The following is a 57671-nucleotide window of genomic DNA, read 5'->3' as shown; positions in this document are numbered from 1 at the left end:
CTATCGTCTTCGCTTCCCGCGAACAGCGCATCTAATACTTCTGCTGGCTGCACTTGCAGGAGCACAGTAAGGAGATCAGTGTTATTGAAGGAGTAGGTCTTGTAATTTGCTACAGCTTCTCGGAGTTGTCTCGCCACATCGTACGCGTTCAAGCCGGCGTTGACTGCGACCAGGCACGCTCTTATTACCTCTGTAAGGTGGTATGTTTTGCTCGAATTATCGTTGCAAAATTTTATGTCCCGTAGCAGTAAGGAGCCGGCCAGTAGTAGCTCTGGCTCGTGGTCACGCTGTTCGGAGCGGTCCGAATGGAAGCGCATGTGTAGAATTTCCAACGCAATGTCAAAGCCGTCGGGCTGATCGGCAATGAGCAAGAGCAGATCCTTGAATGGTCCAGCCGGTGCGCTGTCGGTGACTTGGCCATATGCTAGATATCGGTACTTCTTTACTGGGACGCCGTTCTGTAATGCCTGCTGGAGCCTAGCCATCCCGCGTTCTTCCAGGTCTACAGCTGTTTGTAATACAGGAAGGAATGCTGCCAGGTCCGGTGTCGCCAGCGCCGCATCGAGAATACTGTGTACAAGGTCCTTATCCCGCTTCCACAGTTCGGCCAGAAAACCTCTGAGCACTTGAACGTCCTGCTGCTCGGACGGCACTAGAGCGAGCCCCTCCACGAGCTTGCTCCATGTGATTTGAATTTGCGGCGATGTCTCGGCGAGTCCGTGGCCAAACGTCCACGCCCTCACTCCGCCACGCAGCATTACGGGTAAGAGTTTCTCGAACAATGTATCGTCCGCACCCACTATCTCGCCCAGCTCGCGTGCTCTTGTGGCAAGATGCCCGGAGGCGCCCGTAAAGCCATTATCAAACGCGTTCAGTTCGTCCAAATCGAAGCTAATCGACTGATCACTTAACGCAATTGCAATAACCTGCTCGGCGACGTTGGACGGCCTTAACTCGGCCTCTAGCTTTCTGAGACGTGCTGTCCCCTCGGTATCCAAATGATTGCTGCCGAACCGCAAAGTCTGTTTGCAGGCAAGCCACCCTTTCTGCCAGAACCCATCGTTGGCAAACGCCCGGGAGAGAGTTTCGATCTGGCCATGCAATCCCGAGATCGCCCAAAGACCGGTGAAGTTCCGTGCCAGGGCGCCACGCATTTCAGTTCTTAACCACTCCGCCACCCGCGCCGTACGCTCTATTAGCTCGAATGCAGCGGAATACCAGCCGGTAAGCTTCTCATCACTATCTGGGACGAAACCGTAATCCCTTGACCTTGCTCCGAAATCGAACTGATAGCCACAGCTGAAACGATTAGTCTTCAACACCGCATCCAGGGCACGCAAACCAAGTGACTTTGCCGTGGCTTGTCCTGAAAGAAGAAGTCGCTCGATCACTGTCAACCGCTGTCCGATTGTCGCATGGGTGCCCGAGAGGTAAATCGGGAACAGAGAGACAAACGCATCCGAGATGTCTTTTACCGCTCGTTGATCGCCTATTTCCAGAGCAGCGCGCGACAACATCTGGACGCTTCGTTCGAATAGTGGAGCGTCATAGGCGAGAGACCGTAGCAGGGACACGTACTGCTGCCATACCGTCACTGCGAGATCCGGGCTTTTGAGCGCGACTTGTTCAAGGGCTGAGAGCGCCGCTTCTGGCAGAACTGGCGCTACGTTATGAAACATTGTTCGCCCGAGTTCATTGAGTGCCGACACATTGTGCAGGAGCCCCTCGGGCGCGAGCCATCGCTCAACAATCGCAATCGCGCTAGGTTGGTCATGGAGAAACGAAAGCCGCCGCGAGAAAGATTTAGCAAGCCTGTCGGTGCCGCCTGAGATGAGGTGCTGGTCGATGAAATCGTAAGGCATATCTTCCAATGCACGCGCTGCAAGCCGGTTCGCAATTGCGTGTGGAAGAACAGCTCGCCAAGGCCCACGCTGCTGAACCAGATCGCGACGCAGCAATTCCCGCACATGCCGAAATGTCTCAGCGGGTGTTTGCCCTGCGAGGGTAGCCAGACGCGGAATCTCTGCCTCATCGCCAGCTAGTATCGTTCCCTGAAATGAATACACAAGCGAGCATATTTGGGCCGCCAGGAGAAGAGCGTTATCTGGGTCCTCTCGTTGCCGGAAGAGCCGCTGAAATAACTCTTCGTTCGACAGGCCCGAGATGCTGTCCGACTGCTCGACCGTTTCGGCAAGCGCGATCGCAATGCGTGCGTTACCTCCCGATGCGTCGGCGATCGTGTGTGCATCGACCTTCGATAGGTGGGTGTAACGTCGCCGAAGCAAGCCTTCGATTAACGCAAGAGAGGATGTGTCGAGGCGCACCACTTGAGTCCTCTCGGCCTGGTCGTCACGAACGTCATATTCGATCGTCAGCACGCTGATAGTGCTGTTTTTCCCTCCGCATAACTCGGCCAGTCTGCGGTGCAGGTCCGGCGGGCAGTTATCGACAATGAGGATTGCACGTGTCCGATTCGCGATGAGATCAGACGCCAATCCGGTCGGCTGTGGATCTGGGTCATCGGATAAATTTGTGTAGATTGCGAGTGACTGTGGCAACGGACGTGATCCTATCCGTGCGTCGAACAACACTTGGGCCAAACAGGTTTTGCCGACCCCAGACAGCCCAACTAAGCGGACAACTTTGCCGGATATGGCCAGTTCGTCCCGAAGCCCGTCAATGGCCTGCACGACCGATTGTGCTGGAGCGTCCCGGTGCTTGCCGAGATGCAGACGCAGTTTGTCGTCGAGCAAATACTCGGCGTCGAGGCCTTCCGTGGCTCCATCCCATGGACCGTAAGGGCGCCAACCAACCGACGCTCGGCCAATTTTCTCCTTCACCCAGCTGATCAGGCCAGGGTGGCACCTTACCCAACTCGCCAAGCGTGTCCGATCGTAGAAGTCCGTGCTCAGCTGCTCGGCATTGCCAACATTATTCAGCCCCTCGCGCAAGGCATTCTGCCGATTTTGAAGAGCACTATCTGCGGTCGAGCCGGTCGCGCTCACGATGATGTAGGCGCCCGACTCGTCCCCCAGCCGTTGAATAACAGGGCGGATTACGCCATCTGGTCGCATCTCGGCGATGATGTCCGCCCGTGGCATGTCAGGTTTCTTTACTTGGAACCCGGTAGACGGACGTGGAATGTACCCATCAATTTTGGTGTCGGGAGGGAGCGCGACGCGCACGTCTAGTCCTCCATCCGCGGCCGTTTGGCTTCCTCCCCATGTGACCGCCGCCGGGGATAACCCCCGAGATGTCAATTCGGCTTCGCATAGACGTGCAACGAGAGTACGCAGATCGGTATCGTTTAGTAGAAGAATCTCATCTGGTGTTATGTCGAACAAAGCGGTTCTCCTCAGCTCGGAATAGCAATTTACGCACCCATCCTTACAAGCGCCAGCTTGCCCAATGCGCGCGCACGCGATGCTGGCGGCACATGCATCCACACGGCCGGCAGCAGGATAAAGTCGAAGGCCAAGCCAAGACGGCGGACCTGGGCCAGCTCCGGCAGGCTGTCGGACAGCCAGTGGATGCGTGGTGACGGGTGCAGGGTGCGCGCGTGATTGCGCATGGCGCCGGATGGTTCGACAGCCACGACATCATCGCCACGGGCTGCTAACCAGGCGGCGTCGCGTCCGGAGCCGGCACCGATGTCGAGGATCGTGGCGCCAGGCACTGGGAGAAACTCGAGAAGCGACGCGTGGACTTCTTCAAATGCGAGCGACTCGTATTGGTGGACCAACTGGCCTGCGTTTTGCTCGTAGTGGAGAATGGTAGTCATCAGGCTCGGCGATAGCGCATCGCTGTTGACCTATTGTAGATGCATTCAAGTATTCATAACTTTACAATATCTCGGCATTTATTGAAAAGTGCCTAGAATTTGTATAAAGTGATCGCATGAACGTAGATCATTCCGAATTTATCCTGTCACTTGCGCGTACCAACGGACTCCTTCGAACCCGTGACGTCGATCATGCCGGTGTACCACGCGCTGTCCTCGCTGGACTGGCACGGGATGGTCGACTGGTAAAAATCAGCCGCGGACTGTATTCACTGCCGGAGCGTCCCGGTTCTGAGCACGATAGTGTGGTGGAGGTGGCTGCCAGAAGCAAGATTGGCGTGCTGTGCCTGATTTCGGCGCTGCGATTTCACGAACTGACGACGCAACAGTCCTCCGAAATATGGCTCGCCATCCCACACAAGGCACATGCGCCGCGCATCGATTATCCGCCGCTGCGTATTGTGCGAATGTCGGGAGAAGCGATGACGCAGGGAATCGACGAGGTCGATGTGGCGGGAACAACAATCCGCGTATTTTGTATCGCCAAAACTGTGGCCGACTGCTTCAAGTTTCGTAACAAGATCGGAATCGATGTCGCACTGGAAGCGCTACGGGAAGCATGGCAGGAACGACGCGTCAACATGGATGACCTGTGGCGGTATGCCGAGGTCTGCCGGGTGGCGAACGTGATGCGTCCGTACATCGAGTCTCTGACATCAGCATGAAGACGACCAAGAATATCGCAGCCTCGGTGCGCGCACGCTTGCTGGATCGCGCGCGGCAGGACCGCGTGGATTTCAATTTGATGCTGACGCGATACGCTCTCGAGCGGATGCTATATCGGTTGAGCACGTCGGAATGGTCGAACGCATTTCTTCTCAAGGGAGCGTTGCTGTTCGATCTCTGGTTCGACGAGCCGCATCGGCCAACGCGTGACATTGACCTGCTCGGTTTTGGGTCCGCAGGAATGGATGATCTGACCACGGTCTTTCAGGGCGTCTGCACGCAACCATGCGATGACGGGCTGGTGTTCGATCCGGAAAGTGTGCGGGCAGTGGAGATTCGCAAAGACGCCAACTACGAAGGCGTGCGTGTAACTTTGCGGGGGACGCTGGACGGTGCACGTTGTGCCATCCAGGTCGATATCGGCTATGGTGATGCAGTAACGCCTGCCGCCGAAAACGTTCGCTTTCCGGTTGTGCTGGACGACATGCCACAGCCAGTGCTGCGCGCTTATCCGGTGTACACCGTAGTGGCCGAAAAATATCATGCCATCGTCAAGCTTGGTGCGGCGAACACGCGCATGAAAGATTACTTTGATCTTTGGGTCTTGGCGCGCCACGCAGCGATCGATCACGCGATCCTTCAGGATGCGATCGACGCCACGTTCAAACGGCGCGACACGCCGGTTCCACAGGACGAACCGTTCGGACTTTCCATAGATTTTGCGGCCGAAAAAATGAAACAGCAGCAGTGGAACGCGTTTCTGTCGAAAAGTAAGTTGTCGGCGCCATCGCTTGTGGAGGTGGTTGAGTTACTGAATCAATTTTTAATCGTCGCGGGTCAAGATCAGGCAACCTGATTGCCAGCCGCGACCAGTAGATCCCGATCTCTCCGCCAAAAATTCACATTGGGACGTTCGCAGAAGTCCAGCAACGTCCAGAAAAAGCCGCTCTAGCCTTCGCTACAGCGGCTTTTTTGTGCGCTGACCTCCCGGGACGTCCAGCAGCGTCCCGCTCTTTTGGGGGCTTCAGGTCAAGATACGCTCACGCGGGTCACTGCGTCTCACAATTTTCGGCTGTGAACCATCCATCCTGCAGCCACTGCAGCTTGGCGGCAAATTGTTGCATTTGATTCCCTGCATTCTTCCATTCATCGCAACATGGGCAAAATTGCAATCGCGCCGGCTACACTTTGGCCACACAAGTCAAAAAAGGACACAGTATGCTGAGACGATTTCTCTTCGGCGTCGCCGCCGTTACCCTGGCGGCAGCTGCTACCGCAACCCCATCGGACGAGCTGTCGGCCGCCATCGCAGCGGCGAAGTCCGAGTCGAACGTGCCTGCCGTCGGCGCCGTCATCCTGCGCGACGGCGCCGTCTCGGCGCAGGCCGTGCTGGGCGTGCGCGAGGCAGGAAGCAAGGCTGCGGTGGCAGTCGACGATGTCTGGCTGATCGGTTCGACCGGCAAGGTCATGACGGTGGCCATGATCGCGCGCCTGGTCGAACGCGGCCTGCTGGCATGGGACACGCCGCTCGATGCCATGCTGCCCGACATGGCGCGAAGCATGCGACCTGAATACCGCAAAGTGACCCTGGTCGAGCTGCTCTCGCACCGCGCCGGCTTTGCGCGCGACCTGCGCAACGAAAAGACGATGGTGAAGTTTTTCCGCGACGACCGCCCCAGCGCGGATCAGCGCCTGAGCTATGTGGCCGCCGCCCTCAAGGACAAGCCGGAAGCGAAAGCGGGCACCTTCAGCTACAGCAATGCCGGCTTCATTGTCGCCACCGTCGTCGCCGAGCGCGCCGCGCATGCAAGCTACGAGGAACTGATGGGCGCAGAGGTATTCAAGCCGCTGGACATGACACGTACCGGCTTCGGCAACACAGGCGATGGACAGAATCGCGGCCACCAGCACGGCAAGCCGATGCTGAAAATGGCGCGGCTCGACGACGGCGCCCCCCGAATGTACGCGCCGGCCGGCTTCCTGCACATGAGCCTGGAGGACTGGGCGAGGTTCAATCTGGACCAGCTGGCCGGGGCGGCCGGCAAGGGCAAGCTGCTTTCGCCTGCTTCCTACCTGCTGATGCAGACGGCGCAGCCGGACAGTCCGGCCGGCCTCGACTGGGGTGTTCAGCAATCAATCGCCGGCCGTCAGGGTCCCGCGCTGGTGCATCAAGGCTCGGACGGCAACTGGCTTGCCATTGCAGTGCTGTTTCCCGAGCAAGGGACCGGCGCGCTGATGGTGGCCAATGCGGGTCCGGACATGGGCGCCGACCAGGTGCTGATGGGCTTGGCGGGGAAGTTGTTTATGCAGTTGAGTCCGGCCAAGTCGAAATAACTTGTTTGGCCGGTGCCGCACCGCGCTGAAAAAACGCAGCGAGGACGTTCCCGGCTGCGTCAGTCAGCGCAACAGCCAGTCCATCACGGATGACGTCTGAAGCGACTTGAAAACGGCTATTCCATCCGTTTCCTTTCTCGCGCAATGTCCGTATAAAGACGCCTCCTCGTTTGCAAACATGCCGTCTTTGGCTGTTGGGTACGACTGCTCACGTATATGCGGTCTCTGCGTGCCGAGATAGTCCCCTGATTCACCAGACACAGCCAATCTACTGCATCCGCGTCGTTTTCCTGCGCCTGGCGCGCCAGGTCGGGACGGCGCGTAACGCGTACTTACAACTGATACACCATCCATGTTGAACGCATTCTTTGCGCCCCTTAGGATGGGATCAGTTCAACAGGAGTTCACCATGCAAACTTTATCGACACCACTTCCCGCCCGCAAACATCCTCTGGCCATCGCAGCGGCTGCATCTGTCATCGTTGTGAGCCTGGTAGGCACCGCCGCGATCCTGGGCTGGCTGCCATCGTCGAACAGCACGGCCCTGCAGTCCGCCGCCGTGACGGTGCCGGTGCCAGTTCAGCAGCCGATGGCGCCGACCGCAGTACCCGTCGACGGTGCGATGCAAGCGCCTGTTGCTGCGCCACTGCAGGTGAATGCCACCCGTTTTCAGACCGCCGATGGCAGGACGTTTGAGGAAGTCAATCCTGCCGAACCGCGCGCGGTACCGCAGGCGATCAACAAGCCGGCGCCTGTTGCGCATCGCAAGGAGGTCCAGCATGCCGCACAGCCTGCGCAATCTCAGCCGCAGTCCGCGCAGCAAGCCCCGGCTTCGTCGCAGCATCCGGTCGCCAATTATGTCAGCGATATGAGCCCTGTCGGCACCGGGATTGGCGCCGTAGCAGGCGGCGTGTTGGGCAACCAGATAGGCGGCGGCAACGGCAAGAAGCTGGCCACGGTAGCGGGCGTATTGTTGGGCGGTTACGTCGGCAATGAGGTCGCACATGATCGCAACCCAGTGCCAGGTACTCAGAAGTAATTCGGCGCCTGAAGTCATTGCGAAACCGGCTTGAAGACCCCGTCATGTCATTCGAAAACACTGTCATGACGGTGTCCAACGCCTCTTGAAGCCACGCAGATGCGGCGCCATTCCCGCGTCCGGCGACATTGTCAGATCTGTCGAACGGCAGCCAGCACGACATCAATTGCACCCTTCTTTCCCGGTGGTTCCCAAGCCCGCAATCCCTGATCCTTGGCGAGCCGGATGCGATGCACTTTCATCGCGTCCAGAATATCGGCCGTCCCCGGCTCCTCGATCAACAGCGGCAAGGTCTGCGCAGCCTCCATGAAGAAGCGCTGGCTGGCAGCGTCGCCGTTCGACAGAAACGCGCCATCCCACCAGTCAATGATGATGCCCCCCGCACGGACCAAGGCGCCCTGCGTGACGAGGCGATTCGACTTCTGATTGTTGATTGGTTTTGATGCCGGCATCAGGTTCCAGGCATCGCCACAGGGCCAGGCGGCGAAGGGGAAGCAATGGTCGATGTCGTAGTCGCCCTTCAGCCGCTGGCCAGACCAAACGCAGTACACTGGCTTGCCGGCGGCGCGCATGCGCGCAACGGCCTCGCGCGCGATGCGCGTGTCGCGCTCCGGATCGGCCCAGACCAGAAGCGATTGCCCAAGCTGCCGCACATGCGGCGCGCTGGCGCCGGCATAACTCTCCATCAAGCGCAGCCACTCTGCGATCAGTACCGGCTCGATCCAGACGTTGTAGCGGCCCAGCGCCTGCCAGATCTGCAGCGGTACCCGCAGTTCGCCGAAACTCCAGAGAAAAGGCGCATCGATTGTCAAAGGCAACGGCGTGGCAATGCGGCGCTGCGGGACAATCTCGAAAATTGGCTGATCGCTGGCTGGCCAGCGCAGATACTTCGCAGGCATCAGGCGAATGATTTGCGCGATCTCTCCCAGACAGCGATGCAGCCGCGTGGCCGTGTCGCCATCGAAGACAGCGCCAACGCGCAGCTCGAACGGATTGATCGCACGCAGCGACGTGAAATTGTCGGTGACGAAGCCGGGACGCGATCCAGTACGCGTGACCGGCATTTGCGGCAGCGCGTTTTCAATCAGCGGCTTGTACATGCGCAGCCAGAACAAGGCCACCATCCCCAGCGGGATCGCCACGTAATCGGCTTCATGGCGCGCGGCGCCGTTGGCGGTATCGGCGATGCGCGCCAGGATGCGCAGCAGCGCGATTTTGTAGGTGGACGATTTTTCATCCACCAGCACCAGGTGACGCAGTAAGGGCAAGGCGCCGAGGCCATCGTCCGGCAAGCCAAGGACGGCGGTGGACCACGAGACACCAGCGCGCCCCAGCCTGTCCGGGCTGTCGTTAGAATGCAGCAGCCGCAGGCCAAATTGCTGCGACAGCGCCGTCAATTCGGACAGGGAGACGACGTGCATCGAGCGCGCCGCATCGGGCTCGCCCAGACGCAGGCTGATGGCGATGCGGCCGTTCGGTGCGAGCAGCGTCGCCAGCTTGCGCAAGGCGCGCGCACGCGATGCCGGCGGCACGTGCATCCACACGGCCGAGAGCAGGATGAAGTCGAAGCTCAAGCCAAGGCGGCGCACCTGCGTCAACTCCGGCAGGCTGTCGCAGAGCCAGTGGATGCGCGGGGAAGGATGGAGCGCGCGAGCGCGGGTGCGCATGGCATCGGAGGGTTCGACGGCGACGACGTCGTCGCCTCGGGCTGCAAACCACGCGGCATCGCGCCCGGACCCTGCACCAATGTCGAGGATCGTGGAGCCTGGCGCGGGGAGCAGATCGAGAAGCGACGGGTGAACTTCTTCAAATGCGAGCGACTCGTACTGGTCGATCAGCGGGCCGGCGTTTTGCTCATAGTGGAGAATGGTCGTCATCAGGCCCGGTGGTAGTGCGTCGGTGTTGACCTATTGTAATTGCATTACGACTCGCATCGCACTTACAGGCATCCATCGTGTCGCCTCGTCGCCGGCAGCGCCGTGTCGAGCCGATCGGTGCCCTCATTCTTGACCTTCGCGCGATGCTCGCGGCCATTTGCGCCTTGTACAGAAAACAAAATTGTTGGTTTTGCGATAAAGTTTTGACGTGCGATGCGGTGCCGAAGCGCCTAAATTAAGGTAGCACGCATGTTAAATCCTTGCTTTGTGGAACGACTTCAGCGATAGTTCTGTTGACCGGGCTCGGTCGCCAAGTCCTTTCCCGACGACGCCCATTGCCTTGCGCAGGCGCGATGTCATTGAACACGATTCGTCTCGTCGCGACGCCATCTGGCAGCGGCGGGCCGGGTGCACCACCGGCAGCACGACCGTCCTGTTATGAAAATTCGTTCTTACCTTCTGCTCATGGCAGTGGCGATCATTGTGCCGATCGCCGTCTTCGCCGCCTTCGCCCTGCAGATTCTGCTGCGGTCCGAACGCGAGACCGCCTTGCGCAGCCTCGACGAGACCGTGGTGGCGTCGGCCCTGCTGGTAGACCGCGAACTCAGTAGCGCGGAAGCGGCATTGCGCGTGCTGGCCCGTTCGCCCAATCTGTCGAGCGGCGACATGGCCGATTTTTATGAGCACGCGCGCACTGCCGACCGGGGCGTCGGCGGGCGCACGGTGCTGTACGACGCAGAAGGCCAACAGATACTCAGCACGCGGATACCGGCCGGCGCCAAGCCCGATCCGCAGCCCGATTCCGTGCGCCAGCGCATCGGTCTTGTCATTGACATGCAAAGCACGGTGGTATCGGACGTGATCAGGGGCGGTGCCAATGACGCGCCCGTAACGACGATCAATGTGCCGGTACCGCTCGACGGGGGGCGGCGCTTCGTGCTGGCATCCGCGTTTGCCCCCGATTATTTCCTCAAACTGATCGCGCGGCGCCCCTTGCCCGCACCGCTGACGCTGGTCATTCTCGACCGCTCCGGCCACTTCATTGCCAATTTGCGCCACCCGGGCAAGCTCGGGCAGAGCGCCAGCGCCGAACTGGTGAGCGCGACGCAGAAATTCGAGCAAGGCCACGTGCGCATGCGCAACGGCGATGGTGTCGACTCGTATTTTGCTTTTACGCGCTCAAGCATGTCGGGATGGCCGGTGGTGGTCAGCTCGCCCGCCAGCGTCGTCGAAGGCGCGGCACGGCGCGCCGTGGCAATGGTCGCCACGGGCTTTCTGGTTGCGCTGTGCATTGCCGGCGCAGCGGCCTTTCTGTTCGGGCGTCGCCTGATTCGCTCGCTCTCTGGTGCGGCGCGTGCCGCCACGGCGCTCGGCGCCGGCGTGCCCGAGCGCACGTATCAAGGGGGCATCGTCGAGGTTGACCAACTGTACGAGGCCATCAGCGAGAGCGGCAAGCAACTGGCGCAGTCCGAAGCGGCGCGGCGGGCCTTGCTGGGGCGCGAGCAGACTGCGCGACGCATCGCCGAGCAGGAAAATCGCACCAAGGACGAGTTTTTGGCCATGCTGAGCCACGAACTGCGCAATCCGCTGTCGGGCATCGTTGGTGCGGCCCAGCTTTTACGCCTGAAGAACGCGACGGCGGCGATGACCGAACGCGCCACCCAGATCCTGATCAGCCAGAGCAAGCATCTGACCCATATCGTCGACGATTTGCTTGACCTCGCGCGCCTGTCGCGCGGCAAGGTGACCCTGCACTTGCAGCGGATCGAGCTGAGCGCGCTGGTGCAAAGCGTGCTCGACGCGCGTGGCCTGGCCGGCGTGGTCTCGCACAGCCTCACGTTTCAAGGCGAGGAAGCTTGGGTGCAGGGCGACCGCACCCGGATCGAACAGGTGGTCACCAACCTGGTCGGCAATGCGCTGAAATACACGCCGGAGGGCGGCAACATCGACATCGCCGTAACCGCCACTGCCACCCACGCCTGCCTGGAGGTACGCGACACGGGTGTCGGCATTGCGCCGGAGTTGATGCCGCGCCTGTTCGACATTTTCGTCCAGGGCAATGTGACGATCGACCGGCCGCAAGGCGGCCTGGGCATCGGCCTGTCGCTGGTGCACCAGCTCGTCGAGCTGCACGACGGCACGATCGAAGCGGCCAGCGAGGGCGTGGGCAAAGGCAGCACCTTCACGCTGTGCCTGCCGCGAACGTTGGCGCGCACCGACCTTGCCGCCCGCGAAGCGTTCGTCACCGACGTCTCGCATCACACGGGCACCGTGCTCATCATCGATGACAACGAAGAAGTGCGCACCATGACGGTTGCCAACCTGGCGGCGGCCGGCTACACCACGCTTGAAGCGGCCAACGGCGTTGACGGCATCGCACTGGCGGGCCAGCAGCCGCTCTGCGCCGTGATCGTCGACATCGGCTTGCCGGGCATGGATGGCTACCAGGTCGCCGGTGCGCTGCGCGCCAACCCGCTGACCGCGAACCTTCGCCTGGTGGCGCTCACCGGTTACGGACTGGAAGTGGATCGGCAGCGCGCCTTCGCAGCCGGCTTCGATGCGCATTTCGTCAAGCCGGCAAATTTCCCGCAGCTCATCGCCAGCCTCGCGGGCTGATCTTCAGCTTGCGCCCTTTTTCAGCCATAGCGTTCAGGCGTTTTGGGTCAGTGCACACAATCCAACACAAGCTCAGCGCTAGCGACCGTCGTAGCCATTGCCCTAACGACGAGACCGTGTTGGATTGTGGGCACTGACCACGTGGCCCGCCTACGAGTTGGGGCGCTGCTGCCTCTCGCACGCGCCAGCGTGCCGGGTGACCATCAAGCCGAGTAATAAACGATCCGGTGGATTTTGTGTGCCCGAGCGTGATGTGTCAACGCGCTTATCTATTTGTGTAAAACCCTCAGCTGTGGGTCTGACAACGTGGCCTGGGTTTTGAGGTAGGCCGAGCCCACTGCGTGTTTATTTGCAGGTGATGCAAGCCGATTTTCCGGTCAATAGGGTGGCCAGCGAGAGCAATACGACGATCCCGACGACAATTAGCACGTCACCGCCTTGCATGCGCGTCCTGATTGGAGAAGGATCCAGGCTTCCGCGGGCGGAGTCATTCATCGCCCGAACCGTGACCTGGTAGGGCCGGTTGGTGGCTTCGCTCCCACCGATGCTCGGCGCACTATTCTTCTTGAAACGCGTGCCGTCGATCGCGCCCTTGAGGACATGGAAGCCGCGCTCGCGCTCGACAAAACCGAGTGCGAGCGCCTGTGCCTTGCCGGCGCCACCATCGTCGCTTTCCCGGTAATTCAGCTCCCATCGGCCGGTGATATGCGACGGCGTGTCAAGTTCGAAGGTGCGGAACTGGGCACTCAGCTGATTGCGCAAGGGAGAGTGCAAGGCCGCTACCAACGTTTGGGGCGGCTTGAACACATAGTCGTATTTCCTGCCGACCACGGCCATGACGTCGCCGCTCGGTGTGATGGCGAGGTGGGAGAAAATCTCGACATAACTTGGGGGCGAGACCCCCTTTGACGCGCAGCCGGCCGCGCTGCCGGCGGTCGCCAGGATGAAATGTCGTCGTGTGATCATGAAATTGTCCTTGGCGGATAGGGGTCAACACCACACTACTGACGGTTACATATTTGCGCAAGAGAAATATTTTAGCCCGGAAAACTTCCTGTTGCGTCTAATGAGGATGGGCGGAGAATCACGCTGATGGAGCGGGAACCATTGGGGCGTTACCGTCTTGAACGGCAAGCCTTCTTGCTAACAAATTTGCGTCGAACGGCGACTCGTTTGGCGATGAGAGGCACCGACGGTGCTGACGAACTTATTCCAGTGAGCGGACGCGAACCGCTATTCCGAAAAAAGTGCAGGACTCGACAAAGCCGCCGCTTCAGCGACCGCAGTGTCGATGAACGCGCGCAGTTTCGGCTGCTGTTGCGTTCGCACTGGAAAATACAAGAACAGGCCGCTCGTTGACGGCACGAACGCCTGCACCACGCGTTCGAGGTGGCCCGCTGCGATGTCGGCGCCGACCTCCATGTCGGGCAGGTAGGCCAAGCCCAGGCCGGCAAGCGCGAAACTCCGGATCAGGCCCGTGTCATTGGCCACCAGCTTGCCGGCCGTCTCGACCTGGAACGTGTGCCCGTCACGCTGGAATGCCCAGCGGTGTAAGGCACCGGAGGCGAGGAAACGATAGCCAATGGTGTCGTGCCTGGTCAGATCCTCCGGCGTGCCGGGGCGCCCGGCATGCGCAAAATAGGCAGGCGCGCCCACCACCGACCAGCGCAACTCGGGCGTCAGGCGCACCGCCACCATGTCCTGGGCGACGGCCTGGCCCAACCGGATGCCGGCGTCGAAGCCGGCCGCCACCAGGTCGACTGCGCTGTCGTCGAGCGATATGTCGAGTGCGACGTCCGGACAGGCGAGCCGGTAGCGCACGCTCAGTGGCAAGATCAGCAAGGCTCCCAGGGCACGCGGCATGGTCAGGCGCAAGGTCCCCGTCGGGCGCCCGCGCGTGGCGTGCAAGGCCTCGAACGAGGCCTCGACCTGCTCGACTGCGCCGCGCAGGCTGGCCGCCAGGCTGGCGCCGGCCTCGGTCAAGGCGACGTGGCGCGTGGTGCGCTGGAATAACACCACGTCGTGGCGCAACTCGAGCAATTTGACCGCCTTGCTGACGGCCGTGGTCGTCACGCCCAGGCGCGCGGCGGCGGCCGTGAAACTGTGCAGTTCAGCGACGGCCAGAAAGGATTTGAGGCCATCGAACGAGGTATCTATCATGGCGCGTGAGAGGTTTATTGTGAACTTTAGGGACAAAGCGAATGTACCATCATCACCTTAATTTCTATAGTCTCGGGGCATATGATGGTTTTCATCGCCAATACGACACGCCGTCTTCGCTTACCCTCGAAGGAGACACCACCATGACCCTGCATTTACCCCAGCCAATCGCCGCGTTTTTCCTTGCGCACAGCCGTGACGGCGAGGACGTCAGCGACTGCTTCAGCGGCAGCGCCGTCGTTACGGACGAAGGCAAGGCCCATCACGGCACTGCCGCCATCAAGCAATGGCATGAGGCCGCGTCGAAGAAATTCACTTACACCTGCCAGCCGTTTGCGGCCGAGCAGCGCGATGGAAAGACGGTCGTCACCAGTCAACTGGTCGGCAACTTTCCCGGTAGTCCGGTCGACCTGCGCTACGCCTTCGTCGTCAACGGCGACAAGATTGCCAGCCTGGAGATTGCGCCATGAGTACCCGTCCCCCACTGCACGGCTGCCGCGCCGTGGTGACCGGCGGCACCAAGGGCATCGGCGCGGCGGTGGTGGCGAAGCTGCGGGAGGCCGGCGCCACGGTCATCACGGGCGCCCGTTCGGTGCCGACGTCCTTGCCCGACGGCGTGCATTTCACGATCGCCGACCTGTCGACTGCGGCCGGTTGCAGCGCGTTTGCCCAGGTGGCCTTCGCCACCCTGGGCGGCATCGATATCGTGGTCCACGTCGTCGGCGGATCGAGCGCCCCGGGTGGCGGGTTTGCGGCGCTCGATGACGGCGAATGGACGCGCGCGCTCGATCAGAATCTGATGGCCGCGGTGCGGCTCGACCGCGCCGTGCTGCCATCGATGGTCGCGCAAGGCGCCGGTGTCGTCATCCACGTCACCTCCATACAGCACCACATGCCGCTGCCCGAGTCGACCACCGCCTACGCGGCAGCCAAGGCGGCCCTGTCGACCTACAGCAAGAGCCTGTCGAAAGAAGTGGCGCCCCATGGCGTGCGCGTTATGCGGGTCGCGCCGGGCTGGGTGGAGACGGACGGCGCAGTCGAACTGGCCCAGCGTCTCGCACGGCAGGTCGGCACCGACTACGAGGGCGGCAAAAAAATCATCATGCAGTCGCTCGGCGGCATCCCGCTGGGCCGTCCCACCCGGCCGCAGGAGGTCGCTGACCTGATCGCCCTTCTGGTGTCGGACAAAGCCGCCGCCATCACCGGTGCCGAATATCTGATCGACGGCGGTACCGTGCCAGTCGCCTGACGCTAGCCGTTCCGCAGACCATTGGGCCGGCCGCGGGGCCGAGGGTCAGGTCTAGCAAACATAAGCTCGCCTGTTTCCCACTCCAGCGCTCCGATAGCGCAAACGAATCGATGTATGTTTGTTAGACCCCGTGCATCATTTACATCTGTTTGATCAACGCATCAAGGCGGATACGAGATAAATAATATTTATCTCCTTCCTTGCTTGAACCAAGCTCGATCAGGTAAAAATTACCTCCGCTCTGGCGCAAAAATAAATGGGGGTCACCTAAGATGAGTGATTTTCCAGTTGAAGGCCGCGCTGGATCAATTCGAAGGTCGACTTGCTTTGCAAACGGCATTACCGCGTTATTCGGATCGAACTCTCCCCGCAAGAGAGATTGAGCGGCCGACTCGATCATCGCGACCTGTCGACCATTCTGCGGCCAGATATAGGAATATCCAAAGCCGTTTTCGAAGTACAACTTCTTATGGAAATTACTGCTATAACGCTCGCCCAATACGACCAATACCTGGAAGGGTGAGCTGGTTTGAAAGGCTTCGCGGGGCTGACTCGATTTGTCCGAGATGACAGTTACCCCTATCCAGCGCCTGCGGCCGGCGACGGTACTTATTTTAAAGTTCTTTTGGTCAGGGCTGCCTGCGGCTGAAAACTGCGCAAGAATCTCGCACCCGAGAATGGCATTTGGCACCGCCGGGCGGCCACATTCTAGTTCACGCCCGATGATAGACAACGCCTCAGCGCTGATGTCAGGAATGTCAGTTACTTGCGAATTTGACAATCCCGCCATCCCAGCAAGTCCCAAGCCCACAAGAATACGCGTAGCCATTCGGATTCGTGTTTGCATAAGATAATTTTTAAAAATGCATGCTCGAACAGGGAAAGATGTGAATGCACAGTGTACATACATTTCTAGTCACCAAAGTATGAATCAGATTTAAAAACTACACGGGCGCCGGGGTCAGTGCCCACAACCCAACACAAGCTCATCGCTAGCGACTGTCGCAGCTGCCCTAACGACGAGACCGTGTTTGATTGTGGGCACTGACCCCGTGGCTCCACTCCCCCGCAAACACGCTCAGGCTAATGGCGATGCGGCCGTTCGGCGCGAGCTGAGCAAGGCGCGACATTTAACAAAAAATTACCACTCTCTCGGTGCAATCACGTCTTCAATGTCGACATCGGCGAAACCGTAAGTCCGGACAATATATTCAAAATCAGCGCCCATGACTTCGCGCGCCTCAGTCTCCAGTTCGCTGTTGTTTTCATCAAACTCTCCTTCGAGCGCATTGATTTGTACCGTCGCTGCATGCGTGATTGTCAATAGCGCTGCCTCGCTTTGCGGATTCACCTGTCCGATCTCTTCGCACAGTGCAATCAGAATGGTTTTGATTTTGTCGACGAGGAAATCGGGGAAATACCCATCGTTGTACATGCCGCGTAGGAAATCATACTCTTTGAGGTTCGGGTTCTGAATGGACATGGCGACTCTTTTCCAATGGATGAACGTGGTGGGTATGACCCTCCGCGGATGATAGCACTCTGCCCTGAAAGCGCGACACGCGCCCCTGAAATTCATTCAACAATGGTGGAATGCCGCACCATGCCCTGAACCGCCATGCAACCCAGCAGCTGCAGGACTGACCGTGTGCTTTCTAACCTTCTGCTTTCGCCGTTATCTTCTGGGGCGTGAGGGTCAGTGCCAACAATCCGACACAAGCTCATCGCTAGCGACCGACGCAGCTGCACTAATGACGATACCGTGTTGGATTGTGGGTACATGATCCTACGAGTCGCTACAAGTAACGACTAACCGATTAGGATGGTGTAAATCACCATGAAGTTTTAAGAGGTGTAAACCTGCATTAGAATTCCCAACTGACAACTGTTCTTCTGAAATCTGCGGAGTACAATATTTGTTTATTCGCGAATACGCTTGCTCGAGCAAGAAGTCAAAATTAGTTGTAATAACTTTTTCAAACGGTAGACGGAAAAATGCCTCATGTGTCCGCGATGGTTGGATTGAGCTCACAAGCAGCGCTTCCGACATAAACTCTCCAAGTTTTACGCGCGAGTATTCGTGATTGTAAGCTGATAGCGCTTCAAGCGCGGTGGCGTATTGATATTCTGGCAACGAATCCGCTGCGCTAAGCCCTAGACCATCCCAATCTAGCATTTTCTTGCCTGCTGGAACTGCCGCATTTAAAGAAAAGTCGGCGCCGATAAACGGTAAGCACCGGCCCTGTACGAGATCATCTAAAAATGGTTTTGGAAAAAACGGGATAGTCATTCATGATAACTATCAACAATCCGAAAGAAATTTCTATGATGCCACCCTGCCACGGGAAAATTAATAAATCAACAAGCTTCAGTAATTCGTAGAATATTTGTATGTGGCATGAAAGATACGATGGGCATGGATGGGGACATACTCAATTTTTCTCCAATCTGATTTCAGCATTGATGCGACGCGTCGCCGCCAACATTGATGCCCCTCTCCCATTGCTTCCAAGCGCGACGAATTTTCACGGCCCCCTTCAGTACCGGCTATTGGCAAGAACCAAGCCACAGACACGGCACGGAACCGCTGAATTGGCGGGCGCCTGACTCACCCCCGCCAGGCAGCAAGCCCTGCCTGGCGCAGCGCTGCGTCAAACGCGGCCTGGGCTTGCGCCCCACCCCGCCAGTGGCAGCGCACCGGCGGGCGCGCGGCGCACGGCGGCGCGCGTCGGTGCGGCATTTGTCTCGAAGCCAGCGTCCAGCTTGAACAGGCTGACTGTCTCGGCCAGTGCGCCGGCCTGGGCCTGCAGCTTGTCGGCGACAGCGGCCGCGTCAACCACCAGCGCGGCGTTTTGCTGGGTGACATGGTCGATCTCGCTGATCGAACGGGTAACGCCGTCGATGCCCGCGCTTTGTTCACGGCTGGCGTTGAGAATGTCGGCCATGATGACCGTCACTTGCTGGATGCTGCCGACGACTTCTTCCATCGTCGTGCCGGCTTCCTTGACAAGCTTTCCGCCGGCATCGACGCGCGCGACGGAAGCGTCGATGAGCGACTTGATTTCGCGCGCCGCCGTGGCCGAGCGCTGGGCCAGGTTGCGCACCTCGGAGGCGACCACGGCAAAGCCGCGTCCCTGTTCGCCGGCACGCGCCGCTTCCACCGCCGCGTTCAGCGCCAGTATATTGGTCTGGAACGCGATACCGTCGATGACGCCGGTAATGTCGACGATCTTGCGCGACGCGGTGCTGATCTCGTCCATCGTGCTCATCACCTGGCCGACCACGCTGCCTCCCCTGACAGCGACCGACGACGCCAGGGTCGCCATCTGGCTGGCCTGCTGCGCATGGTCGGCGCTCTGGCGCACAGTGGCGGTCAGCTCTTCCATCGAGGCGGCGGTCTCCTCCAGGCTGGCCGCTTGCTGTTCGGTACGGTTAGACAGGTTCTGGTTGCCGCGGGCATTTTCCTGCGACGCGGCCGCGATGATGTCGGTGCCGCCGCGCACCTGTGCGACGATAGTCGAGAGGCTGTCGCGCATGCCTTTCATGGCGAACAGCAGGCTGCTGGTGTCGCCGTGCGCGACCCGGATGTCGCCGCACAGGTCGCCAGCGGCGATACGCTCGGCCACGCGCGTGGCGAACTCCGGCTCGCCGCCCAGCTGGCGCAGCAGATTGCGCGCCAGCAGCACGGCAGCAGCGACGCCGGCCGCCAGGGCGACGCCACTGAGCAGAAGAAGAAAGGTGCGGCTTGAGCGGTAGATGGCGTCGATGTCGTCAGCCGTACTGTTGATGTGCGCGCGCTGCAGGTCCAGCAGCTTCTGTACACGGCCCTGGTAACTCGCCGCGACCGGTAAAAACGTCTTCTCGAACATATTGCGTGCCTGGAACAACTTGCCCTCGGTGCGCAGCTGCACGATTGCCGCGCCAGCGGTATGGTAGGCATCGCGATCGGCGCCAATTTCTGTGAACAGGCGCTTTTCCTCGGCGCTTGCCACCAGCTTGCCGATCTCCTCCTGCAGGCGCGTCGTGCTCGTTGCCGATGCCAGCGCGGCAGGCTCGAAATACGCCTGCAGGCTCAGGTCGGAACTCTTTGCAATCGCTGTCGTGCGGGTGATGCCCGTGCTGATCGCCTGGTACCAGTCGCTGATCATGCGCTCCTTGGCCAGCGGAGTCTGCGTCATATTGCGTGTGGCTTGCGCCACCGTGGCCAGGCGCCAGATGCCGATCGTGGTGACCAATAGCATCAGCACCAGCACAACACCAAAGGCCAGCCCCAGGCGCGCGCGCGTCTTCAAGTTTTTCATGCATGTCTCATGTTTTAATTGATGCGAATAAATAGCAGCGCGGCTGGTCTATGCCAGCTCGCGCGGCCACGCAATCTCCGGGTTTTATATTTCTTCGGAAACTTTGGATACTCTACATCAGGTAGTCGGGAATGTTCAAATTCGCCCACCATTCATCCGGTCGACCGACGAAAATCAATGAAGGGCCAGGGGTCCGTGCCAGCGCTCCCCACTGCGACAGTGCGCAACAAAGGGCAGGGATTGCGTTCGCTTCTGCCACATTGTAGGACGCATGGGGACGACTGAACGCTGCAGACCACGAAACGGCACGTGCCAAAGGCAGGTCGACATGCTTGCTGTTGACTCAACGCACCCTGTATTTGACGGCCTCGCACGATTAGCAATTGGGCGCCGCGCATTGGCTCAGTGTCCGAGCATCAGGGGACAACCAGTCTGATAAAGAGGATTTACCGCGCGTGATATTGCGCCTTGTTCTTTCTGAACGCCTCGATCAAGGCCTCGCAAACGCCAACGAAATCGACCAACTCCTGCGGTGCCATACGATCGTGGATGAATTCGTACTGCACCCGCGCCACGGCCATACCTGGCGGGCCTGCCACCAGGTTGTAGCGCTCGACAAGATCGATACGCTTCGCCATGCAAGCGTATTCTTTGACAAGCTAGGCAGATGCCGTCCGGAAGGGTGGCGCCTCAGTGCTGAGATAGGAAATCATGGTCTCCCCCGCTGTAAATTTTCGCGTGTTTTTTTCTGGCACAACACGATGATTATTAACTGACTTCAGACAGGAACTCGTTCGCCGCGCAGAGATGACAGTGTCAATCTCGGGTCATGGCCAGCACCGCAGGCGTTCGGCCGATCGGCGTCGTCGTTCCTGAATCAGCTTGACAGGGAGCTAACGCAGCGCGACTATCTTTTCGGTTATCGTGATTTTTCGGCATGAAAAGGTAAGGTGGATCTGATGCAAAATCGTCTATCCGGTGCGCGTTGCGCGTGCTGTTACGCCGCCCTCACAGTGCTGGCCCTGTCGGCTTGCCCGCTCGCGGCAATAGCACAAGCCGTCCCTGCCCCATGGCCGGCATTGCAAGCGTCATACTTCCCCGGCAAACAGCTCGAACCCGCCCCATTCATCCACATCAGCGCCCCCACGCGCGCAGCCAGCGGCGACCAGGTGCCGTTTGCTTTCAGCATCGATCACCCGATGACGGCGACCAGTTACATCAAGGCGGTAACCGTGCTGGTCGACGCCAACCCGGTGCCGGTGACGGCGGTATTCCACTTCACGCCGGAAAGCGGCAAGGCGGAAATGTCCACCCGAATCCGCTTTGATACGGATTCGCCGGTACACGTCGTCGCCGAGTCGAACGACGGCAAACTGTATGTCAGCACGGTGACCGTCAAGGCCTCGGGCGGTTGCGGCGGCAGCATCGCGGGCGACGATCCGGCCGTCATGGCGGCGGCGGGCAAAATGAAGATGGCGCTGACCGGGCCGTCAAAGGTTGGCGCGATCAACAAGGCCAGGCTGCTGATCAGGCATCCGATGTACACCGGCTTGCAGCGCAACCTCACCACCAATGGTTTCCGGCCTGCGTATTTCATTCAACAGGTCAGCGTGTCGTACAACGGCAGGCAGGTCCTGGTGGCGGACACCTCGATCGGCCTCAGTGAAAATCCGACCCTCGAATTCGGCTTCGTCGCCGACCGGCCCGGCGCGCTGACCGTGGTCTTGCAGGACAATACCGGCGCCACCTTCCGCCAGGCGATCGATGTCGGTGGCTGACGGGGTATGCCCGCTGCGCCTGAGCGCGCTCTTGTTGCTGCTGGCCGCAAGCATCTGCGTGCCGCTGGTCGCAGCGCCCCTGCATGTCGACCAGGTGGCGCCGGGCGTGTATGTGCACATCGGCCAGCACAAGGATTTCGAGGATGGCTACGACGGCGACATCGCCAATCTCGGTTTTATCATTGGCACCGAGGCGGTCGCCGTCATCGACACGGGTGGCTCCTACGCGGTGGGCATGGCCCTCAACGATGCACTGCGCACCATCACGCAGCTTCCCGTGCGCTATGTCATCAACACACATGGACATCCTGATCATGTGTTCGGCAATGCCGCCTTTTCGCACGCCGATGGCGCCGGGGTTCAGCCGCAATTGATCGGACACGCGCGGCTGCCGGGCGCACTGGCCGCGCGCCGTGACGCCTATCTGCGCAACCTGACCATGCAACTGGGAAAAGGCGCCGCAAAAAGTGTGCTGCTTGCGCCAGGCCAGACCGTGCAAGACCACCTCACCCTCGATCTCGGCCAGCGCAAGCTGGAACTGACTGCCTGGCCAGGCGCGCATACGGACAACGATCTCACCGTGTTCGACAATGCAAGCGGCACGTTGTTTACCGGTGATTTGCTGTTCATCGAGCGCACCCCGTCCATCGACGGCGACGTCAAGGGATGGCTCACTGCCACCCAACAATTGAAACAGCTGCCTGCCGCCGTGGTCGTCCCCGGGCATGGACCCGTCACCCGGGATAAAAATCAGGCGCTGGAGCGGCAGGCGGACTATCTGTCTACCCTGCTGCGCGATGTGCGTGCCAGCATACGTCGCGGCGACACCATGACCGCGACCATGACCACGGCGGCCGCCAGCGAACGCACGCGCTGGCAGCTGTTCGATGTCGTCAACCGGCGCAATGTGAATCTGCTGTTTCCGCTTCTGGAATGGGAGTAAGGATGCGCAGGCGGACCTTCCTCGAACTGGCCTTGAGCGGCCCGGCCTGGCCCGCGCTGGCAGCGCCAGGCAGGGACATTGCACGCGCTGCCAGCCTGGGGCGCGTGGTCGTGGTCGGCGCGGGCTTCGGCGGGGCCACGGCAGCAAAGTATCTGCGGCTGCTCAGCGGTGGACGCATCAACGTCATCCTGGTCGATCAGCGTGCCGATTTTATTTCCTGCCCGGTCAGCAACCGCGTGCTGGGCGCGCAAAGGACGCTTGAACAAATCACGTTCGGCTACGATACGCTTGCGCGCCACCATGGCGTCAAGCGCATGACTGGCAGCGTGACGGCGATCGATGCCGACAAGTCGCGCATCGTGGTGGCCGGCAAACCATTGTTGTATGACCGCCTGATTGTCGCCCCAGGCATCGATTTTATGTACGACGCCTGGCCGGCGCTGGCCGGCGCGCAGGAACAGATTCCCCATGCCTGGAAAGCGGGCCCGCAAACGCGTCTGTTGCAACGTCAGTTATTGGATATGCCCGACGGCGGCGTGTTCACCATCGCGCTGCCATTGCTGCCCTACCGCTGTCCGCCGGCACCCTACGAGCGCGCCTGCCAGGTGGCGTTCTACCTGAAAACGCACAAGCCGCGTTCCAAGGTCATGGTGCTCGATGCCAATCCCGTCATCACCTCGAAACGCGCCCTGTTCGAGCGCGCCTTTCGCGAACTGTATCCGGGCATGATCGAGTATGTGCCGGGCAGCGAGGTGCAACATGTCGATGTTGCGACCAGGCTTGTCACGACCGCGTTCGAGCGCGTCGCATCCGATGTATTGAATATCATTCCACCGCAGCGGGCCGGCCAGCTGGCGCAAGCGGCCGGCCTGGCCAACGTCGACGGGCGCTGGTGCGAGGTCGACTTTCTCAGCTATGCATCGAAGGTGCTGCCACGTGTGCACGTGATTGGCGACGCCATCGATGCCGGCTTGCCCAAGTCGGCCCACATGGCCAATGCCCAGGCAAAGATATGCGCGCGTGCCATCGTCTCCCTGATGCAGGGGCAGGCGCCCGACCCGGCGCCGGCCTTTGCCAACACCTGCTACAGCTTTGTCGACGATCGGCAGGCGATGCATATATCGACCTTGTACCACTACGACGCGGCGAAAAAAAGCATGCAGGCGCAAGGTGAGAGCTTCCTGTCGGCGCAACGTTCGGCCGAAGAAGGCGCGGACGCGGATGCGTGGGCGCGCCAGATCTGGGCCGACGTGCTCACTTAAATGGCGGGAACAGGTCGGCGCCGACGCGACCTTCGCCAGAGGACAAAGCGACAATTACGTCGTTGCTGCAGCCGGCGTGGGCTCGCACACGCACGAACTGCTGTTCCTAATGAGAACTAACCGCACTGTATGGACCTGCCGCCCCAATTCTGCCGGCCGAACTAGCACTTGTAAGCCGCCCCGGCGCAACTACCTGGCAGTCCGCCCTTCCCCGGCTGGATGGCGTGCGCCAGCGACGACGCTGGCAGCCTCGATCAGCGCCGCGCGGCGCGGCAGGTCGGCACGGGGCGCGATGGCCAGCAGTTGCTCAAAATAGGTGCGTGCGGCCTCTGGATCCCCGGCCAGCCCGGCTGCTTTCGCGGCGCCGTACAGCGACCAGAACCGGTGAGGTTGGCGGGCCAGCGTCGACTTGAATTCTGCCAGCGCCAGTTGCGGCTGGGTGGCTTCCAGCAAGAGTTCACCCAGCATCTCGCGCGCCGGCACGAACGGCCCCGGCGTGATCGAGGCCAGTTCCGTGACATCTTCCATCGCCGCCGCCCGCAGCAGCAATGCGCGCCCGCGGGCAATGTCACCGCGCGCCACGGCCCATTGCGCCGCCACTTCCAGCCCTTGGATCTCGACCTGGTCGGCCCAGTAACTGTCGTTCGCCGCGCGCAGCCGGTCGCGCAAGTCGGCAAGCGCGGCAATCGATTGCTCGGCGATGGCGGCGTTTTTCAGATGCGCGGCGCCGAGTCCTTGCGTAAAAATCGTGATGGCATCGGCGTAGGGAAACGGGCTTGGGCGCGCTTTCAGTGCGATCGCCGCGGCCCAGTCGCGTCGCTCCAGGCAAAACCGCGCCGGAATGGCGGCATAGGCAAAAAATGCTGCCGAGGCAGGCGCCGCCCCGCTTGCATGGGCTGGATCGAAGCGCTGAAACGTCGCCTCCGCCGCGCTGACGAGTTTCCTGGCCGCCCCGTCCTGCGCGCTCTGCAGATAGGCATACACCATGTAGTCGCTGGCATGGAGTTCGTCGGCCGGTTGGCCCGCCCGGCGGGCCGATTCTGCCGATGCCAGATTGGTCGCGATCGAGGCCTGCCAGTCGCCGATGCGCGTAAAGGTGTGCGACGGCATGTGCAAAGCATGCGGCGTCGACGGGGCGATGTCGCCATAGCGGCGCGCTGCCGCCGCGGCGCGCGCGGCCAGTTCGGGTTCGTCGTAGGCGTGGATGATGTAATGCGCCAGCCCCGGATGGTGGGGAAAGCGGACGAACAGCGCCTCGAGCATGGCACCGGCCTTGCGCTGCTTCGCGTAGGTCTTGTCGGCCGGGTCGGCCGCCGCGGCCAGGGCCAGCGCGTAGAAAATACGCGCCTCGGTGTCGTCCGGAAAGTCGGTGCTCACCTTGGCCATCGCCGTTTCATAGGCGGCTACCCGGGCTGGCTGGCGGATGCGTGCACTGTCGACATACAGATGCGCCACGGCGTCGAGATAGGCGCGTTCGCGCGCAGTGCGCGCGGCAGCGGCCCGGCCGGCGTCGACTGCCGCAAGTCCCTGCGCCAGTTGGGCGGGTGATTTGTAGCCTGCGAACGGATTGCTCCAGCTCGACAGCGCGATGCCCCAATACGCCATCGCACAATCGGGGTCGCGCCGCAGCACGCTGCGAAAGCCGTCGCTGGCTGGCCCGAACTGGAACGAGTGCATCAGGGCCACGGCACGATTGAAGTCAGGCCGGATCGTGCTCTTGCATGAGGTGCGAAAGTCGACGGTGCCGAGCGTTTCAGGCGCAGCGTGATGATGGTCCGCCTGGTCCTGCACTGCGGCAGCAAGCGGCGCGGCCAGGATCAGAAGGGATGCCGCGATAACGCGGAATGTGCGCATGAAGGGGCTCCTTGACACGGCGGGATCGCGGCTTGTCCAGATCCTCGAATGGCGTCGATGCTATCACATGGCAACGTGTTGAAACAGCCGGCCTGATACTGCGCGCGCGTCGATCCATGGCTGCACCAAACGGATCATTCACCGCGCCCGCATGCATGGCGGCGTCCAGCCCGCTCCCCGTACCGGAAAACAGGCTTGTCCGTTTTATCAGGTCTACGGCGTGCCGATGAGATTCACGCTGAGTGTGCCGGCATCGTTGCCGGAAATCCAGCCGACACGTCCCGCATTCGGGCCGCCACCGAACCGGATCAAGGGCGCGTCGGCCGTGAATTCCACGCCGGTCGGCAAGTAACTGGCCAGCAGTTTCAGGTTGGCGTCGAGCAGGACGAGGTGCCACTCGATGACCTTGTTGGTGCGGTCGGCCGATTTCCACAGTCCATACGTCACCAGGATGTTGTCACCGACCGCTTCAAGTTTCGGCGTGATGGCCTGGACGCCAGCACCATTGGTGGTCAGCCAGGCACTCGTTTTGGTGGTGCCATCGGTGCCGCTCGCCAGCACGATGCGCACATCACGTGCCGCGCGCGCCTGGCTGGTGGTGTGCACCATGGCGAACGTGCCATTCGCCAGTTTGATGAATTGACCGGTCTGCGCATTGGTGGCGTTGTCACCCTGGGTACCGTCGATTGCCAGATAGGATTGGTCGAACAGCGTGCGATCGTTCTTTGCATAGCTGGCGTAGGAATAGGCCAGGAAGCCCAATTGGCGCGCGTAAGCGTCGCCGTGCGCCAGCAGGTAGGCAGTGCCGTTGTCGATCAGCAAGCGCTGGTTGAAATTGTGCGAATACAGCCAGCCTGAGCCCATGAAGTCGCTGGCGCCGCCGGGGGCAATCGGCTTGCCCGATACCGGGTCGACATAGCGCAGGTAGCCGGCCTGGTGGCGCGTGCCATTCAATCCCCATGCCATCTGGTGCGCCACATAGATCAGCAACTTCTGGCCAGCCGCATCGTAAGCGAGTACGCCACCACCGGCTGCGCCCGGATTACCCTTGCTGCCATCTGCGGTGTTGTCTTTGTCGCCGAACAGCAAGGTATCCCAGAGCGGCGTGGCAAAACTGGCGCTGGCCGACTTGGCCACCTTCAGCATATTGCCGTTGACGTTATTCACGTTGCCCGCGACGGCATTCTTGAAAGGGTGGTCGGCGTTATAGGCAATGTAATACGCGCCGGCGCTGTCCCGGGTAAATCCCAGCAGCTTGTAGGTGAGTATGCCGGTGCTGGTGGTGGTGCCGGTGCTCAGGTCGGGATTGACGTGGGTGATATTGATTGCGTGGGGCGTGCTCAAGCCGCCGGCGTTGCGGCCAGCGGTTCCCGCATAGTCAAGCCAGGCAACATCGACGCTGCCGTCGGTGTTCGCGTAGGTAATGATCGGATTCGGGAAACCGTAATTCGATACCGGATTGGCGGGAATAAAACCATCGTCGAAAAAGTTGGCTTTGACGCTGAACAGCTTGCCGCCGTTGCCGGGCGCAATGACAGTCGATGTCACGCCGAACACGCCGGGTGTGGTGGCGGGCGTGGTGGCCGGTGTCGTGGCCGGTGTGGTGGCAGGCGAGGTTGCAGGCGTGCCCGTGCCCGTGCCAGTGGAGGTCCCGGTTGGCGTCGTCGCCCCGGTGGTCGTGCCAGTCGCCGGCGTTGCGGCAGGGGTGGTGGCCACTGCACCTGGCGTCGTCGATCCCGAGCCGCCGCCGCAGGCAGCGAGCAACGCTGACGACAGCAGTAAGGCTGTCAAACCAGGCCGGTTAAACAGGACTGGTTGATATTTTTCGCTTGAATAAAAACGCTGCGCCATGATTTGATTTGATTGGTGTTGGAGATTTCGCCGACTCGGCGCTTTCGTCGCGGATCAGCGCTGGGAATACTGATGTAATAAATCAGATGGCGAAAATCTTATGTTCAGTGGATAGCGGTGTCAAATATATTTCTGGATGGTTTAATTTTCATGATTATAAAAATCATATAAAATGGTGGCAAACTGATAAAACGCCTGAATTGGGAAAGTGAAGATTTTTTTCCTCAGGAACGCGGCAACGGGCGATTCGTCGGGCACGTTCTTCACGAAGCAGGTATGAATAATATAGAACAAGGATTTTATTCAACCCAATCAAGGAATTGAATATTAAGAAAATTGCACATATTGGCGGCAATTCGAGATACAGCATTGCCAATGGCGTGTTGTATTTACCCGACTGTCACAACCATATTGTTCACCTCGACGGGAGTGGGCCCATCGAGTCAGTCGACCCTGATGTGTTTTTATGTCGCGCGCGACGTACCCGGCAGCAGCGAGTGGCGTGCATGGGATCGGCAGGCGAGCGCATCGCAAGCGTCCAGTCACAGCGCCTGCGCCTTGGCAAACGCCTGCCTTCCCACTTGGCGGCCAACGGCGCCGCCTTGGGCGCCTCGGCATCGCGCCCGACAGGCTAGCGCTGCAGCTGGTCCAGGACCCGGTCGAGCGCCACCATCAGGGTGGCGGCCTCGAAACCATCGGATTTATTTAGCAGCACCGCGTAGCTGGCGCCGGAGCGGCGCTGTCGCAGGATGGTCTGGCTGCCGCATAATTTACCGAAAGCGAACTGGTCGAGCGGCGCGCGCAAGAGTGTGCCGGTGCCGGCGGTGGGCAGTTCGGCGGCGTCGCCGCCCCAGATCTGGTAGCGTGCGCCAAACTGCGCCATGGCTTTGGCGGTCGTCAGCGCAAATCCCACCGAGACCCAGTTGGGTGCGTGGATGACGCCATCGTTGGCCTTGACAGTGGCGCCCGGCACGAAGGTACTGGCCCCGGTCTCGGAGCAAATATAGTTCGGTTCGCGCGGGTCATGGTCCTTGATCAGTGACGCGGCGCCCCGGAAATCGGCGCCGGCCACGCCCAGCGGCTGGAACACGGCCTCGTTCACGTAAGCGACGTACCCCATGCCGGACGCTTGCTCGATAATCTGTCCCAGCACCAGATAGCTGAAATTGGCATACGCATAGCGTGCGCCTGGTGCGAAGTCGAGCGCGCGCGCCATGCGGTAGCCGATGATATCGGTGCGCTGCGGTGGCGCCGACAGTCGCAGGCTTTGCCGGATGGCGGCCTCCTGGGTGATCGGATCGCCCGACACGGCGGGATCGAATCCGGCCGTCATCGACAGCAAGTGCAGGATGGTGATGTCGGCGGCGCGCGCATCGGCGCCGGCGCCGGTCAGGCCGGCTGCCAGCCAGCAGGGGGCGTTGCGGCCATTGCAAAACGCATGGTCGCTCAAGGCCAGCTTGCCGGCGCTGGCCAGGCGCTGAATGGCGGCGGCCGTGACCGGTTTGACGATACTGGCCGTGAGCATCAGGGCGTTGGCCGGCAGCGCGATGGTCGCAGCCGCATCCTGGTGGCCGTAGCCCTGCTCCAGCAGCAGCTGGTCATGGTGGACGATGGCGATGGTGGCGGCAGTCACGCCGCTGGACGCCATGAACTGGCGCATGACGCAATCGACGGCGCCGGCGGCCTGTTGCGCCACGGGGCAGTCGATCGCTGCAGCCTGGCCGCTGGCGCTGGCGCCGCCACAGGCATTGAGCAGCGCCGTCATGGACACGAAAAGCACCGCGAGGGCGCGGCGCGGACGCGCGCACCAGATCGGCCTGGATAGGGAATGCATGGGGTTTTTGCCTTTTTTACAAGGCGGCCAGGCATCGGCTTGCCCGGCGGGCTGCCTTGATGCGCCGCCGATGACGTGGAAATCGACACCGCAGCGGGACCGCATGCTGCCGAGTGTAAGGAGGCCAAGCTTCGGCTTGGCTAAAGGGCACCCCGGCAAGCGTCTGCCTAACTCGCGGCGCAGTGGGCAAAACTCTGACAGCAAACTGAACGACGAGTCAGAGCGATGGCAAGTTGACGGATTTGCTCCCTGTCCCAGATGCTGAAAACCTGCGGATCAACAGCTTCGATCGCCAGCGCAAACGCAGGTCCTCCCTGATTCGCTGTGCATGCTTGCATTGCCTCATACATTGCCCAGCCACAGCGCCTGCGCCCTGGCAAACGCCTGCCTTCCCACTTGCTGGCCGAGGGTCTGTCCAGCGGTGTTGCCGGAATCGAAGTGGATGCCGCCATAGATGCGCGACAAACCTGCCTGCGCGGCGGCCGCGCTGAAAGTTGGCCACTGCAACACGACCTCGGCTTGCGGCGCGCCGGTCTCGATGGCCATCGAGCGCGCGGCCTTGGTAAAGGAAGCGCCGAACAGGTCGCTGCCGGTAAAACTGCGCAAGACCTGCGCTGCGGCGGCGCTGAAGGCGCTGTGACCGGAAACGTGTTCGGGGAAAGCGGGCGTCGGAAACGTCATCGGCTGATAGGGGATCCAGGACTCGCCCTGGATCTGGCGCAAGCCCCCTGACGGACCCAGCGGTCCATAGCCGGGGATGGTCTGGCCGTGCAGCAGGTAGCGCACGGCGCTGATCGGGCGTACCGAATCGTAGGCGCGCTTGGCGTCCCAGGCGGCGACGGCAGCGTCGGACAAGGCGTTGGACAGGGCAAACAGCAGCTTGATTTCGTCGTCGTCGGTATGGCGGTCGCGTTCCGACACGTACAGGGCGAACAACAGCCAGTGTCCGGGCGGCAGTTCGGAATTGGGGCCGTCGGCCCAGTATTCAGCAATCACTTTCTGCTCGTCGGTGAGAGATGCCTGCAGTTCGACGATGTGGCGTACCTGGGCCTCGTACAAAGCGCTGCCAAACGCTGGCGGCGGCGCAGGCCGCAACTGGTCGCTGGACGCCAGCGCGAACGGCGTGACGTGGGACCAGGCGGCGCCCGTGAAGAGCGGCGTGCGCACCACGCCGGCGGCGTCGGTGTAGGTCAACGGTTGCCAGTGACCAGGTGCGGGGATCAGCTCGCGCGGCGTGGGGGCGCTGACGATCATGGCCGGGTTTTTCGGCACGTAGCCGGTGTAGTCTGCATATGGCACGGCGCCGGGCGTCAGGTTGCCCAGCTGGTTGGCGCCGTCGGCATGGCAAACATCGAGCTCGGCGCGGGCCGCGGCCAGCCCGAGCGCGGCAGGCGTCCCGCCATCGGTGCTGCCCTGGCTGACATTCAGGCTGGCAAGGTAGGCGTCGAACGCCGCCTGTTCGGTGGGGAACTGGTCGACCAGCGCGGCGTGGGCGGCGTAGCTGATGGCCATCGCCTTGTTGGCGTCACTGCGCTCGGCCACGGGGCGCCGTGGCTGGCCTGGCCTGGTGGGCCGCGCCAGCGCATCGTATTGGCACCAGGCGTTGTACATGCAGGTGGCCAGAATGGCGAGCGAACGCGCCGCCATCGGCGGACCTGGCTTGACGGTGCGTACAGCCTGCAAGGCGAGATTGGTCCAGCCGCTGACCACTTTCAGGCGGGTGGACTGCGCGCGAGGCTCACTGGTCGAAACGTCCCCGCCACCGCCGCATGCAGCCAATACGCTGCCAATTGCCGCGCCCGCGCCCAGCTTGAGAAAAATACGCCGTTCCATGGCTGCTCCCGTCTGATCAGAAGCATCATTATTTGACGGCTGCAGGGCTGCCGCGTTTGCGTCGTCGCAAGCAAACAGGCGTCGACAACAGGTCGCGCAATAAGCTCAGAAAGGCCGGATTGCCGAACCTGGCACCCTGCTCTGCCGGTGCCGACCGTTACCGCTTATAACGCAGCCACACGCCGCCGCCATCCTGGACCTCTGCAGAGGCGAGTGTCAGATAACTCGGCTGCGTCCAGCGCTCCCGGGCAATTTCAAACGACGCGGGATGGTCGCCACGCCCGTCGATCAGCGGCAAAATCAGGACGCTGATTTCATCGACCAGGCCGGCATTGACAAAGGAGCCGCTGACGTGAGGACCGCCTTCAACGATCAGTCGCCGCGTGCCCAGCTCATCGGCCAAGGTCTGCACCACCTGGGCCAGATCGATGTCCGTTTTGCCTCCAAAGAAATAGGAAACTTGAATCGACTGCAGATAGGCCAGATAGTCGTCCGACACCGCTTCCGTGACGACCGCGACCACGTGGGAGTCGAGCGCCTGGTTGCTCTTCCAGGCAACCTTGCCATGACCATCGATGGCGATCGCGTAGCGCGCTGCATCACGCTTGGCGAAATAGGGGGTGCGCGGGATGGGCGCCGTGGCCAGACCTTTTGGATAGTCGTCGCCATGGGCAATTTCTTCCATGGTGGTGCGGCCGCAAATCCAACCATCGAATGCGAAGGTTTCGGCCAGCTTTTCATACAGCTCTCCGGCAGTTTTCTTGAACGGCCGGTCCCAGCCATCGGTGAGCGCGTGCCCGTCGATGGACGACATCATGTGACAGATAACATAGGGTTTCATCAAATTCTCCAAAACGAGACATGCACAAATCGCTCGTCAATCAAAAGGGATATTTACTGCGGATTGCGCACGCCACGCGCGCAGTGTCTGGCTTTAAATCTCGTGAACATGAAAGGAAGTTGTGCGCAGGTGTGCGCAGGATCAGGCCAACATCTGCTCGACTGTTGGATCGAGCATATCACGATGACATCATTTTCTTTGGCGATGCGTCTGTATCTAACCGCGGGTTCTGCCCAGTCGACGTCACGGACGCTGATAAGTGGGTGCGGCAGATTTGGGACGAGGTGCTGAAGGGAATGGCGTGGCGCCAAAAACGAAGGGCCGACATGGGATCATGTCGGCCACCAGGAACGCGGGCAATTTTCTCGGACTAATTTTCTCCGGTTGCCCGGCCCTTCACAAGTTGAGCAATTTGGCAATTTCCGCCTTGAACCTGGCTTGATTCGCAGCACCCGGAATTTCCGTCGCCAGCGCCACGGTCAAGGCGCGTGCATCGGTGGCGGTGGCGAAATGGTCGCCGCAGACGATTTGCGCCATCGGTCCGATATACGTCAGCATGACTTTCTCGAACATCGCCTTGGTAGCCGGCGTCACGGCGACCGCCGTGACGGGCTGCGGCGGCGCCGCTGCAGCCACAGCCGCAACCGGCTTGGTGGCAACAGCCGCCGTACCCGCCACACCGGGCGGCGCGCCAGGGGCCGCATCGCCCTGCCCGGGCAAGTCGGGCAACAGGCCGTTCAGGTAGTCGAGCACGGTCTTGCTGGCCCATTCGATGGCTTCGGCCGCGTCGATCGCGCCCGCGACAAAACTCAGGCGCGCGGCATGCATGGTACGCATGATACCGAGGGCATCGCGTCCGCGCCGGCCGCGGCACATGACAAACACGATTTCGCCGGCGCGCAGATGAATCTGGCCCATGCGGTTGTCATCGCTGACCAGCATCACGGTACCGGTCTGGCGCTGACCGCACAGATTGGCGATCTGCGCAACCAGGGAAGGAAGAGGCGTGAATTCGGCTTGTGCCATATCGATAGCTCCTGGTTATTCTCAAGACTTGCTGCGCAGTCGGTCCATGGCCATCTTGATGCTGATGCCAAGCCGTTCGATCGCGCGCGCCAGTGAGCCGATCTCGTCGCCGCGCTCGACCTGGGTCAGGTTGACGTCGAAGTCGCCCTTGCTCAGCTTGTCGGCGATGATGGTCAATTCGTTGATCGGGCGGGTCAGCGCCTTGCCCAGCATGTACGCGATGGCAGCCACCAGGGCAATCGTGATGATGATCAGCAGGCGTCCTTCCTTTTTCATCTGGGCCAGCGGCGCGAAGGCTTCGTCGTAGTCCTGTTCCACCAGCAAGGTCCAGCCCTGGGGCAGCTTGCGCATGTAACCGATCATTTCCTTGCCATCATGTCTGTAGGCGGTCGGGCCATCGGTGATGCCAGCCGTTTTCAGCGCGCTGTGGGCACTGAAGTCTTGCAACGCGGTTTTTACCTTTTGTGCGTCGCCGTGGGCGATGACCTTGTTGGTGGCGTCAAGCAAGATCGCGTGGCCGGTTTCGCCCACGCGCACATCGGCCACCGCTTGCGAGATATCGCCCAGGTTCAAACCCATGGCAATCACACCGATTAACTTGTTTTCGTCACTGCGGATCGGACTGCCCAGCAGCAGTGAGGGCCTGCCGGTGGTTTTGCTGATCACGACCTGGCGCCCGACCGGCGCGCCCTTCATGACGTCCTTGAAATAGCTGCGGTCGGCATAACTGACCAGAGCGCCGCCATCATTGCGGGCAATGTTGCTACCATCAGGCGCAATCGTGAAGACCAGGTAAGAATCGTAGGCCTGGCCGATCGCGGTCAATACCGGCACCTGGCGATCGCTTTTCATGCCGTTGATGTCGTTCAGGCGGCCGGCCTGGCGTAATACGCGCAGATTACTGTCGTCCCAACCATTGATGCGCGCTGACGTGATATCCATGGTCGCGACCAGGTTCTGGAAGATATTCGTACTCAGTTCACGCTCTGCCGTATTGTTGCTGACATACCAAAGCGTACACAGCGGTATTAGCGTTACCGCCAACAGGGTTGCGACCACTTTGTGGAAGATATTCAGGGTAAATTTAGAAGTCATAATGCGTTTCGCGGTAAAGGACAGGAAGTCATTCTCGGAACGACGGCAGGTGGGCGACGAATACTCGCCCTGGCGCGCCAGCCACGCTGGGTTGAAACGCGCAACATACCTTACAAAATTGCAATTGAGCAATTAATTATACCGCGATTCTTGGTAGAAATAAGTAATACTACTTAGGTGTTGTAAGGCGTGTACGGTCGCGCCTGCCCAAAGGATCTGTTCTGAAAAAAACAGGCAAGTTCACGGCCATCGATCGATGGCTTCTCGTGCCATGTTAGTATTTTGAGCAGGCAATAAATTTCGCGTATTAAGACCCGCCACCATTCGACCAGGAGCTTTTTCGATGACGATTTCCGACAGCACCACGATCTTCCAGAATAAAAAAGTGCTGCAGTACGATCCTGATATCGCATTCGATCCATCGCCGGACGTGGTCTACCGTTTGTCCATCGGCTATGACGACAAGCGCCCGATGCCGGACCTGATCGCCAGCTTTCTCGACAAAGCGGACCAGTCGACGCTCGAAGCACTGATCATCGGCATGTGGGGCGACCCCTACGAAGCCGGCGCCGACGCAGTGATCGCCGCGCTGGCGCAGCATGCGCCACAGTTGCCAAAACTGCGTGCGCTGTTCATCGGCGACATGACGTATGAGGAATGTGAAATCTCCTGGATCGTGCAAGGCAGCTACAAGCCCTTGCTGGACGCCTTTCCGCAACTGGAAACCTTGCGCATCCGTGGCGGCAATGCGCTGACCATCGAACCGTTCACGCACCAGAACCTGCGCACCTTGATCATCGAATCCGGTGGCCTGGACCAGAAAATCGCACAGTCGCTGGCCAGCTCGCACATGCCAAAGCTGGAACACCTGGAACTGTGGCTGGGCACGGACGAGTATGGTTTTTCAGGCGACGTGGCGCTGTACCGGAAAGTGCTGGCGCAACTGGCCACGCCAGGCTTGCGTTACCTGGGCCTGCGCGACGCGCAGATCGCCGACGAACTGGCCGCCTGGCTGGCCAACGAGCCCCTGCTGGCCACCATCACGACGCTCGACCTGTCGCTCGGCACCATCGGCGACGTCGGCGCCGACGCCCTGCTGCGCGGCACCCAACTGGGCAACCTGACGCGCCTGGACCTGTCGCATCACTACATCTCGGCAGCGAACCAGGACAAGCTCAATGCCCTGCCCTTCAAGGTCGTGCTGGACGATCCGCAGGAAGACGACGAGGACGATGGCGAGGTGTATCGCTACGTGGCGGTTGGCGAGTAGCTCGTTGGACCCGGCCGCGTGCGCCATGGTCTTGCTGGCCACCCCAGGCAGCAAGCGCGTGCGCCAGTTGCAGGCGGCGCGCGCACAACTGGGCTTGCCGGTGGCGCAGGTGGTCGCCTGGCGCGACTGGCTGGAAGAGCCGGCGCGGATCGACGCTGCGCTCGACCGGCCGTGCCTGTTCAAAATCGAGCCGCCGGGTGACGACCCCCTCGCCCACCTGCACTTGTTGCACGCCGGTTGCCGGCTGCTGGGCCTGCCGCCCTTGCGCGCGCCCGAACACGGCGAATTGTTGGCAATGGATGTCTGGTTCGCCGGTTTTGCGGCGGCCATGCAAGGCCTCGCGCGCCGGCTGGCCAGCCTGCCCCGGGCGCAGGTGGTGAATGCGCCGGACGCGATCTGCCTGATGACCGACAAACTGGCCTGTCAGCGCCACCTGACCGCACATGGCGTACCCACGCCGGTGTTGCTGGGGCGCGTGGACGGCTACGACCATCTGCAGGCACTACTGCAAGAGCACGACCTCGACCGTCTTTACCTGAAGCCGCGCTATGGCTCGTCGGCCTCCGGCGTGGTGGCGTACCGACGCAACCGCAGCGGGCGCCAGCAGGCGACCACCTCGGCCAAGATCGTGCATGGCGGTGGCGGCATGCGCCTGTTCAACGTCAAGCGGATCACGCGCTATGAGCCAGCGACCGACATCGCCGCGCTGGTGGACGCCCTGGCCGCGCAGGCCTTGTATGCGGAAGCCTGGCTGGACAAGCCGCGCTGCGGCGATCGCCATTACGACCTGCGCGCCGTGGCCATTGCAGGCCAGCCCGCGCACCGCGTCGCGCGCCTGGGTGCGCAGATGATGACCAATCTGCACCTCGACAATCAGCGCGGCGACGCCGCGACATTGCTGGACGGGGCCGACATGGCCGCGCTCGAGGCCGCCGTCCTGCAGGCCGGGCGGGCATTTCGCGCCAGCGGCGTGGTCGGCTACGACCTGGTGGTGCGGCGTGGCCAGGCGCATCTGCTGGAAGCGAACGCTTTCGGCGACCTGCTGCCCGGCCTCTTGTGGCAGGGTCACGATACCTACGCGGCCCAGCTGCTTGCCCTGCACCGTCATGCTTGAACCGATTCCGGACATGCACGCCATCGTCGGCAGCCACGATATCGTCTTCATTACCCTCGACACCCTGCGCTACGACGTGGCGCAGGCCCTGTTCGAGGCAGGCGAGCTACCCACCCTGGGACGCTTCCTGCCCGGCACCGGCTGGGAGCGGCGCCACTCGCCGGCCACCTTCACCTATGCGGCGCACCAGGCCTTTTTCGCCGGCTTCCTGCCCACGCCGGCATCCCCCGGACGCCATCCGCGCCTGTTTGCCAGCGCCTTTGCCGGCAGCGAGACCACCTCGCCGCGCACGTTTGCATTCGAGCAGGCGAGTGTCCCGGAGGCGCTCGCCGCGCGCGGCTACCGCACCATCTGCATCGGTGGCGTGGGCTTTTTTAACAAACAGACAGCCCTGGGCCGCGTCCTGCCGGCGCTGTTCCAGGAAAGCCACTGGAGCGCCGGCATGGGCGTGGCCGGGCGCCACTCGACGCAGCAGCAGGTGGCGCTGGCACGAACGCTGCTGGCGCAAAACCGGCAGCGCACGTTCCTGTTCATCAACGTGGCTGCCTTGCATGCGCCCAACCGCGCCTACCTGCCCGGCTGCCGCGCCGACAACCTGGACAGCCACGCGGCCGCCCTGCGCTATGTCGATGGGGCCCTCGCGCCGCTGTTCGATGCCTTTGCCGCGCGCGCGCCATGCTTCGCCATCGTGTGCTCGGACCACGGCAGTGCCTACGGCGAAGACGGCTACCGCGGCCACCGCGTGGCGCACGACAGCGTCTGGAACGTGCCCTACGCGCACTTCATCCTGCCAGCATCGCCGCCAGATATTTCACCACCGAATCACAAGGACGCCGCACCGTGAATCCAGCCGAACAGCCAGGCACCCTGGCGCAGCGCATGCGCCATACGCCGTACCAGGCCTACTCCTATTCGTATCCGCACAAGGCAGCGTATCGCACGCTGCCGCAAGCGACGCCGCTGGCGCCCCTGTGGGCGCAGCAGGACCGCTCCGCCCTGTTCGCTTACATCCATATTCCTTTCTGCGCGATGCGATGCGGCTTTTGCAATCTGTTCGCGATGGCGCAGCCTTCTGCCGCGCTGGTTGAACGCTACGTGCAGCAGCTGCTGGTGCAGATGCGTGCGATGGATGGCGCCCTGGGCGAGCGGCACTTTGCCCGCTTTGCGCTGGGCGGCGGCACGCCAACCTACTTGTCGGCGGCGCAGCTCGACACGCTGCTGTGCGGCGCGCGCGCTATCCTCGGCATCGACCTGCACGCCACGCCGGCCGGTATCGAAGCCTCGCCTGAAACCGTGACGGCCGAACGCCTGGCCGTGTGCCGCGCCCATGGTATCGACCGGGTCAGCCTGGGCATCCAGAGTTTTGCGTCCGGCGAAATGCGCGCACTGGCGCGGCCCCAGCAAAATGCCACGGTGTGTGCGGCCATCGGGCTGATCCGCGCAGCGGGTTTTCCGACCTTGAACCTGGACCTGATTTACGGGATTGCGGGGCAGACGGTGGCCAGCCTGCTGGCGTCGATCGACAGCGCGCTGGCGTTCGCGCCAGAAGAACTGTATCTGTATCCGCTTTACGTGCGCGAACAGACCGGCCTGGGCAAAGTGGCGCGCCGCCGCGGTGCACACACCCTCAATCCCATTATTCTTGCGCAGAGTGGCGACAGCCGCCTGGCCCTGTACGCCGCCGCGCGCGACCATCTGCGCGCGCGAGGCTATGTGCAAGTGTCGATGCGCATGTTCCGCGCGCCGCACGCGCCGCAGGACGCCGCTCCGTCCTACTGCTGTCAGAACGACGGCATGGTGGGGCTGGGCGCGGGTGCGCGTTCCTACACCGCCAGCCTGCACTACTCAAGCGAATATGCGGTGGCCAGGATGGAGACCATCGGCATCATCGACAACTACCTCGCGCACGACGAAGCGCGTTTTAACCAGGCCGAACACGGCTATCTGCTGGACGCGGAAGACCAGCAACGCCGCTACGTGATCCAGTCGCTGCTGACCGAACCGGGCCTCGATTGCGCCGCCTATACTGCCCGCTTCGGCACTGCCTGCGCAGACGACCTGCCGCAACTGGCCGAACTGTTCGCGCTCGAACTGGTGACGCAGCAAGGGCCGCTGCTGCGTTTGAATGAACGCGGTTACGCCTACGCCGACACCATCGGCCCGTGGCTGGCCTCAAACACCGTGCGCGCCTTGATGGCCGAGAGCGGCCAGCCGTGCTGAGCGCGCACGATAGCGGTCTGTCCCTGCTGTACCGGGGCACGCTATCGAGCTGCAATTACGCGTGCAGCTATTGTCCGTTCGCCAAAAAGCAGGACAGCCGTGCGCAACTGGCGCGCGATCGACGCGAGCTGACGCGTTTCACCAGTTGGGTGGCGAATCAACGCCGCGCTGTCAGCGTGCTGTTCACACCCTGGGGCGAAGCGCTGGTGCGGCGCCATTACCGCACCGCCATGCAAGCGCTGGCGGCACTGCCCCATGTGCACCAGGTGGCGCTGCAAACCAATCTGTCGGGTCCCCTGGATTGGCTGGGCGAGATGGACCGCACCAGCCGCGCCAAAATCGGCCTCTGGTGTACCTTCCATCCGGGCCAGACCACGAGCGCACGGTTTCTCGCACGCTGCGCGCAGCTCGACGCCAAGGGCGTGCGCTATTCGGTCGGCGTGGTGGCGCTGCACGAGCACTACAAGGCCATCCGGGCCCTGCGCCTGGCGCTGCCGGCCCATATCTATCTCTGGCTGAACGCGTATGACCGGCGCGGTCCCGGCTACCATACTGCTGACGAGCTGATATGGCTGGACGGCGTCGATCCATGGTTTGTGCACAGCCGCCGCCCCGCGCCGTCACGCGGCAAAGCCTGCCTGGCGGGCGAAACCGCGCTGTCGGTCGACGGCGACGGCACCCTGACGCGCTGCCACTTTGTGCCTGAACGGCTGGGCAATTTGTACGAGGACGATCTGGCCGACCTGCTGCAGGAACGCAGCTGTCCACGCTTCAAGTGCGATTGCTATATCGGCTATGCGCAGCGCAAGGATTTGCCGTTCCAGACGATGTTTGGCCTGGGCGTATTGGCAAGAATCGCCCCGACCACCGAGACAGAAAAAGAAGCGGGATAGCCGTTTCCGTTCCTCCAAACTTACGCAAACCTAGCCGAAGCTAAGTTTTCTTGCCGTTGGATTCCTGCTTCGCTGGGGCCGGTTTCACCTTGCGTTTGCACGCATGGCCAGAGCCGTCTCCTCCACAGGCAGCAGCGGTAGAACTTACCGCCAGATTTCTCAAATTGATCGCCGCATTGACGTCGCGGTCATGCATCGCATGGCACACCGGGCAGATCCACTGCCTGACTCCCAGATTAAGCCTCTCCAGCTTGTCCCCACAGCTTGAACACAACTTGCTACTTGGATACCAGCGATCGGCAACGAATACTTCACCACCGCACCGCGCTGCTTTATACATGAGTTGGCGACGAAATTCATGAAAGCCCATGTCGGAGATGGCGCGCGCCAGGCGGTGATTTTTCAACATGCCTTTCACGTTCAGGTCCTCGATGACGATGCTATGAAAACGGCGCGTCAGCTCTGTCGTCAGCTTGTGCAGGCTATCGCTGCGCAGGTCTGCGATGCGCGCATGTAGTCGCGCCAACTTCTGCCTGGCCTTGGCCCGGTTGCGTGAGCCGTTTACCTTCCTCGTCAGACAGCGTCCCAGGCGGCGCAGCTTCTTCAATAGCGTTGTCAAAGCCTTCGGCCCGAGAACTTTCTCACCGGTCGACAGCGTGGCCAGCGCCGTAATCCCAAGATCCACCCCAACCGCACCTTGGTTTTCGGCTTGCGGTAAGGGCATATCGTCAGGCGTATCGACCGTAATGCTGGCGTACCAGTGGCCGGCATGACGCGCGACCGTCGCCGAGACGACTTGGCCGGTATATCGCAACGACTCGCGCATGCGCACCCAGCCTAGTTTAGGAATGCGGATGCGTTTGCCTTCAATGTTGAACTGGTCGTTGGTGAGCGTAAATCGGTCGTCACGGCCTTTTTGGCGGAAAGTCGGGTAGTGGCTGCGTCCCGAGAAGAAGTTCTGGAAAGCGTCGCCCAATTGCATGATGGCCATTTGCGGCGCGTTCTTGGTTACCTCCAACATCCACGGAAAACTGCTACGCTTGATGGCATTGAGCTGGCGACGCAGTGCAGCCTCGTTCGGTTTTGGCAACGCAGGGCTTGTTTGGGAAACGTCGTACTGCCGTTTCCACTCATTGAGCGCCCAGTTGTAGGCGAAGCGAGCAACACCGGCGGCTTTGGACAATGACGTTGCCTGAACATTGTTCGGATTGAGCCGGATGCGGTGGGCTAGCATTGTGCCTCCTTGATGGCGCAGCGAACACCGTCAACCTGTGCTGGTGGAGACGCCGATGGCCCTGGCTGCGGTACTGATCGGTACAGGCTTGTTCATACGGATAAGACTAGCCACGTTCAATTAAGTTCCGAAGAAACTGTTAAAACCCTCTTCGTACACCAGTCAGCCCGACAATTTCATGCGCCATTTCCGATAACGCCTGGCGAGCAGGCTGGTGAGCACCTGATCGATCAGCAGCGAAAACAGCGGGCTCAGACGGCCCCCGCTGCGGCCGTCGGCGCCGAGCGTGCGCAGCCTGCGCCTTGCCACCGCCAGGGTGGCAAGGCTGGCCAACACCTTGTCCTGCCACTTCAGCGGCGGGTCGGTTGCCAGCGGCGCCGCGCCGGCGCGCCATTGCTGCGCCAGGTCGGGCGCCAGCGTCAACGCCGTCGCGATGCCGACCACGGCAACGCCGCTGGCCAGCACCTGTTCGGCAATCGCCTGGCGGGCGATGCCACCGGTGGTCATGACAGGCATGCGCGCGACTGCGGCCAGCGCCTGGGCAAACTCCAGAAAGTACGCTTCGCGCGCGAGCGTGCGACCGTCGGCGGTGCGGCCTTGCATGGCCGGGCTTTCGTAGCTGCCGCCGGATAGTTCAACCAGGTCGACCGGCAGTTGGTTCAGCAGCAGCACCACCTGGCGCGCGTCTTCTTCGGAGAAGCCGCCGCGCTGGAAGTCGGCGGAGTTCAACTTGACCGACACGCAAAAGCCTGGCGCCACGCGCGCGCGCACCGCGCGCACCACCTCCAGCAGCAGGCGTGCGCGGTTGGCCAGGCTGCCACCCCACTGGTCGTCGCGCCGGTTGGCCAGCGGCGACAGAAACTGCGACAGCAGGTAGCCGTGTGCGGCATGGATCTGCACCCCGTCGAAGCCGGCCTGTTCGGCAGCGTAGGCCGTATCGCCAAAGCGCCGGATCACTTCTGCGATCTGCTCCTCGGTCATCGCGACCGGTGGCGCAAACAATTTGCTGTGCTTGCCAAGGTCGAGCGCAACGGCCGACGGCGCCCATGCCAGGCCGCCCAGATTGGCCATCACCTGGCGGCCCGGGTGGTTAATCTGCATCCACATTGTTGCACCGTGGCCGCGGGTGGCCTGCACCCACGCCTTGAAGGGTTCGAGCGGGGTGTGTGCTTCCAGCGCGATGGTGCCGGGGCCGGTGAGTGCGCGGCTGTCGACCATCACATTGCCCGTGATGATCAGCCCGGTGCCACCCTGCGCCCAGCGCGCGTACAAACGATGAATCGCCCGTCCCGGCAACTGCCCCGCTTCGGCCATGCTTTCTTCCATGGCGGCCTTGGCGAGCCGGTTGGGCAGCGTGCTGCCGTTCGGCAGAGTGAGTGGCGTAAACAACATGGTGGGCCCTGGATGGTTGAATAGACGCGTCATGCTAACATCGCACTGATGACCGCGCGCAAGTGCATGGTCGAACCGGCCCGGAGCGGGGCGCAGCGGCCCTGCTCGCGTGGCCGGACCGCAGCGTCATGCCATTGCGCGCGCGCGACCTGCCATGGCCGCGGCAAACGCCAGCGCCGCAGCAAGCAGCAAGATTGCGGCGCTCAGGCCAAACGTGGCCCGGTAACCCATGGCGTCGAACAGGACGCCGCCCAGCCCCGCGCCGGCCGTAATGGCAAGCTGCACCACCGCCACCATCAGGCCGCCACCGGCTTCGGCATCGTCCGGCAGCGTGCGCGCCAGCCAGGTCCACCAGCCCACCGGCGCAGAGGTGCCGAGCAGGCCCCAGAACGCTAGCAACACCGCTGTCCAGGCAGTGGAACTGCCGAATACGATAAGGGCAATGGCAATCGCCGCCATCGCCAGCGGGATCGTGATCAGGGTCTCGTACAGGTGCGCCTTGAGCAGCGCGCCGATCAACACCGTGCCGATGAATCCAGCCACGCCGATTGCCAGCAGCATCAGCGAGGTGGTCATGGCGCTGGCGTGGGTCGCGGTTTCCAGGAACGGCCGCAGGTAGGTCAACAAGGCGAACTGGCCCATGAAAAACAGGCTGACTGCCGCCATGCCCAGCGCGACCGGCAACCGTTTGAACAGGGCGAACAGATTGCCTTTGCCGCGCCGGGGACGGGCCGGCATGGCGGGCAAGCTGAACATCTTCCAGGCCAGTGCCAGCACGGCCACCGGCACGAGGCAAAAAAACGCGCCGCGCCAGCCGACCAGCGCGCCCAAAAAGCTGCCGAGGGGCGCTGCGACAACGGTGGCCAGCGCATTCCCGCCATTCACGATGGCCAGCGCCTTCGGCACCTGGTCAGGCGGCACCAGGCGCATGGCCGTGGCCGCCGACATCGACCAGAAGCCGCCGATGGCCACGCCAATGAAGGCGCGACCGAGCATGAACACGGCGTAGTTGGGCGCCCAGGCGGCGATGGTGCCGGACACGATCATCAGCAGCGTCAGTCCGAGCAGCAAGGTCTTGCGGTCCATTTTGCCCGCCAGCGAAGGGATGGCCAGGGCGGTCAGCAGTGCGAAGGCGCCCGACACCGCAATGGACTGGCCGGCCTGCCCTTCGCTCACATGCAGGTCGGTGGCAATAGAGGTCAATAAACTGACCGGCATGAATTCGGAAGCCACCAGGGCAAAGGCGCCCAGCGCCAGCGCGAAGATGCCGCCCCAGGCCGTCGTTGCGCCGGGGCTGCTGTGGTCGTCGATCGTGGAGATGTTTCCTTGCATGGAGATAAAGTGTTGTGAGCGAAGACGGCATGATAAGGCCCGGCCGGGCCTGCGAACCGCCACAAAATTCGCCAGGCTTATGCGGCCGTGCCATGAATCACGTGCGATTTTGCACGAACACCAATCGAGACTGCATGCGTTATATGATTGCCTGTCATGAGTAACGCGACAATTTATGCGCCGTGTACATGCGCCCGATGGTCGCTGCGGCAAGCATTTTTATGGACGAAAGGACCTGCATGGCCCGCGACAATATCAACGACATCCTGATTTTTTTTGAAGTGGCGCGCGAGCGCAGTTTTACGCGCGCCGCGGCGAAACTCGGCATGACGCAATCGGCGCTCAGCCATATCATTCGCTCGCTGGAACAGCGGCTCGGCGTCCGTCTGCTGAACCGGACCACGCGCAGCGTGTCGCCCACCGAGGCCGGTCTGCGCCTGCTGGAAAATGTCGCCCCGCGCCTGGAAGAAGTCGAGGCAGAAATTGCCGCGGTCAGCGACCTGGGCGACAAGCCGATCGGCACGATCCGCATCACCGCCATCGATCACGTGATCGACACGGTGCTGTGGCCCAGGCTGGCGCCGGTGCTGCCGGCCTACCCCGACCTGCACGTCGAGATGCATGCCGACTACCGTTTAACGGACATTGCCGCGGACCGCTACGACATCGGCGTGCGCTACGGCGACCAGGTCGACAATGACATGATCGCGGTGCGCCTGACTGCACCACTGCCCTTGATGATTGTCGGATCGCCCGCCTATTTCGCCTGGCACACGATCCCCACGTCCTTGCCGGAACTCCTGAAACACAATTGCATCACGCTACGCCTGGCCACGCGCGGCGGGCTGTATGCCTGGGAGCTCGAACACGACGGCAAGCAGCTCGAAGCGCGGGTACGCGGGCAGGTCATCTGTTCCAGCGTCAGCCAGATGGTCAATGCGGCGCTGAGCGGCAACGGCCTGGCATTCATCACGGCAGACCTGGTAGAAGAACATGTGCGCGCCGGGCGGCTGGTGAGCGTCATGCCCGACTGGTGCGGGACCTTCCCGGGATTACACGCCTACTACCCCAGCCGGCGCCAGGCGTCGCGCGTCATGGGGATTGTGATGGACGCGCTCAGGTTCAAGGACTGAAGCCTGGGGCGCGCCATACAGCATCACGGCAAACCTGCACCCGCGCCCGCCGATCCCGCCTTCCAGCGTGACATGCCCATCGAGCCGCGCCGCCGCTTCACGCACGATCGCCAGGCCGAGACCGGCCCCTGGCGCGGCGGGGCTGGTGCCGTTGCCGCCACCGCGATGGAAGCGCTCGAAGACCAGTGCGCGCTGGTCCGGCGCAATGCCGGGTCCATCGTCGGCCACGACCAGCACCAGCCCCGGCTGCGCGCCCTGCAAGGACACGCGCACCTGGCCGTTGTCCGGCACGTAGGCAAGCGCGTTGTTGAGCAGGTTATGGACGATCGACTGAAACGCCGGCAGGTCCAGCGCATGGTGCAGCGCATCCGGCGCATCGAGCGACAGCTCGATCTGGCGCGCCAATGCGGCCGGCGCAATCAGCGCCAGCTCGTGCCGCAACAACTGCGCCACATCGCACACACCAGCGTCGGCCGGGCGCTGCTGGTCCAGCTGCGCCAGGTCGAGCAACTGGCCGACCAGGTGCGAGGCGCGGGCAATCGCCTGGCGCATGCGCCGTTCGGCGTCGCTGCGCTGGTCGGCATCGGTCGACATCAACAGCACATGGGCCTGGGCCGACATCACCGCCATCGGGGTGCGCAATTCGTGGGCCGCGTCCTGCACGAACGCCTGTTCGCGCGAGACCTCGTGGCGCAGGCGCGCCAGCAACCCGTCGAGCGCCTGCGCCAGCGGCTGCAGCTCCGCGTGCCTGGGGGGCGCGCCCAGCGGCGCCAGGTCACCAGCGCTGCGAGTGGCAATCTGGCCGGACAGACTGCGCAAGGGCCGCAGGCCGCGCGTCACGGCGAACCACAGCGGCAGTATCACGAACGGCAGTGCGATCAGCATGTCGATGGTCAGGCCGCCGCTCAGGTTGCGCACGAGCCAGCCGGCAGGCATGCGCGGCGCCGCCACCAGCAGCGTCCAGCGTTCGCCCCTGCCCTGGTAGACCCGGTAAGGTTGACCATGAACCTCGCCCGGGTCGATGCGGCCGGGGGTGCCGCGCACGACTGCGTTGCCACCTTCGGGCGACCAGAACAGGCGCTTGCCATCGGCCGCGCGCAACTCCATCAACAGCACGCCCGGCACGTGGTTGCTGCGATAGCTCTGGTTGATCAGCGCCGCGGTCGCCGCCACGATGGCGCGCGCTTCGCCGGGCGCCTCGATCGGTGCGATCGAAGCAAGCAGATTCTCGCCGAGCGTTTGCAGGTTCTGGTCGAACGCCTGGCGGTCGGTGGCAAGGTACAGCTGGCGCGCCATCAGCACCAGCCACACCAGCGCAAAGGCCAGCAGCAGCGCGCCCATCATGCGCCTGGCCAGCGTCGGTCGCAGCCAGCGCTTCATGCCGCGACCAGGTAGCCGATGCCGCGCACGGTGCGGATACGCTCGGCGCCGATCTTGCGGCGCAAATTCGACACATGCACCTCCACTGCGGCGAAGTCGAGCGCATCGCCGAGCGGCTCGAGGCGTTGCGCCAGCGCGCCCTTGGCCACCACGGCGCCCGGCTCGCGCGCCAGCTCGAGCAGGAGCTGGAATTCACGCGGCGACAGGTCGAGGGTCACGCCGTCGAGGCGCACCACGCGGCTGCGCGGCTCGATCTGCAAGGCGCCCACGGTCCAGACCGCGCTGGCCTGGCGCGCGCTGCGGCGCAGCACCGCGTGCATGCGCGCAATCAGCTCCGCGGTCTCGAACGGCTTGATGACAAAATCGTCGGCGCCGCCGTCGAGCCCGGCCAGCCGGTCGGACAGCGCCGAACGCGCGGTAATGATGATGACCGGCAGCGCCACGCCGGCGCGCCGCCAGCGCGCCAGCACCTCGAGGCCGGCGCCGTCCGGCAGGGTCAGGTCCAGCAGCGCGCAGTCGAACTGCGTCGCCTCCTGCGGCAAGGGCAACTCGGCCACCCGGCGCAGCCACACGCTGCTGATGCCCTCGACCTGCAGCGCTTGCTGGAGCGAAAATCCGAGGTCGATGTCGTCTTCAATGATGAGGATGTGCATGGACCAAGTATAAGCGCCGCAAGCTTTGGCTTGGCCAAAGGTTGCAGCTTTTATACTGGCCGCAGCTTCGGGTGAATGATTCTCTATAAAAGGACGCAAGATGACAGCTGTGACAACCCGGCGCTGCCTGCTGGCGGCGCTACTCTCGGGCATGGCGTGGACCGGCCTGGCCGGCGCCGCCGCTCAGGAAACGGTGCCCGTGGTGAAGGTGGCGGGCGCGTTATCCGAGCGCGATGAAAAATCGTATCGCGACATGCTGGCTGGCATAAAAATATTCGAGCAGCAGCGCCAGCTGGCGCCGGGCAGCACCTTGCGCTTCAAGGTTTTGCCGCGCCGCGACGGGGTGGACATGGCGTCGCTGGCCTTGCAGATCGTCGGTGCGCACGGCGCCATCGCGGTGCCCCTGGATGCCGACCACAGCTTCGTGCTGCCAGTCGAGGCCGAGGCCGCGGGAGCGGATGCCATGGTGCGCTTCAATCGCCCGTCCGGCAGCCTGGCCTGGCGCGCCGAAATCCGCAGCCCGGGCGTGCCGGCCAATGCGCGCCGCCTTGGCGACCTGATGCTCGAATGTAAAGTGAACATGGCGGCTGACCTGGTGGCCTACATTCACCATCCGATCAATATGATGGTGATTAGATTGGCCGATCCGTGCCGCAGCCTGCCCATCAATCTGTTCTCGTTTGCCGACCGACCCTTGTTCGGCATCACCCTGGTAGCGGGCGAGCGGCGCAGCGTGCTGTCCGCGGCCATGCTGCACGGCCCGGCGTTGGTGCCGATGCCGAGCCAGGAAGACTGGCTGTTCCTGCGCGACCGCGCCTATACCGTGAAATACAAGGCGCTGTACGACCAGCACTGGCCGGACGACACGCTGCTGACATTCTCCTACCTGGACGACGAGCAATGAGCCGCTACCCGACTGCAACCATGCGCGCGGCCGGCTGCCTGCTGCTGGTCCTTGCCACCGGCTGCGCATCGACCGGCAACGGCGCGCTTACAACCCTGAGCGCCGAGCGCGCGGCGCACAGCATCGTGATCGGCAAGTCCGACAAGGCCGACATCCGCACCGCGTTCGGCGAGGCCAGCATCACGCCCTACCCCGGCGGTCAGGAAGTGTGGCTGTACCAGCTTGGCTACCCGCGCGCGGTCGATTCCCTGCCGTATGTGAATCTGGTGATCAGCAGCGCCGACAACCGGAAAGAACTGACGATCCTGTTCGGCCGCGACGGGCTGGTGAAAAAATACCAGTTGATGGACCGGGCGCGCGAGTAGACGCCACCTGAATCAGCTGTCGCGTCTCTCCAGCAGCAAGACCGCTTTATCATAGGTGGCATTGCACCACTGATGCTTCTGCATCACCTTCTGCGGTACGCGACCCGGCTCCTTCACTGCGGAAAATCCCATCGAGCCGTAAAAAGCCGCCAGTTCGCCGAATGGCAAGCAGTAGAGGACCGGAAAATTTGCATGGCCGATCAAAAACGCGACGATGCGCCGCGCGATACCCATGCCCTCGCAGCCAGGCAGGACATAGATGCCGCCCAGTTCAGCGCTGGTGGCATCGACCGGTGTGACACGCCCTTGGCCAGCAGTGATGCCATCGATTCTGGCAACGACGATCAAGTCGTCAGAAGCGGAGGGCACGAAGCCGATCTCGGCATACCGAAGGTTGATCGCGGCAAGATCAGCGTCTGTGGCGATGTGGAGGGTAACGCTGGTCGGGGAGGATGGCATTTTATGTGGCATGGGCGAAAACGCTGGACGTCGCGTGTGGTCAGGCGTGGGCGGGGCGGCGCGCCAAAGCCAGGGCGCTGGTGACGAACGTGATAAATAGTTAAACTATTTATAATATAAGTATAAACAAACGGCTGCGAAGCTGCCACCGAAAGCCAACTTAAAAATATGTGCAGTGGGCACTGCCGTGTCTACTTCTACATGAGAGCGGCCACGCAGGCCTGGCCCGGCCCTTTGCTGGCAGCCACCGTGAGCCGCACTGCTATCATGGGGAACCTTGCAGGGCGAACAGGTCGCCCCTGCGGATCGAGGAACCCGGATGCAATCAAGACAAGCGCGCATGGCCAAACTGCTGGCGCACCGCCACGTCAAGGGCCTGGGCATCGGCGCTGCGCTGCTGGTGCTGGTGCATCTTGCCGGCACGCTGGGCTACCACTACCTGGGGCGGCCGATAGCGTCCTGGGTCGACAGCTTTTACATGACCTTCATTACCGTGGCCACGATCGGGTATGGCGAGACGATTGACCTGAGCCATCACCCGATGGGGCGCCTGTTCACGGTGTTCATTGCCGTACTGGGCATCGGCGCGATGAGTTATGTGTTTTCCACCGTGGTCGCATTGCTGGTCGATGCGGATTTGAATGCGCAAAGAAGGAGAAGGCGGATGGAGAAGGAAATCGCCAGGCTGTCCGGGCACTACATCGTGTGCGGCATTGGCCGTGTCGGCAGCAACGTGGCCAAGGAGCTGGTCACCACCCGGCGCCGCTTCGTGGTCGTCGAGAGCGAACGGCCCGGGCTCGATGCGTGGCTCGAGCACCACCCGGACTGCCTGTATGTGCATGACGACGCAGCCGACGACGACGCCCTGCTGCGCGCCGGCCTGATGGGCGCGGCCGGCGTGTTCGCGGTGACCGGCGACGACAGCCATAATCTGATGATCGCCATGTCGGTCAAAATGCTCAATCCCAAAGTGCGCGTGGTGGTGCGCCTGCATGACGTGCGCAACACCAAGAAGGCACGCCACGCCGGTGCGGACGAAATCGTGTCACCCGATTTCACCGGCGGCACGCGCATTGCGTCGGCGATGGTGCGCCCCCACGTCGTCAATTTCATGGACCAGATGCTGCGCAGCGAAGGCGCCATGCGAATCGAGGAACTGGTGCTGCCAGGCGGGATGGCGCCGGTGGCGCTGGCGCGACTGTTGCCCAGGTCACCCGTCTACATGCTGATGGCGGCGTACCAGAACGAGCAATGGACCTTCAATCCACCCGACGACTTTCCAGTCGGCGCGGGCGTCACCCTGGTGCTGATGGCCAATCCGGACGGGCGTGCCCTGGCCGAAGAGCAGATCCGCAAGCACAGCTGAACAGGGGCAGGTTGCTCTGTTGCGTTTCGTTACCAAAGGGAAATAAAAGTATGTACAGCAGGACGCGCCGTAAGTGTACTATCCCCTGCAGCCACGGAATGACTGCGCGCGTTGAAGCATTCTGGCTGCGCGCATAGCAATTTACACAACGTCCTGAAGGAACTGAAATGATGCAATCGATTAAAAAAATGTTCGTCCACACCCTGATCACCGCAATGGTCTTCGTCGGCTTCACCCAGACGGTACAGGCAGCCATGGTCAGCACCGAGCAAGTCGTCTCCAGCGCAGCCGCCCAGCAAAACCGCGCAAAAATCAGCGCGACCTTCGACCGCGCCGACGTCCAGGCCGAACTGGCGAAAATGGGCATCAGCGCCGACGAAGCCAAAGCCCGCGTGGCCGCACTGAGCGACGCCGAAACCGCCTCGATCGCGCACCGCGTCGATGCGATCCCGGCCGGCGGCGACGGCATCATCGGCGCGCTGATCTTCATTTTCGTGGTGTTGCTGGTGACCGACATCCTTGGCCTGACCAAGGTGTTCCCGTTCACCCGCTCGATGCGCCATTAATTCTGCCGCAATGATGCGCTCCCGCTCTTTCTGGCTGCCGGCACTTTCCCTGGTGCTGGCGCTGGGACTGTGCGGTTGCGCAGCCACCCAGACCACGGCGTTGCTGTCGGCGCCGCGTGCGGACCTGCCGCGCCAGCTCGAACTGAAAACCACGCCGTTCATCGCGCAGGAGCGCTACCAGTGCGGCCCGGCCGCGCTGGCCATGTCGCTGCAGTCAGCCGGCTTCGCCGTCGACGCGGACGCGCTGGTGCCGCAAGTCTATCTGCCGCAACGCGAAGGCAGCCTGCAGGTGGAGATGATTGCAGCGGCGCGCCGCAACGGCGCCGTCAGCATGACGATTCCCCCGCGCATGGATGCCCTGATCACGGAACTGGCTGCCGGCAATCCGGTGCTGGTCCTGCAAAACCTCAGCCTGCCGATCGCGCCGAAATGGCACTACGCAGTGGCCATTGGCTACGACGTCGACCGGCGCGACATCATCCTGCGCTCCGGCACCACCGAACGGCTGGTGATGCCGCTGTCGACCTTTGAACATACCTGGGCGCGCAGCGGCTACTGGGGCATGGTCACGCTGGCGCCTGGCCACTTGCCGGCGAGCGCGGAGGAAGCGACCGTGGTCGATGCCCTGGTCGCCTTCGAAAAAAGCAGCCGACCCGGCGCCGCGCGCACCAGCTACGCGCTGGCGGCACGGCGCTGGCCGGACAACCTGACGCTGGGAATGGGACTAGGCAACAGCGCGTACGCTGCGGGCGACAAGCCGGGTGCCGCCGACGCCTTCCAGGCCATCAGCGAACGCCGCCCCGACAGCGGCGCGGCTTTCAATAACCTCGGGGTCGTCCTGATGGAGCTGGGCCAGTTGAAGGCAGCCCGCGCGGCGGCGGAAAAGGCGCTCGCTTTGGGCGGCCCGTGGCGCGAGGCAGCGCTCGATACGCTCACGTCGATTCAACGAGCAGAGCAACGTCGGCACCGCTGACGCGCTCGTCGTCCAGGTACGCAGGCAATCGAAGCGCGCACGCTTGCGCGCTGGTCCTACCTTAGCTGTTGATTGAGCAGCGCAGCGATCCTGTCCAGCGCCAGCAAGGTCAACATCGGTCCGCTGTCGCCGCCAGGCGTCATCACCACCGACGCCAGCATCGACGTGCTTGCGCCAAACACGTCGCCGATCGGCGCGATGTCGGCCAGCGCGACCAGCGGGATGTCCCCCAGCCGCTCGACCAGCACGCCGAACAGGCGCCCGCCTTCCCCGCGCAAGACCACCGTCAGCATGTTCTCGCGCTTGCTGCGCGCCGCCACGCCGAGGGCCTTGTGCAGGTCGTAGAGCAGCATCGTGCTGCCCTGGTAGACGATGGCACCGCACAATTTGTCCGACGCGTTCGGCAGGCGCACCAGGCCACCAAACGGAATCGCCTCCACCACGCAGGACGCCGGCACGCCCAGCAGATAGTGGCCGACGTAGAAACTGGCAATCTCGATGCTCTCCCCTGCTGGCGCCGCGGTCGCTGCCGACAGACTGGCGGGCGCCGCGGCGGCGAGCGCGTACTGTCCGCCATCGTCCACGCTCAGGGGCACGCACACCAGCGCCAGCAAGCGCTGCCCGGCACGTCCTTCGGTGCCGCCGTACTCGCGATAACCGCACGAACCCGCCCCACCCAGCGCCAGCACCTGGCCGTCCAGCGCGATCAGCTGCGCCGTGCCGCCGCCGAGCGCCGCTGCGCGCACGGCGGCCGGCACGCCCGCCCTGGCGCCGGCCGGGCGGCGTGGGTCGGATGAGGCGACCACGTTGTCGGCGCCATCGATGAACAGCGCAAAGGCGCCGTCCGATTGCGGCAAGCCGGCGCACAGGACGGCATCGAGTTGCGGCGCGCTGTCGAACACCGCGGCGATGCCGCCGATGACCTGGCCGGCGTCGCTGCGCAGCGGCGCACTGTAGATATAGGTCGGGCGGTCGCCATACACAGCGTCGGCGACGAATTCGGAGACCACGTAGCCGTCCGGCGGCGCCACCAGTGCAGCGGCGCACCAGGCGGCGTCGAGGCGGCTGCCGACGCGCTGCGCCAGCGCCGCTTTCGACACGGCCACCACCACGCCGGCGCCATCGAACAGCAGCAAGCTGTCGTACACCGAATACAGATCGTTGATGGCGGCCAGGCGCGCGCCCAGCCGGGCCTCGCGCGCGCTGCCGTCCAGGCTTTCCAGCAAGCCGCGCAGCACCGGGTCGAGCGCCCACCAGCGGCAGTCGTTGGCGCGCTCGTACAGGTTGCGGTCGAGGATGTTCATGGCGAGTGCGGCCAGAAACGCGCAGTCGTCCAGCTGCGCCCGCACCGTCATGGTTTGCAGCTCGTTGATCGAGCGCGTAAACACGTCCTTCATGCGGGTGCCGGTGCGCACGATTTCACCCAGCAGCACCTTGGAGAAGGCCGGATTGCTGGCCACCTGGCTGGCGCCGCCCTGGCGAATATTCGCGTTCCACACCGAGCGGTTCAGTTCGCGCTGGATGGCGTCGGCCTGGGTGGGGATGGTTTGCAGTGCCGGCGCAAAGGTGGAACCGCTGGCCAGGATGGCGCGCAGCAAGGCGGTGTCGGTCGACGCCGCCGCGTGGTCGGCGTCATCGCCCTGCTCGAACGCCATCGCCAGCGGTACCAGCACCAGCGCGCGCCAGCCCGGCGGCCCGCTGTAGCCCTGAAAGCCCTGCGACGCGTGGCTGGAGGTCAGGTAGCTGGCGCCGGCAAAACGCATCAGGTGGCCGTCGCCAGCGGGCGCCGCCAGCAGTGCGCCGGGCGCGATCTGCCAAGGATCGCTGCTGGCGATCACGCGGCCGTCGTTGTCGAGCAAGGTGATGACGCTCCAGTCGCCGGCGCGGCCCAGGCTGTCGAAGATGCGGCCCGTTTCGGTTTCAAAGTCGAAGCACAGGAACAGCGCCCCCAGCACCGCGCCATCTTGCGCCAGCACGCGCGTGCCATACAGCAGGTTGCGCGATTCGCCCGGGAACAGGTCGCTGCGCACGGTCGCCTCGGTGTAGGGAGCGTGGCTCGCGAGGACCTCGGCCAGCATCGGGTCGCGCATCGCCTCCACCTGCGCCCCACCCGGCAAGCGCGCCAGCACCTGGCCGGAGGGCGCAACCAGAATCACATCGCGGTACACCGAATACAGGTGCACGTAGGCCTGCAAGCGCGCCTCCATGGCGCCACGGTCGGGCGCCTCGCCTGCCAGCGCGGCGGCGGCGAAATCGCGCAAAGCGTCGTCCAGCGCCAGAAAACCGATATCGGCGGTGCGCTCGTACAGGTTGCGCACCAGGATGTCGATCGCCACTTGCGCCTGCGCCGCGATTTCCTGCACGCGCTTTTTATAGGTCGTCAGTGCGAGGTTGTGCAGCAGGCTTTCGGTGAGGCTGGCGAAGGCGGCCTTGGTGCCGCCCATTTCGGTGGTGGTGCCAGACAACTGGCCGAGCAGGTTCAGGACGTCCCAGACCGACTCCAGCGACTTGAGCGTGTCGCGATTCTCGGTCACATGCAGCATATGCGGCAACATGCGGCGTAGCGAAAGGTCGACGCCGTTTTGGGTAATGGATATGGTCATACGTTCTGTTAGAGAAAAGGAAATAAGTAAGCAATTTCCATACCAGAATGTCAATGGCATCCTGCGCTGCTTGCGCATGCCTGCATGCGCCGAATTGGTGCGCGCGCGGTGCCAAATGGCGCATATCACATGGCAAGCCTGGGTTGCGATCCCGGCCAGCACGCAGCATCAGGCCGGTGCATCAGAACGTCAGCGGCATGCGCGCCATCAGCGACACGTCCGGCGTGTCGCGGGTCAGCCCGGCCCCCACCGACACGCTGATCGTGCGTTTGTCGTTGATGCGATACGAAAAACCCAGCAGCAACGTGCCGAGCTGGGTGCGCACCGAGCCCGGCACCGGCTGTCCGCGCTGGTAGGTGCGCCCGATGGAACTGTGGTCGTAACCCAGGCTGAGCGATGCCTTGTCGTTCAGCGCCAGCCCCATGCCGAAATTGAAGCCGAACACGTCGCCTGGCTTGATCTCGCCGAGCGCCTCCTGTTCGCCGCTCAGAACGGTGCGCGACACATTGCCGCGCTTGAAATTGTGCAGATAGCTGAAGTTGCCGAAGAAAATGGCAGGATCGGACGGCATCAGCCACGTCAGGCTCGGCTGCAACGAATAAAAACCTGAGCCGGTGGGCAGGTCGATCGGCAGGCCGGTGCCCGTCGCATTGGTGCCGACGCAACGCGTGGTGCAGTCGGTCACGACTTCGAAGGGATCGCGGCCGGTGCGCGTCTTGAAGCGCAGGCCGCCGATAAAGTAGGGCAAATCGACGCCCCCGTTGTTGAGCTGATAGCGCGCCGCCAGCTCCACGTCGCCGATGGCCTTGCCGCTGGTCTGGAACACGTTTTCAACGGCGGTGCCGGTAAACAGCTCGCGGCTGACGGTCGCGTCGCTGCGGTACACATACGGCACTTTCAATTCCAGTTCGAGGCGGTTCGTGAGGCCGCGCCGGAGCGTCATGCTGGCCGTGGTGGTGTTGCGTTTGACTTCACGCACATCGACCAGGCCGATCAGCAGCGCGGGAATGATCGTATAGCCGACCAGCGCAATCCGGTTGCTCGACGAATACCCGAACTGAACGGCCGGCTCGATGACATATTTGTCGCGTGGCGTCAGCACGCCCGGTTGTTCGAAAATCGGCGCCACCGCCGGCGGCCGGCGGTCGGCCGGGGGCGCGCGCCCGACCGCCGCATCCTCGGCCACGCCCGCCCCGCGCACATCGGCAAGCACGCGTGCCGGCGCCGGTGCGGCCAGAATGCCGGCCTGGCGTTCCAGCTGTTCAACACGGGCGCGCTGCTGCGCGAGTTCCTCGCGCAGGCTTTTCAGCTGCGCGGCCAGTTCTTCGCTGGTCTGGGCGGCCACCGGTGCGCACGCGAGGGCGCCGGCGATGAGAACGGAGAGTTGACGCATGGAGCACCTTTCTGTGTTGTGTTTATCTGGGTGAAATCGCGTTATTCAGCGCCTGGTTCAGGCTGGCATTGAAGTTCATGGTTTGCAGCACGCCCGCGCTGTTGACGCTGGCGCGGATGGTGGTCTGGTTGTTGATCATCTGGTCGTTCAGGCTGTTCTGAATGATGGTCCCGCCCAGCGCCCCGACCGGCAGGCCAGCTGCCAGCTGGGCCGGCTGGCCGTTCTGGATCAAACGGGTGCCGGGGGCATCGCCGGCCAGTTGCGCCTGGCCGCTGGCGAGCTTGCCGACATCGCCGAACTGCACCGCGCTGTGTTCGACGACGTTCCCGTTCACTTGCACCAGGCGGTCGATGCCCAGCGTGACGAGCAGGCTGTCGCCATAACCGAAACCGCCGCGCACCGCGTCCAGCGCCGCACTGTCGACGGCGTTCACTGGTACGAACTGCGCCGATGCGGCAATCGGCAGCGTGCAAAGGGCAAACAGAATGGTGAAGCAGCGCATGGTGGCTCCTGTCAAAAATCGCCCGGCCCGAGCTTGGGCAAGGTCGCCAGTTGTTGTGCCGTATTGCTGACGCCCTCGCCCAGCGGCGCGCGCGGCGCCGCGCGCCAGTCGGCCAGCTTGTTGAAGGCGGGCGCGCCCGGCGTGTCGTGGATCACGAACAGCATTTTGTTGGACCAGATTTGCTCGAAGTGCGCGCGCGCGACCGCGCGCGTGCCGCTCGACGGATCGCCGAGCAGGATGCGGCCATCGCTTTCCCCCTTGATCACGACAAAATGGTGGTAGCCCTTTTCGTTGATCAGGACGATGGCCGGCAGTTTGGCGTCGAACAGTTTTTGCAGCGGCAGCTCGAACCCGTCGGCCTTGAAACCGCGCGTGGCCAGGTAACGCTGCATGTCGAGCAGCGAAAACCCTTCGCGCCGGATTTTTTGCTGGTCGCCGCGGATGAACATTTCCTTGAACAAGGTTTGTTCGTCGACGGGGAAGTGGTAATGGTGCGTCAGCAAGGTCGCCAGCGCGGCCGAGCCGCAGCTGAAGTCGTACTGCTGGCGCAGCGTGGCCTGGAAGCGCAGCGCTTTCATGCTGGTCACGCGCACGCTGAAACGTTCGCCGCCGGGCAGACCCAGTTCGGCGCTGCGCCCCGGTTGCGGCAGCAGTGCGCACATGGCCGCGAGCAGCGCCAGGATGACGAGCCGTTTCATTTGAATTGCAGATTGATGATGGTGGCATTCTGGATGAGCACATTGGCGCCGCTGTTCTGGATCACCGTGGGAATGCCCGCCATATTTGCGAACGAACCGCTGTCGATACTGTTGGCGCCGGTGACCACGTGGTTGGCCACGTTGTCGTGCACGCCGCCGTCGAGCTGCATCTGGTTGTTGACGGTGTCGGTTCCGCCGCGCTGGGCGTCAAGCTTGTCGCTGCGGGCAGCCACGCCAAACCTGGCGTCTGCCCCTTGTACTGCGTCCAGCACGGCAAACACCGGTACTGGCTCGCTGGCGAAAGACGGCGCGGCGACCGGCTCGGGTGCGGCATGGGCGGAACCATGGCCCAGCAGCGCGCACAGCGGCGCCCATCGGACGAAGCGATAAAGTAAGGTTTGTGGCATGGCATCTCCTGTCCGGCAAAAAACTGCCGCAGCCGGATGGCTGCGGCCAAGGACAACAACTGATCAGCGGCCGACCGTCATGTTCGACTGCACATTGACGCTTTGCTGGATCAGCGAGGAGAAGCCATTGTTCTGGCTGACTGTCATGATGCCGGCGGCCGATTGCCCGACGTTTGACATCGCGTTCGACATGTCGAACGTCCCGGCATTGACGGTATTGCTGCCACCTGCACCGCCGGTGCCGCCTGCGCCAGCGCCACCCGTGCCCAACGCTGCCGTATTGCTGCCGCCGTCACCGCCATTGCCCGCCGTGTTGCTGCCGCCCGCGCCGCCGGCCCCGCCGTCGCCCGCTGCCGCATTGCCCGCAGTGGCCGACCCGTTGGTCGCCGCGCCGCTGGTGCCGCTGCCGCCGGT

The 57671-nt window shown here is 62.6% G+C and carries 49 protein-coding genes and 1 pseudogene (1 of these 50 running past the window's edge); 21 read left to right on the top strand and 29 right to left on the bottom strand.

Features of this window, described 5'->3' with window-relative positions:
• Both V6M87_RS25020 and V6M87_RS25015 read right to left on the bottom strand, forming a co-directional pair.
• A protein-coding gene (locus tag V6M87_RS25020) for a hypothetical protein (RefSeq protein ID WP_332879396.1) crosses the window boundary here: on the bottom strand, nt 1-3185 show its 5' portion. Its footprint begins 451 nt before the window's first position; 3185 of the gene's 3636 nt are visible here — the first part of the coding sequence; the start codon lies at nt 3183-3185; its stop codon lies beyond the left edge, outside the window.
• Nucleotides 3186-3373: 188 nt separating this feature from the next.
• Nucleotides 3374-3781 carry a class I SAM-dependent methyltransferase gene (locus V6M87_RS25015; RefSeq protein WP_332879395.1) on the bottom strand — a complete coding sequence of 136 codons (408 nt, stop codon included), beginning with the start codon at nt 3779-3781 and terminating at the stop codon, nt 3374-3376.
• A 116-nt stretch (nt 3782-3897) separates the two neighbouring features.
• On the opposite strand from V6M87_RS25015, the gene V6M87_RS25010 reads away from it, so the two are divergent.
• The 4 genes from V6M87_RS25010 (at nt 3898) to V6M87_RS24995 (ending at nt 7880) form a co-directional block, all read left to right on the top strand.
• Nucleotides 3898-4506 (top strand): type IV toxin-antitoxin system AbiEi family antitoxin domain-containing protein, encoded by a 609-nt coding sequence (locus tag V6M87_RS25010; protein ID WP_332879394.1) that lies wholly within the window; start codon nt 3898-3900, stop codon nt 4504-4506.
• The gene (locus V6M87_RS25005; protein WP_332879393.1) at nt 4503-5363 is read left to right on the top strand and encodes a nucleotidyl transferase AbiEii/AbiGii toxin family protein; all 861 of its coding nucleotides are present in this window, start codon (nt 4503-4505) and stop codon (nt 5361-5363) included. Before V6M87_RS25010 ends, V6M87_RS25005 begins: the two co-directional genes overlap by 4 nt.
• A 362-nt stretch (nt 5364-5725) precedes the next feature.
• A complete protein-coding gene (locus V6M87_RS25000) occupies nt 5726-6841 on the top strand; it encodes a serine hydrolase domain-containing protein (protein ID WP_332879392.1) in 1116 nt (371 codons plus the stop codon).
• A 409-nt stretch (nt 6842-7250) separates the two neighbouring features.
• Nucleotides 7251-7880 (top strand): glycine zipper 2TM domain-containing protein, encoded by a 630-nt coding sequence (locus V6M87_RS24995; RefSeq protein WP_332879391.1) that lies wholly within the window; start codon nt 7251-7253, stop codon nt 7878-7880.
• Between the two features lie 131 nt (nt 7881-8011).
• Here V6M87_RS24995 and V6M87_RS24990 read toward each other — a convergent pair whose 3' ends face one another.
• A complete protein-coding gene (locus V6M87_RS24990; protein WP_332879390.1) occupies nt 8012-9757 on the bottom strand; it encodes a class I SAM-dependent methyltransferase in 1746 nt (581 codons plus the stop codon).
• 438 nt (nt 9758-10195) lie between these two features.
• Between V6M87_RS24990 and V6M87_RS24985 the strand changes: the two genes are divergently transcribed.
• Entirely contained in the window at nt 10196-12373 is a 2178-nt protein-coding gene (locus V6M87_RS24985; RefSeq protein ID WP_332879389.1) for a hybrid sensor histidine kinase/response regulator, read from the top strand.
• A 345-nt stretch (nt 12374-12718) separates the two neighbouring features.
• Here V6M87_RS24985 and V6M87_RS24980 read toward each other — a convergent pair whose 3' ends face one another.
• Nucleotides 12719-13339 (bottom strand): hypothetical protein, encoded by a 621-nt coding sequence (locus tag V6M87_RS24980; protein WP_332879388.1) that lies wholly within the window; start codon nt 13337-13339, stop codon nt 12719-12721.
• A 267-nt stretch (nt 13340-13606) separates the two neighbouring features.
• Nucleotides 13607-14533, bottom strand: a complete 927-nt coding sequence (locus V6M87_RS24975; RefSeq protein WP_332879387.1) for a LysR family transcriptional regulator — start codon at nt 14531-14533, stop codon at nt 13607-13609.
• 143 nt (nt 14534-14676) lie between these two features.
• Between V6M87_RS24975 and V6M87_RS24970 the strand changes: the two genes are divergently transcribed.
• Both V6M87_RS24970 and V6M87_RS24965 read left to right on the top strand, forming a co-directional pair.
• Entirely contained in the window at nt 14677-15003 is a 327-nt protein-coding gene (locus V6M87_RS24970; protein ID WP_332879386.1) for a nuclear transport factor 2 family protein, read from the top strand.
• Nucleotides 15000-15782, top strand: coding sequence for an SDR family oxidoreductase (locus V6M87_RS24965; protein WP_332879385.1), 783 nt, complete (start codon nt 15000-15002; stop codon nt 15780-15782). Before V6M87_RS24970 ends, V6M87_RS24965 begins: the two co-directional genes overlap by 4 nt.
• A gap of 139 nt (nt 15783-15921) precedes the next feature.
• On the opposite strand, the gene V6M87_RS24960 is transcribed toward V6M87_RS24965, so the two are convergent.
• From V6M87_RS24960 to V6M87_RS24940, 5 genes are all read right to left on the bottom strand, one after another.
• On the bottom strand, nt 15922-16611 hold the full coding sequence (locus tag V6M87_RS24960) for a hypothetical protein (RefSeq protein WP_332879384.1): 690 nt from the start codon (nt 16609-16611) through the stop codon (nt 15922-15924).
• A gap of 312 nt (nt 16612-16923) precedes the next feature.
• Nucleotides 16924-17265, bottom strand: coding sequence for a DUF5713 family protein (locus V6M87_RS24955; RefSeq protein WP_332879383.1), 342 nt, complete (start codon nt 17263-17265; stop codon nt 16924-16926).
• A 303-nt stretch (nt 17266-17568) separates the two neighbouring features.
• Nucleotides 17569-18072, bottom strand: coding sequence for an SIR2 family protein (locus V6M87_RS24950; protein WP_332879382.1), 504 nt, complete (start codon nt 18070-18072; stop codon nt 17569-17571).
• A 361-nt stretch (nt 18073-18433) separates the two neighbouring features.
• Nucleotides 18434-20083: a methyl-accepting chemotaxis protein gene (locus V6M87_RS24945; RefSeq protein ID WP_332879381.1), complete on the bottom strand. Its 1650-nt coding sequence runs from the start codon at nt 20081-20083 to the stop codon at nt 18434-18436.
• 446 nt (nt 20084-20529) lie between these two features.
• The gene (locus tag V6M87_RS24940) at nt 20530-20721 is read right to left on the bottom strand and encodes a hypothetical protein (RefSeq protein ID WP_332879380.1); all 192 of its coding nucleotides are present in this window, start codon (nt 20719-20721) and stop codon (nt 20530-20532) included.
• A gap of 321 nt (nt 20722-21042) precedes the next feature.
• On the opposite strand from V6M87_RS24940, the gene V6M87_RS24935 reads away from it, so the two are divergent.
• The 3 genes from V6M87_RS24935 to V6M87_RS24925 are packed head-to-tail and all read left to right on the top strand — an operon-like array spanning nt 21043 to nt 24066.
• On the top strand, nt 21043-21861 hold the full coding sequence (locus tag V6M87_RS24935; RefSeq protein WP_332879379.1) for a quinoprotein dehydrogenase-associated SoxYZ-like carrier: 819 nt from the start codon (nt 21043-21045) through the stop codon (nt 21859-21861).
• Nucleotides 21848-22804 carry a quinoprotein relay system zinc metallohydrolase 2 gene (locus V6M87_RS24930; protein WP_332879378.1) on the top strand — a complete coding sequence of 319 codons (957 nt, stop codon included), beginning with the start codon at nt 21848-21850 and terminating at the stop codon, nt 22802-22804. Before V6M87_RS24935 ends, V6M87_RS24930 begins: the two co-directional genes overlap by 14 nt.
• A gap of 2 nt (nt 22805-22806) precedes the next feature.
• Entirely contained in the window at nt 22807-24066 is a 1260-nt protein-coding gene (locus V6M87_RS24925; protein ID WP_332879377.1) for an NAD(P)/FAD-dependent oxidoreductase, read from the top strand.
• Between the two features lie 189 nt (nt 24067-24255).
• On the opposite strand, the gene V6M87_RS24920 is transcribed toward V6M87_RS24925, so the two are convergent.
• The 7 genes from V6M87_RS24920 to V6M87_RS24890 all read right to left on the bottom strand — a co-directional run bounded on the left by V6M87_RS24920 (nt 24256) and on the right by V6M87_RS24890 (nt 34400).
• Nucleotides 24256-25920, bottom strand: a complete 1665-nt coding sequence (locus V6M87_RS24920) for a hypothetical protein (protein ID WP_332879376.1) — start codon at nt 25918-25920, stop codon at nt 24256-24258.
• A 213-nt stretch (nt 25921-26133) separates the two neighbouring features.
• Complete coding sequence (locus V6M87_RS24915) at nt 26134-27711, bottom strand: hypothetical protein (RefSeq protein WP_332879375.1); 1578 nt, start codon at nt 27709-27711, stop codon at nt 26134-26136.
• 691 nt (nt 27712-28402) lie between these two features.
• Nucleotides 28403-29605, bottom strand: a complete 1203-nt coding sequence (locus V6M87_RS24910) for a serine hydrolase domain-containing protein (RefSeq protein ID WP_332879374.1) — start codon at nt 29603-29605, stop codon at nt 28403-28405.
• A 342-nt stretch (nt 29606-29947) separates the two neighbouring features.
• Entirely contained in the window at nt 29948-31438 is a 1491-nt protein-coding gene (locus V6M87_RS24905; RefSeq protein ID WP_332879373.1) for a vanadium-dependent haloperoxidase, read from the bottom strand.
• A gap of 157 nt (nt 31439-31595) precedes the next feature.
• Nucleotides 31596-32279, bottom strand: a complete 684-nt coding sequence (locus V6M87_RS24900; RefSeq protein ID WP_332879372.1) for a RibD family protein — start codon at nt 32277-32279, stop codon at nt 31596-31598.
• Nucleotides 32280-32675: 396 nt separating this feature from the next.
• On the bottom strand, nt 32676-33305 hold the full coding sequence (locus V6M87_RS24895; protein WP_332879371.1) for a hypothetical protein: 630 nt from the start codon (nt 33303-33305) through the stop codon (nt 32676-32678).
• Nucleotides 33306-33326: 21 nt separating this feature from the next.
• Nucleotides 33327-34400, bottom strand: a complete 1074-nt coding sequence (locus V6M87_RS24890; RefSeq protein ID WP_332879370.1) for a HAMP domain-containing protein — start codon at nt 34398-34400, stop codon at nt 33327-33329.
• Nucleotides 34401-34743: 343 nt separating this feature from the next.
• Between V6M87_RS24890 and V6M87_RS24885 the strand changes: the two genes are divergently transcribed.
• From V6M87_RS24885 to V6M87_RS24865, 5 genes are read left to right on the top strand one after another with little or no spacing between them, the layout of a single operon-like run.
• A complete protein-coding gene (locus tag V6M87_RS24885) occupies nt 34744-35670 on the top strand; it encodes an STM4015 family protein (RefSeq protein WP_332879369.1) in 927 nt (308 codons plus the stop codon).
• A gap of 4 nt (nt 35671-35674) precedes the next feature.
• Nucleotides 35675-36784 (top strand): STM4014 family protein, encoded by a 1110-nt coding sequence (locus V6M87_RS24880; RefSeq protein WP_332879368.1) that lies wholly within the window; start codon nt 35675-35677, stop codon nt 36782-36784.
• Nucleotides 36777-37628 (top strand): STM4013/SEN3800 family hydrolase, encoded by an 852-nt coding sequence (locus V6M87_RS24875; RefSeq protein ID WP_332879367.1) that lies wholly within the window; start codon nt 36777-36779, stop codon nt 37626-37628. The genes V6M87_RS24880 and V6M87_RS24875 overlap by 8 nt, the downstream gene beginning before the upstream one ends.
• Complete coding sequence (locus V6M87_RS24870; RefSeq protein ID WP_332879366.1) at nt 37625-39004, top strand: STM4012 family radical SAM protein; 1380 nt, start codon at nt 37625-37627, stop codon at nt 39002-39004. The genes V6M87_RS24875 and V6M87_RS24870 overlap by 4 nt, the downstream gene beginning before the upstream one ends.
• The gene (locus tag V6M87_RS24865) at nt 38998-39897 is read left to right on the top strand and encodes an STM4011 family radical SAM protein (protein WP_332879365.1); all 900 of its coding nucleotides are present in this window, start codon (nt 38998-39000) and stop codon (nt 39895-39897) included. Before V6M87_RS24870 ends, V6M87_RS24865 begins: the two co-directional genes overlap by 7 nt.
• A 40-nt stretch (nt 39898-39937) precedes the next feature.
• Here the strand turns inward: V6M87_RS24865 and V6M87_RS24860 are convergent, their stop codons facing one another.
• The 3 genes from V6M87_RS24860 to V6M87_RS24850 all read right to left on the bottom strand — a co-directional run bounded on the left by V6M87_RS24860 (nt 39938) and on the right by V6M87_RS24850 (nt 43855).
• Nucleotides 39938-41131 (bottom strand): RNA-guided endonuclease InsQ/TnpB family protein, encoded by a 1194-nt coding sequence (locus V6M87_RS24860; RefSeq protein WP_332879364.1) that lies wholly within the window; start codon nt 41129-41131, stop codon nt 39938-39940.
• A gap of 162 nt (nt 41132-41293) precedes the next feature.
• The gene (locus V6M87_RS24855) at nt 41294-42523 is read right to left on the bottom strand and encodes an NADH:flavin oxidoreductase/NADH oxidase family protein (RefSeq protein ID WP_332879363.1); all 1230 of its coding nucleotides are present in this window, start codon (nt 42521-42523) and stop codon (nt 41294-41296) included.
• A gap of 126 nt (nt 42524-42649) precedes the next feature.
• Nucleotides 42650-43855 carry an MFS transporter gene (locus V6M87_RS24850; protein ID WP_332879362.1) on the bottom strand — a complete coding sequence of 402 codons (1206 nt, stop codon included), beginning with the start codon at nt 43853-43855 and terminating at the stop codon, nt 42650-42652.
• Between the two features lie 239 nt (nt 43856-44094).
• On the opposite strand from V6M87_RS24850, the gene V6M87_RS24845 reads away from it, so the two are divergent.
• Nucleotides 44095-44988, top strand: a complete 894-nt coding sequence (locus V6M87_RS24845) for a LysR family transcriptional regulator (protein WP_332879361.1) — start codon at nt 44095-44097, stop codon at nt 44986-44988.
• On the opposite strand, the gene V6M87_RS24840 is transcribed toward V6M87_RS24845, so the two are convergent.
• Together V6M87_RS24840 and V6M87_RS24835 are read right to left on the bottom strand one after the other, a co-directional pair.
• Nucleotides 44908-46368, bottom strand: a complete 1461-nt coding sequence (locus tag V6M87_RS24840) for a sensor histidine kinase (RefSeq protein WP_332879360.1) — start codon at nt 46366-46368, stop codon at nt 44908-44910. The two genes, V6M87_RS24845 and V6M87_RS24840, sit on opposite strands and share 81 nt — an antisense overlap.
• A complete protein-coding gene (locus tag V6M87_RS24835; RefSeq protein ID WP_332879359.1) occupies nt 46365-47021 on the bottom strand; it encodes a response regulator transcription factor in 657 nt (218 codons plus the stop codon). Before V6M87_RS24835 ends, V6M87_RS24840 begins: the two co-directional genes overlap by 4 nt.
• A 100-nt stretch (nt 47022-47121) precedes the next feature.
• Here V6M87_RS24835 and V6M87_RS24830 point away from each other — a divergent pair, with 100 nt between their 5' ends.
• Together V6M87_RS24830 and V6M87_RS24825 are read left to right on the top strand one after the other, a co-directional pair.
• On the top strand, nt 47122-47925 hold the full coding sequence (locus V6M87_RS24830; RefSeq protein WP_332879358.1) for a hypothetical protein: 804 nt from the start codon (nt 47122-47124) through the stop codon (nt 47923-47925).
• A complete protein-coding gene (locus tag V6M87_RS24825) occupies nt 47922-48290 on the top strand; it encodes a hypothetical protein (RefSeq protein WP_332879357.1) in 369 nt (122 codons plus the stop codon). The genes V6M87_RS24830 and V6M87_RS24825 overlap by 4 nt, the downstream gene beginning before the upstream one ends.
• Before the next feature lie 12 nt (nt 48291-48302).
• On the opposite strand, the gene V6M87_RS24820 is transcribed toward V6M87_RS24825, so the two are convergent.
• On the bottom strand, nt 48303-48749 hold the full coding sequence (locus V6M87_RS24820) for a GNAT family N-acetyltransferase (RefSeq protein WP_332879356.1): 447 nt from the start codon (nt 48747-48749) through the stop codon (nt 48303-48305).
• A gap of 319 nt (nt 48750-49068) precedes the next feature.
• Between V6M87_RS24820 and V6M87_RS24815 the strand changes: the two genes are divergently transcribed.
• The 3 genes from V6M87_RS24815 (at nt 49069) to V6M87_RS24805 (ending at nt 51654) form a co-directional block, all read left to right on the top strand.
• Nucleotides 49069-50115 carry a potassium channel family protein gene (locus V6M87_RS24815; protein ID WP_332879355.1) on the top strand — a complete coding sequence of 349 codons (1047 nt, stop codon included), beginning with the start codon at nt 49069-49071 and terminating at the stop codon, nt 50113-50115.
• A 167-nt stretch (nt 50116-50282) separates the two neighbouring features.
• A complete protein-coding gene (locus V6M87_RS24810) occupies nt 50283-50681 on the top strand; it encodes a PA2779 family protein (protein WP_332879354.1) in 399 nt (132 codons plus the stop codon).
• Between the two features lie 13 nt (nt 50682-50694).
• Entirely contained in the window at nt 50695-51654 is a 960-nt protein-coding gene (locus tag V6M87_RS24805) for a PA2778 family cysteine peptidase (RefSeq protein WP_332879353.1), read from the top strand.
• A gap of 56 nt (nt 51655-51710) precedes the next feature.
• Here the strand turns inward: V6M87_RS24805 and V6M87_RS24800 are convergent, their stop codons facing one another.
• From V6M87_RS24800 to V6M87_RS24775, 6 genes and pseudogenes are all read right to left on the bottom strand, one after another.
• On the bottom strand, nt 51711-54257 hold the full coding sequence (locus tag V6M87_RS24800) for a chemotaxis protein CheW (RefSeq protein ID WP_332879352.1): 2547 nt from the start codon (nt 54255-54257) through the stop codon (nt 51711-51713).
• Nucleotides 54258-54438: 181 nt separating this feature from the next.
• On the bottom strand, nt 54439-55650 hold the full coding sequence (locus V6M87_RS24795; protein ID WP_332879351.1) for an acetate kinase: 1212 nt from the start codon (nt 55648-55650) through the stop codon (nt 54439-54441).
• 22 nt (nt 55651-55672) lie between these two features.
• Nucleotides 55673-56152 carry a hypothetical protein gene (locus V6M87_RS24790; protein ID WP_332879350.1) on the bottom strand — a complete coding sequence of 160 codons (480 nt, stop codon included), beginning with the start codon at nt 56150-56152 and terminating at the stop codon, nt 55673-55675.
• Between the two features lie 11 nt (nt 56153-56163).
• Nucleotides 56164-56850: a C39 family peptidase gene (locus V6M87_RS24785; RefSeq protein WP_332879349.1), complete on the bottom strand. Its 687-nt coding sequence runs from the start codon at nt 56848-56850 to the stop codon at nt 56164-56166.
• Complete coding sequence (locus V6M87_RS24780) at nt 56847-57257, bottom strand: hypothetical protein (protein WP_332879348.1); 411 nt, start codon at nt 57255-57257, stop codon at nt 56847-56849. The genes V6M87_RS24785 and V6M87_RS24780 overlap by 4 nt, the downstream gene beginning before the upstream one ends.
• Before the next feature lie 63 nt (nt 57258-57320).
• A pseudogene (locus V6M87_RS24775) lies at nt 57321-57671 on the bottom strand (hypothetical protein); the annotation flags it as partial.

It is taken from the genome of Massilia sp. S19_KUP03_FR1 (genome assembly GCF_036688685.1).
Classification (GTDB): domain Bacteria; phylum Pseudomonadota; class Gammaproteobacteria; order Burkholderiales; family Burkholderiaceae_D; genus JALYUM01.
This window is presented reverse-complemented; position numbering and strand designations above follow the sequence as displayed.

Coding starts and splice junctions, on each gene's coding strand:
- V6M87_RS24890 (WP_332879370.1), bottom strand. CDS start 34,400: ATGACTTCTAAATTTACCCTGAATATCTTCCACAAAGTGGTCGCAACC.
- V6M87_RS24785 (WP_332879349.1), bottom strand. CDS start 56,850: ATGAAACGGCTCGTCATCCTGGCGCTGCTCGCGGCCATGTGCGCACTG.
- V6M87_RS24995 (WP_332879391.1), top strand. CDS start 7,251: ATGCAAACTTTATCGACACCACTTCCCGCCCGCAAACATCCTCTGGCC.
- V6M87_RS24820 (WP_332879356.1), bottom strand. CDS start 48,749: ATGCCATCCTCCCCGACCAGCGTTACCCTCCACATCGCCACAGACGCT.
- V6M87_RS24885 (WP_332879369.1), top strand. CDS start 34,744: ATGACGATTTCCGACAGCACCACGATCTTCCAGAATAAAAAAGTGCTG.
- V6M87_RS24855 (WP_332879363.1), bottom strand. CDS start 42,523: ATGTTGTTTACGCCACTCACTCTGCCGAACGGCAGCACGCTGCCCAAC.
- V6M87_RS24985 (WP_332879389.1), top strand. CDS start 10,196: ATGAAAATTCGTTCTTACCTTCTGCTCATGGCAGTGGCGATCATTGTG.
- V6M87_RS24925 (WP_332879377.1), top strand. CDS start 22,807: ATGCGCAGGCGGACCTTCCTCGAACTGGCCTTGAGCGGCCCGGCCTGG.
- V6M87_RS24960 (WP_332879384.1), bottom strand. CDS start 16,611: ATGGCTACGCGTATTCTTGTGGGCTTGGGACTTGCTGGGATGGCGGGA.
- V6M87_RS24780 (WP_332879348.1), bottom strand. CDS start 57,257: ATGCCACAAACCTTACTTTATCGCTTCGTCCGATGGGCGCCGCTGTGC.
- V6M87_RS24845 (WP_332879361.1), top strand. CDS start 44,095: ATGGCCCGCGACAATATCAACGACATCCTGATTTTTTTTGAAGTGGCG.
- V6M87_RS24825 (WP_332879357.1), top strand. CDS start 47,922: ATGAGCCGCTACCCGACTGCAACCATGCGCGCGGCCGGCTGCCTGCTG.
- V6M87_RS24920 (WP_332879376.1), bottom strand. CDS start 25,920: ATGCGCACATTCCGCGTTATCGCGGCATCCCTTCTGATCCTGGCCGCG.
- V6M87_RS24905 (WP_332879373.1), bottom strand. CDS start 31,438: ATGGAACGGCGTATTTTTCTCAAGCTGGGCGCGGGCGCGGCAATTGGC.
- V6M87_RS24990 (WP_332879390.1), bottom strand. CDS start 9,757: ATGACGACCATTCTCCACTATGAGCAAAACGCCGGCCCGCTGATCGAC.
- V6M87_RS24850 (WP_332879362.1), bottom strand. CDS start 43,855: ATGCAAGGAAACATCTCCACGATCGACGACCACAGCAGCCCCGGCGCA.
- V6M87_RS24940 (WP_332879380.1), bottom strand. CDS start 20,721: ATGGCGAAGCGTATCGATCTTGTCGAGCGCTACAACCTGGTGGCAGGC.
- V6M87_RS24910 (WP_332879374.1), bottom strand. CDS start 29,605: ATGCATTCCCTATCCAGGCCGATCTGGTGCGCGCGTCCGCGCCGCGCC.
- V6M87_RS25010 (WP_332879394.1), top strand. CDS start 3,898: ATGAACGTAGATCATTCCGAATTTATCCTGTCACTTGCGCGTACCAAC.
- V6M87_RS24895 (WP_332879371.1), bottom strand. CDS start 33,305: ATGGCACAAGCCGAATTCACGCCTCTTCCTTCCCTGGTTGCGCAGATC.
- V6M87_RS24980 (WP_332879388.1), bottom strand. CDS start 13,339: ATGATCACACGACGACATTTCATCCTGGCGACCGCCGGCAGCGCGGCC.
- V6M87_RS24840 (WP_332879360.1), bottom strand. CDS start 46,368: ATGAAGCGCTGGCTGCGACCGACGCTGGCCAGGCGCATGATGGGCGCG.
- V6M87_RS24900 (WP_332879372.1), bottom strand. CDS start 32,279: ATGAAACCCTATGTTATCTGTCACATGATGTCGTCCATCGACGGGCAC.
- V6M87_RS24970 (WP_332879386.1), top strand. CDS start 14,677: ATGACCCTGCATTTACCCCAGCCAATCGCCGCGTTTTTCCTTGCGCAC.
- V6M87_RS24975 (WP_332879387.1), bottom strand. CDS start 14,533: ATGATAGATACCTCGTTCGATGGCCTCAAATCCTTTCTGGCCGTCGCT.
- V6M87_RS24945 (WP_332879381.1), bottom strand. CDS start 20,083: ATGAAAAACTTGAAGACGCGCGCGCGCCTGGGGCTGGCCTTTGGTGTT.
- V6M87_RS24835 (WP_332879359.1), bottom strand. CDS start 47,021: ATGCACATCCTCATCATTGAAGACGACATCGACCTCGGATTTTCGCTC.
- V6M87_RS24935 (WP_332879379.1), top strand. CDS start 21,043: ATGCAAAATCGTCTATCCGGTGCGCGTTGCGCGTGCTGTTACGCCGCC.
- V6M87_RS24930 (WP_332879378.1), top strand. CDS start 21,848: ATGTCGGTGGCTGACGGGGTATGCCCGCTGCGCCTGAGCGCGCTCTTG.
- V6M87_RS24800 (WP_332879352.1), bottom strand. CDS start 54,257: ATGACCATATCCATTACCCAAAACGGCGTCGACCTTTCGCTACGCCGC.
- V6M87_RS24955 (WP_332879383.1), bottom strand. CDS start 17,265: ATGTCCATTCAGAACCCGAACCTCAAAGAGTATGATTTCCTACGCGGC.
- V6M87_RS25000 (WP_332879392.1), top strand. CDS start 5,726: ATGCTGAGACGATTTCTCTTCGGCGTCGCCGCCGTTACCCTGGCGGCA.
- V6M87_RS25015 (WP_332879395.1), bottom strand. CDS start 3,781: ATGACTACCATTCTCCACTACGAGCAAAACGCAGGCCAGTTGGTCCAC.
- V6M87_RS24795 (WP_332879351.1), bottom strand. CDS start 55,650: ATGCGTCAACTCTCCGTTCTCATCGCCGGCGCCCTCGCGTGCGCACCG.
- V6M87_RS24805 (WP_332879353.1), top strand. CDS start 50,695: ATGCGCTCCCGCTCTTTCTGGCTGCCGGCACTTTCCCTGGTGCTGGCG.
- V6M87_RS24830 (WP_332879358.1), top strand. CDS start 47,122: ATGACAGCTGTGACAACCCGGCGCTGCCTGCTGGCGGCGCTACTCTCG.
- V6M87_RS24860 (WP_332879364.1), bottom strand. CDS start 41,131: ATGCTAGCCCACCGCATCCGGCTCAATCCGAACAATGTTCAGGCAACG.
- V6M87_RS24950 (WP_332879382.1), bottom strand. CDS start 18,072: ATGACTATCCCGTTTTTTCCAAAACCATTTTTAGATGATCTCGTACAG.
- V6M87_RS24815 (WP_332879355.1), top strand. CDS start 49,069: ATGCAATCAAGACAAGCGCGCATGGCCAAACTGCTGGCGCACCGCCAC.
- V6M87_RS24965 (WP_332879385.1), top strand. CDS start 15,000: ATGAGTACCCGTCCCCCACTGCACGGCTGCCGCGCCGTGGTGACCGGC.
- V6M87_RS24810 (WP_332879354.1), top strand. CDS start 50,283: ATGATGCAATCGATTAAAAAAATGTTCGTCCACACCCTGATCACCGCA.
- V6M87_RS24790 (WP_332879350.1), bottom strand. CDS start 56,152: ATGCGCTGCTTCACCATTCTGTTTGCCCTTTGCACGCTGCCGATTGCC.
- V6M87_RS25005 (WP_332879393.1), top strand. CDS start 4,503: ATGAAGACGACCAAGAATATCGCAGCCTCGGTGCGCGCACGCTTGCTG.
- V6M87_RS24875 (WP_332879367.1), top strand. CDS start 36,777: ATGCTTGAACCGATTCCGGACATGCACGCCATCGTCGGCAGCCACGAT.